General features: G+C 57.4%; 48 protein-coding genes and 3 pseudogenes (2 of these 51 running past the window's edge). 25 read left to right on the top strand and 26 right to left on the bottom strand.

What is annotated here, in order from left to right:
• From V6F91_RS27615 to V6F91_RS24820, 3 genes and pseudogenes are all read right to left on the bottom strand, one after another.
• Window positions 1-738 carry the 5' portion of a methyl-accepting chemotaxis protein gene (locus tag V6F91_RS27615; protein WP_423815360.1) on the bottom strand. 18 nt of this gene lie to the left of the window's left edge, so only the first 738 of its 756 coding nucleotides appear in the window; it begins with the start codon at window positions 736-738; the stop codon falls past the left edge of the window.
• Between the two features lie 102 nt (window positions 739-840).
• Window positions 841-1,665 (bottom strand): annotated as a pseudogene (locus V6F91_RS27610) (cache domain-containing protein); the annotation flags it as partial.
• A 196-nt stretch (window positions 1,666-1,861) separates the two neighbouring features.
• Window positions 1,862-3,178, bottom strand: coding sequence for a Na+/H+ antiporter family protein (locus V6F91_RS24820; RefSeq protein WP_332769135.1), 1,317 nt, complete (start codon window positions 3,176-3,178; stop codon window positions 1,862-1,864).
• A gap of 267 nt (window positions 3,179-3,445) precedes the next feature.
• Here V6F91_RS24820 and V6F91_RS27605 point away from each other — a divergent pair.
• Together V6F91_RS27605 and V6F91_RS27600 are read left to right on the top strand one after the other, a co-directional pair.
• Window positions 3,446-4,744, top strand: a pseudogene (locus tag V6F91_RS27605) (HAMP domain-containing protein); the annotation flags it as partial.
• Window positions 4,745-4,846: 102 nt separating this feature from the next.
• Entirely contained in the window at window positions 4,847-5,602 is a 756-nt protein-coding gene (locus V6F91_RS27600; protein WP_423815359.1) for a methyl-accepting chemotaxis protein, read from the top strand.
• A 227-nt stretch (window positions 5,603-5,829) separates the two neighbouring features.
• Here the strand turns inward: V6F91_RS27600 and V6F91_RS24810 are convergent, their stop codons facing one another.
• The 4 genes from V6F91_RS24810 to V6F91_RS24795 are packed head-to-tail and all read right to left on the bottom strand — an operon-like array spanning window position 5,830 to window position 8,431.
• Window positions 5,830-7,143, bottom strand: a complete 1,314-nt coding sequence (locus V6F91_RS24810) for a sensor histidine kinase (RefSeq protein WP_332769131.1) — start codon at window positions 7,141-7,143, stop codon at window positions 5,830-5,832.
• A complete protein-coding gene (locus V6F91_RS24805; protein ID WP_332769129.1) occupies window positions 7,140-7,808 on the bottom strand; it encodes a response regulator transcription factor in 669 nt (222 codons plus the stop codon). The genes V6F91_RS24810 and V6F91_RS24805 overlap by 4 nt, the downstream gene beginning before the upstream one ends.
• Window positions 7,809-7,811: 3 nt before the next feature.
• Window positions 7,812-8,123 (bottom strand): PepSY domain-containing protein, encoded by a 312-nt coding sequence (locus V6F91_RS24800; protein ID WP_332769127.1) that lies wholly within the window; start codon window positions 8,121-8,123, stop codon window positions 7,812-7,814.
• Window positions 8,123-8,431 (bottom strand): PepSY domain-containing protein, encoded by a 309-nt coding sequence (locus V6F91_RS24795; protein ID WP_332769125.1) that lies wholly within the window; start codon window positions 8,429-8,431, stop codon window positions 8,123-8,125. The genes V6F91_RS24800 and V6F91_RS24795 overlap by 1 nt, the downstream gene beginning before the upstream one ends.
• A 183-nt stretch (window positions 8,432-8,614) precedes the next feature.
• Between V6F91_RS24795 and V6F91_RS24790 the strand changes: the two genes are divergently transcribed.
• The 4 genes from V6F91_RS24790 (at window position 8,615) to codA (ending at window position 13,072) form a co-directional block, all read left to right on the top strand.
• Window positions 8,615-9,694 carry a patatin-like phospholipase family protein gene (locus V6F91_RS24790; RefSeq protein ID WP_332769123.1) on the top strand — a complete coding sequence of 360 codons (1,080 nt, stop codon included), beginning with the start codon at window positions 8,615-8,617 and terminating at the stop codon, window positions 9,692-9,694.
• An 83-nt stretch (window positions 9,695-9,777) separates the two neighbouring features.
• Window positions 9,778-10,134 carry a 6-carboxytetrahydropterin synthase QueD gene (gene queD / locus V6F91_RS24785; protein ID WP_007915588.1) on the top strand — a complete coding sequence of 119 codons (357 nt, stop codon included), beginning with the start codon at window positions 9,778-9,780 and terminating at the stop codon, window positions 10,132-10,134.
• A 402-nt stretch (window positions 10,135-10,536) separates the two neighbouring features.
• On the top strand, window positions 10,537-11,808 hold the full coding sequence (gene codB, locus V6F91_RS24780; protein ID WP_332769118.1) for a cytosine permease: 1,272 nt from the start codon (window positions 10,537-10,539) through the stop codon (window positions 11,806-11,808).
• A gap of 13 nt (window positions 11,809-11,821) precedes the next feature.
• Window positions 11,822-13,072, top strand: a complete 1,251-nt coding sequence (codA, locus tag V6F91_RS24775) for a cytosine deaminase (RefSeq protein ID WP_332769116.1) — start codon at window positions 11,822-11,824, stop codon at window positions 13,070-13,072.
• Window positions 13,073-13,264: 192 nt separating this feature from the next.
• On the opposite strand, the gene V6F91_RS24770 is transcribed toward codA, so the two are convergent.
• The gene (locus tag V6F91_RS24770; RefSeq protein ID WP_332769114.1) at window positions 13,265-14,245 is read right to left on the bottom strand and encodes a diaminopimelate epimerase; all 981 of its coding nucleotides are present in this window, start codon (window positions 14,243-14,245) and stop codon (window positions 13,265-13,267) included.
• A 246-nt stretch (window positions 14,246-14,491) separates the two neighbouring features.
• On the opposite strand from V6F91_RS24770, the gene V6F91_RS24765 reads away from it, so the two are divergent.
• Window positions 14,492-15,643, top strand: a complete 1,152-nt coding sequence (locus tag V6F91_RS24765) for an MFS transporter (RefSeq protein ID WP_090284616.1) — start codon at window positions 14,492-14,494, stop codon at window positions 15,641-15,643.
• Between the two features lie 92 nt (window positions 15,644-15,735).
• Here V6F91_RS24765 and V6F91_RS24760 read toward each other — a convergent pair whose 3' ends face one another.
• From V6F91_RS24760 to V6F91_RS24745, 4 genes are all read right to left on the bottom strand, one after another.
• Entirely contained in the window at window positions 15,736-18,162 is a 2,427-nt protein-coding gene (locus V6F91_RS24760; protein ID WP_332769110.1) for a TonB-dependent siderophore receptor, read from the bottom strand.
• Between the two features lie 98 nt (window positions 18,163-18,260).
• Window positions 18,261-19,244, bottom strand: coding sequence for a FecR family protein (locus V6F91_RS24755; RefSeq protein ID WP_332769108.1), 984 nt, complete (start codon window positions 19,242-19,244; stop codon window positions 18,261-18,263).
• Between the two features lie 38 nt (window positions 19,245-19,282).
• Entirely contained in the window at window positions 19,283-19,774 is a 492-nt protein-coding gene (locus tag V6F91_RS24750) for a sigma-70 family RNA polymerase sigma factor (RefSeq protein WP_332769106.1), read from the bottom strand.
• A gap of 148 nt (window positions 19,775-19,922) precedes the next feature.
• Complete coding sequence (locus tag V6F91_RS24745; RefSeq protein ID WP_090284624.1) at window positions 19,923-20,363, bottom strand: carboxymuconolactone decarboxylase family protein; 441 nt, start codon at window positions 20,361-20,363, stop codon at window positions 19,923-19,925.
• 206 nt (window positions 20,364-20,569) lie between these two features.
• Between V6F91_RS24745 and V6F91_RS24740 the strand changes: the two genes are divergently transcribed.
• From V6F91_RS24740 to V6F91_RS24725, 4 genes are all read left to right on the top strand, one after another.
• Window positions 20,570-21,076 (top strand): sigma-70 family RNA polymerase sigma factor, encoded by a 507-nt coding sequence (locus V6F91_RS24740; RefSeq protein WP_332769103.1) that lies wholly within the window; start codon window positions 20,570-20,572, stop codon window positions 21,074-21,076.
• The gene (locus tag V6F91_RS24735; protein WP_332769101.1) at window positions 21,076-22,035 is read left to right on the top strand and encodes a FecR domain-containing protein; all 960 of its coding nucleotides are present in this window, start codon (window positions 21,076-21,078) and stop codon (window positions 22,033-22,035) included. Before V6F91_RS24740 ends, V6F91_RS24735 begins: the two co-directional genes overlap by 1 nt.
• 100 nt (window positions 22,036-22,135) lie before the next feature.
• Window positions 22,136-24,556 carry a TonB-dependent receptor gene (locus tag V6F91_RS24730; RefSeq protein ID WP_332769099.1) on the top strand — a complete coding sequence of 807 codons (2,421 nt, stop codon included), beginning with the start codon at window positions 22,136-22,138 and terminating at the stop codon, window positions 24,554-24,556.
• A 79-nt stretch (window positions 24,557-24,635) separates the two neighbouring features.
• Window positions 24,636-24,989 carry a hypothetical protein gene (locus V6F91_RS24725; RefSeq protein ID WP_332769097.1) on the top strand — a complete coding sequence of 118 codons (354 nt, stop codon included), beginning with the start codon at window positions 24,636-24,638 and terminating at the stop codon, window positions 24,987-24,989.
• Between the two features lie 146 nt (window positions 24,990-25,135).
• On the opposite strand, the gene V6F91_RS24720 is transcribed toward V6F91_RS24725, so the two are convergent.
• A complete protein-coding gene (locus V6F91_RS24720) occupies window positions 25,136-26,704 on the bottom strand; it encodes a diguanylate cyclase (RefSeq protein ID WP_332769095.1) in 1,569 nt (522 codons plus the stop codon).
• 313 nt (window positions 26,705-27,017) lie between these two features.
• Window positions 27,018-27,683 (bottom strand): ribonuclease T2, encoded by a 666-nt coding sequence (locus V6F91_RS24715; RefSeq protein WP_332769093.1) that lies wholly within the window; start codon window positions 27,681-27,683, stop codon window positions 27,018-27,020.
• A gap of 164 nt (window positions 27,684-27,847) precedes the next feature.
• Here V6F91_RS24715 and V6F91_RS24710 point away from each other — a divergent pair, with 164 nt between their 5' ends.
• From V6F91_RS24710 to V6F91_RS24685, 6 genes are all read left to right on the top strand, one after another.
• On the top strand, window positions 27,848-28,321 hold the full coding sequence (locus tag V6F91_RS24710; RefSeq protein ID WP_332769091.1) for a hypothetical protein: 474 nt from the start codon (window positions 27,848-27,850) through the stop codon (window positions 28,319-28,321).
• 143 nt (window positions 28,322-28,464) lie between these two features.
• The gene (locus V6F91_RS24705) at window positions 28,465-30,171 is read left to right on the top strand and encodes a copper resistance system multicopper oxidase (RefSeq protein ID WP_332769089.1); all 1,707 of its coding nucleotides are present in this window, start codon (window positions 28,465-28,467) and stop codon (window positions 30,169-30,171) included.
• An 11-nt stretch (window positions 30,172-30,182) separates the two neighbouring features.
• Window positions 30,183-31,052: a copper resistance protein B gene (locus tag V6F91_RS24700; RefSeq protein ID WP_332769087.1), complete on the top strand. Its 870-nt coding sequence runs from the start codon at window positions 30,183-30,185 to the stop codon at window positions 31,050-31,052.
• Window positions 31,053-31,084: 32 nt separating this feature from the next.
• Window positions 31,085-31,459 (top strand): copper homeostasis periplasmic binding protein CopC, encoded by a 375-nt coding sequence (copC, locus tag V6F91_RS24695; RefSeq protein WP_332769085.1) that lies wholly within the window; start codon window positions 31,085-31,087, stop codon window positions 31,457-31,459.
• Between the two features lie 3 nt (window positions 31,460-31,462).
• Complete coding sequence (copD, locus tag V6F91_RS24690; protein WP_332769083.1) at window positions 31,463-32,332, top strand: copper homeostasis membrane protein CopD; 870 nt, start codon at window positions 31,463-31,465, stop codon at window positions 32,330-32,332.
• A gap of 58 nt (window positions 32,333-32,390) precedes the next feature.
• Entirely contained in the window at window positions 32,391-33,182 is a 792-nt protein-coding gene (locus V6F91_RS24685; RefSeq protein WP_332769081.1) for a transporter substrate-binding domain-containing protein, read from the top strand.
• A 3-nt stretch (window positions 33,183-33,185) separates the two neighbouring features.
• Here the strand turns inward: V6F91_RS24685 and V6F91_RS24680 are convergent, their stop codons facing one another.
• The 6 genes and pseudogenes from V6F91_RS24680 to V6F91_RS24655 all read right to left on the bottom strand — a co-directional run bounded on the left by V6F91_RS24680 (window position 33,186) and on the right by V6F91_RS24655 (window position 38,252).
• Entirely contained in the window at window positions 33,186-33,398 is a 213-nt protein-coding gene (locus tag V6F91_RS24680; RefSeq protein WP_332769079.1) for a hypothetical protein, read from the bottom strand.
• Window positions 33,399-33,627: 229 nt separating this feature from the next.
• Window positions 33,628-34,425 (bottom strand): signal peptidase I, encoded by a 798-nt coding sequence (lepB, locus tag V6F91_RS24675; protein WP_332769077.1) that lies wholly within the window; start codon window positions 34,423-34,425, stop codon window positions 33,628-33,630.
• A 302-nt stretch (window positions 34,426-34,727) separates the two neighbouring features.
• The gene (locus V6F91_RS24670) at window positions 34,728-35,090 is read right to left on the bottom strand and encodes a DUF6124 family protein (protein WP_332769075.1); all 363 of its coding nucleotides are present in this window, start codon (window positions 35,088-35,090) and stop codon (window positions 34,728-34,730) included.
• A 375-nt stretch (window positions 35,091-35,465) separates the two neighbouring features.
• Window positions 35,466-36,330 (bottom strand): annotated as a pseudogene (locus V6F91_RS24665) (IS5 family transposase).
• Between the two features lie 340 nt (window positions 36,331-36,670).
• On the bottom strand, window positions 36,671-37,423 hold the full coding sequence (locus V6F91_RS24660; protein ID WP_332769073.1) for a PP2C family protein-serine/threonine phosphatase: 753 nt from the start codon (window positions 37,421-37,423) through the stop codon (window positions 36,671-36,673).
• The gene (locus V6F91_RS24655) at window positions 37,416-38,252 is read right to left on the bottom strand and encodes a protein kinase domain-containing protein (RefSeq protein ID WP_332769072.1); all 837 of its coding nucleotides are present in this window, start codon (window positions 38,250-38,252) and stop codon (window positions 37,416-37,418) included. The genes V6F91_RS24660 and V6F91_RS24655 overlap by 8 nt, the downstream gene beginning before the upstream one ends.
• A 1,048-nt stretch (window positions 38,253-39,300) precedes the next feature.
• Between V6F91_RS24655 and V6F91_RS24650 the strand changes: the two genes are divergently transcribed.
• From V6F91_RS24650 to V6F91_RS24635, 4 genes are all read left to right on the top strand, one after another.
• On the top strand, window positions 39,301-39,519 hold the full coding sequence (locus V6F91_RS24650) for a hypothetical protein (protein ID WP_332769070.1): 219 nt from the start codon (window positions 39,301-39,303) through the stop codon (window positions 39,517-39,519).
• A 256-nt stretch (window positions 39,520-39,775) separates the two neighbouring features.
• Entirely contained in the window at window positions 39,776-41,881 is a 2,106-nt protein-coding gene (locus V6F91_RS24645) for an ATP-dependent endonuclease (RefSeq protein WP_332769068.1), read from the top strand.
• Between the two features lie 13 nt (window positions 41,882-41,894).
• On the top strand, window positions 41,895-43,721 hold the full coding sequence (locus V6F91_RS24640; protein WP_332769066.1) for a UvrD-helicase domain-containing protein: 1,827 nt from the start codon (window positions 41,895-41,897) through the stop codon (window positions 43,719-43,721).
• Between the two features lie 591 nt (window positions 43,722-44,312).
• The gene (locus V6F91_RS24635) at window positions 44,313-44,963 is read left to right on the top strand and encodes a hypothetical protein (protein ID WP_332769064.1); all 651 of its coding nucleotides are present in this window, start codon (window positions 44,313-44,315) and stop codon (window positions 44,961-44,963) included.
• A 257-nt stretch (window positions 44,964-45,220) separates the two neighbouring features.
• Here the strand turns inward: V6F91_RS24635 and V6F91_RS24630 are convergent, their stop codons facing one another.
• Window positions 45,221-46,114: a DUF4365 domain-containing protein gene (locus V6F91_RS24630; protein ID WP_258712083.1), complete on the bottom strand. Its 894-nt coding sequence runs from the start codon at window positions 46,112-46,114 to the stop codon at window positions 45,221-45,223.
• Between the two features lie 756 nt (window positions 46,115-46,870).
• Here V6F91_RS24630 and V6F91_RS24625 point away from each other — a divergent pair.
• On the top strand, window positions 46,871-47,182 hold the full coding sequence (locus V6F91_RS24625) for a hypothetical protein (protein ID WP_332769151.1): 312 nt from the start codon (window positions 46,871-46,873) through the stop codon (window positions 47,180-47,182).
• Complete coding sequence (locus V6F91_RS24620; RefSeq protein WP_332769149.1) at window positions 47,131-47,574, top strand: TIGR02391 family protein; 444 nt, start codon at window positions 47,131-47,133, stop codon at window positions 47,572-47,574. The genes V6F91_RS24625 and V6F91_RS24620 overlap by 52 nt, the downstream gene beginning before the upstream one ends.
• Window positions 47,575-48,634: 1,060 nt before the next feature.
• On the opposite strand, the gene V6F91_RS24615 is transcribed toward V6F91_RS24620, so the two are convergent.
• From V6F91_RS24615 to V6F91_RS24595, 5 genes are all read right to left on the bottom strand, one after another.
• Window positions 48,635-50,137, bottom strand: a complete 1,503-nt coding sequence (locus tag V6F91_RS24615) for a hypothetical protein (RefSeq protein ID WP_332769060.1) — start codon at window positions 50,135-50,137, stop codon at window positions 48,635-48,637.
• Window positions 50,134-51,822, bottom strand: a complete 1,689-nt coding sequence (locus V6F91_RS24610) for a hypothetical protein (RefSeq protein WP_332769059.1) — start codon at window positions 51,820-51,822, stop codon at window positions 50,134-50,136. The genes V6F91_RS24615 and V6F91_RS24610 overlap by 4 nt, the downstream gene beginning before the upstream one ends.
• Before the next feature lie 120 nt (window positions 51,823-51,942).
• Window positions 51,943-53,124, bottom strand: a complete 1,182-nt coding sequence (locus V6F91_RS24605; RefSeq protein WP_332769058.1) for a phospholipase D family protein — start codon at window positions 53,122-53,124, stop codon at window positions 51,943-51,945.
• Window positions 53,125-53,864: 740 nt separating this feature from the next.
• On the bottom strand, window positions 53,865-54,698 hold the full coding sequence (locus tag V6F91_RS24600) for a DUF4435 domain-containing protein (protein WP_332769056.1): 834 nt from the start codon (window positions 54,696-54,698) through the stop codon (window positions 53,865-53,867).
• Window positions 54,691-56,091, bottom strand: a complete 1,401-nt coding sequence (locus V6F91_RS24595; RefSeq protein ID WP_332769054.1) for an AAA family ATPase — start codon at window positions 56,089-56,091, stop codon at window positions 54,691-54,693. The genes V6F91_RS24600 and V6F91_RS24595 overlap by 8 nt, the downstream gene beginning before the upstream one ends.
• Window positions 56,092-56,937: 846 nt before the next feature.
• Between V6F91_RS24595 and V6F91_RS24590 the strand changes: the two genes are divergently transcribed.
• Both V6F91_RS24590 and tssI read left to right on the top strand, forming a co-directional pair.
• The gene (locus V6F91_RS24590) at window positions 56,938-57,453 is read left to right on the top strand and encodes an Hcp family type VI secretion system effector (RefSeq protein ID WP_034154636.1); all 516 of its coding nucleotides are present in this window, start codon (window positions 56,938-56,940) and stop codon (window positions 57,451-57,453) included.
• Between the two features lie 135 nt (window positions 57,454-57,588).
• On the top strand, window positions 57,589-57,671 hold the beginning of the coding sequence (gene tssI / locus V6F91_RS24585) for a type VI secretion system tip protein TssI/VgrG (protein ID WP_332769051.1). 1,960 nt of this gene lie beyond the right edge of the window; the window shows 83 of its 2,043 coding nt (coding positions 1-83); it begins with the start codon at window positions 57,589-57,591; the stop codon falls past the right edge of the window.

The following is a 57,671-nucleotide window of genomic DNA, read 5'->3' as shown; positions in this document are numbered from 1 at the left end:
AACCAGCTTGCCCAGCCGCTGCCCCAACTCCGCCAAACTGCGCGACGTCTGCGCGCCCAGTTGCGTTTCATCGGCAACGCTATCCACCGCCACCGCGATCTGGTGCACGCTGCGGTTGATCTCTTCTGCCACCGCTGTCTGCTCTTCAGCGGCGCTGGCGATCTGGGCGTTCATCGAGTTGATTGTCGCGATCAGCTCGGCCATGGCATCCAGCGACGCCCCGGCCTGATTGGCCTGTTGCGAAGTGCCGTCGCCGGCCTCGCTGGAGCGGCGCATGGCTTCCACGGCCTGCTGCGTGCCGGCTTGCAGGCGATCGATCATGCCTTGAATTTCCTGGGTGCTGATCTGCGTGCGGCTGGCCAGCGCGCGGACCTCATCGGCGACCACGGCAAAACCGCGCCCCGCCTCACCCGCCCGCGCCGCTTCGATCGCCGCGTTGAGAGCCAGCAGGTTGGTCTGCTCGGCGATCGAGCGAATCACCCCGAGCACGCCGACAATCGAGGTCACGTCCTGCTGCAGGCTGTCCAGCGATACGCCGCTGTTGCGAATGTCATCGACCAGCGCATGAATCTGTTTGATGCTGCCGGCCACCACGCGTTTGGCGCTTTGGCCTTCTGCGTCGGTCTGCTGCGCGGCGACGGCGGCGTTCTGCGCGCTCTTGGCAACTTCCTGCGCGGCGGCGGACATTTCGTTGATGGCGGTGGCGACCTGATCGGTCTCGTGACGCTGACGCTCCATCGCCTGATCCGAGCGCTGCGCCTGATCCGACACCTGAGTCACCAACCCGGTCAGTTGCGTGGTCATCTCGGTGATCTGCCGCACCAGGCCGTGGATCTTGTCGACGAAGCGGTTGAACGAGCCGGCCAGTTCGCCGAGTTCATCCTGACTGGTGATGTTCAAGCGGCGGGTCAGATCGCCCTCGCCTGCTGCGATGTCATCGAGGTTGGCTTTCATCAGGGTCAGCGGCCGCAGAATGGCATTGGCCAGCAGCATCCCCGCCGCCGCGATCACCAGCAGCACCAGCACCGCCACGCCGACAATGCTCAGCACCACGCCTTGCACGCGTTCCTGGACCTGGGCTTCGACCTGCGCCACTTGCGCTTCGATGCCGTCGAGGTTGACCGAGGTACCGACGGCCATGTCCCACTTGGCCAGGTATTCGGTGTAACCGAGTTTCGGCACCAGCACTTTCGCGTTGCCCGGCAGCGGCGAGCTGTATTGCAGGTAGTGAGTACCGTCCTTCGCCACTTTCACCAGACCAAGGTTGACGTAGACGCCGTTCGGGTCGCGGTTGTCCTTGAAGCTTTTGCCCACGCCGTCAGGGTCGTTGGCCTTGAACAGGCGCACGATCTCCGAGTCGTAGGCGAAGAAGTAGCCGTCCTTGCCGTAGCGGATGCCCGACAGCAGCTTGATCGCCTGTGCGCGGGCCTCGGTGTCGCCGGGTGCGGCAGCGTCGTACAACGGTTTGATCGTGGTCATCGCCACGGCGACATAACTTTGCAGAGTGGCTTTGGCGTCGCCGAGCAGGCGCTCGCGGGTCTGTTCGACTTCCTTGCGCGCCTGTCCCTGAAGGATGAACAGCGTGGTCAGGCTGATGACCAGGGCAAAGAGCAATACCGGAAGAACGGCGAGGGACAGGACTTTAGCCTTGAGGCTCAGACGCATTGTGGGGCTCACTCTTTTGATTTTGTTGGCGTGGTTAAAGGCTTTAACGGCACGCCGGAGCAAAAGTTGAGTCCGGGAAATACCCAGGCCCCTGTGGGAGCGAGCTTGCTCGCGAAGGCGTCGTGTCAGTCGCTGCAACTGCGACTGATCCACCGCTTTCGCGAGCAAGCTCGCTCCCACAGGGTTGGTGGGGCGTTTAGAGAACCATCGCCGCGATCCAGCCGAACGCCAGCAGCGGCAGGTTGTAGTGCAGAAAGGTCGGCACCACGGTGTCCCAGATGTGGTGATGCTGGCCATCGATGTTCAGGCCGGAGGTCGGGCCGAGGGTCGAGTCCGAGGCCGGCGAACCGGCGTCGCCCAGCGCACCGGCAGTGCCGACGATGCATACGATGGCCATCGGGCTGAAGCCCAGTTGCACGCACAGCGGCACGAAAATCGCCGCCAGAATCGGCACGGTGGAAAACGACGAGCCGATGCCCATGGTCACCAGCAAGCCCACCAGCAGCATCAACAGCGCGCCGACGCCTTTGCTGTGATTGATCCATGCCGCCGACGATTCAACCAGGGTCTGCACCTGACCGGTGGCCTTCATCACTTCGGCGAAACCGGAGGCGGCGATCATGATGAAACCGATCATCGCCATCATCTTCATGCCTTCGGTGAACAGGTCATCGGTTTCGCGCCACTTGACGATGCCGGACACCGAAAAGACCAGAAAGCCCACCAGCGCACCGATAATCATCGAATCCAGCAGCAACTGCACGACGAACGCCGAGGCGATGGCCACACCGGCGATCAGCAGGTTCAACGGGTTGTAATGCACTGCGGCCTGCTCGACCTGCTCGATTTTTTCCAGGTCATAGACGCGCTTCCTGCGATAACTGACGAACGCCATCGCCAGACCGAAAACCATGCCCAGCGCCGGAATGCCCATGGCGTGGGTGATGTTGATGCCGCTGATGTCGACGCCGCTGCGCGCAACGTTGGCCAGCAGGATTTCATTGAGGAAGATGTTGCCGAAACCCACCGGCAGGAACATGTACGGGGTGATCAGGCCGAAGGTCATGACGCAGGCGATCAGGCGGCGGTCGAGTTGCAGCTTGGTCAGCACATAAAGCAGTGGCGGCACCAGCAGCGGAATGAATGCGATGTGGATTGGCAGGATGTTCTGCGAAGCAATCGCCACCACCCACAACAGGCCGATCAGCAGCCATTTGACGTTGCCGCCGCCGCTCGAATGTTGCCGGTCGACCATCGCCAGCGCCTTGTCGGCCAGCGCGTGGGCCAGGCCCGACTTGGCAATTGCCACGGCGAAAGCGCCGAGCAACGCGTAGGACAACGCCACGGTCGCACCACCGCCCAGGCCACTGTTGAACGCCTTGAGCGTGGCGTCCATGCCCAGGCCACCGGTCAGGCCGCCGACCAGCGCCCCGACGATCAGCGCGATCACCACATGCACGCGGGACAGGCTGAGAATCAGCATGACGCCGACTGCTGCTATGACTGCATTCATTTCACTACCTCGAAAAACACCGCGGTGGACAACCGACCGCCAGACAGGATGAGTCCGCCAGAACTGCTCGGCGGAGCCAAAAGGGTCTTGTTAAAAGGGCGCGCACTGTGCCCCAAGCAGCCACAAGCTGCAAGTTTCGAGCGGCGAGCGAAAAGCAAAATCCTGGCGCCCGAGCTTCGCTTTTAGCTTGAAGCTTGAAGCTTGCCGCTCAAGAAAGCTGCTGTTCTGCCGTTAGAGTGCAAAGTCTCAGATATTTATCGAATAAGGATGTTTTCCATGTCGCTCAGACACCTTTCCATCCAATGGAAAATCACCCTGCTCGCCGGCCTTTGTCTGGCCGGTATCGTGACCCTGTTGGTCGGGCTTTCGCTGTATCGCATGGAGCACAGTTCAGCGCTGGTCAAGGCGTCGAGCATGGATATGCTCACCGAGTCGGCGCAGGCGCGCATCGAGTCGCAGGGTGAGGTGCAGGCGGCGGGGATTCGTCAGCAATTCATGGATGCCTATCAATATGGCCACGGTTTCTCGCGGCAGGTGCTGTTTCTGCGCGAACAGGCCGAGAAGCGTTTTCTCGATGCCTTCGATCTGCGCGAGGACATGACCCGGCAGGTCAAATCCGCGCTGCAGGCCAACCCGGACCTGCTCGGCCTGTCGCTGGTATTCGAGGCCAATGCGCTGGACGGCAAGGACGAGCTGTTCGCTGGCCAGGATGAACTGGGCAGCAACGACAAGGGCCGTTTTGCCCTGTACTGGTCGCAGCCGACCCCGGGCAAGGTCCATTCGATGGCCCTGCCGGAAAGCGATATGAGCGACACCCGTACCGGCCCCAGCGGTCAGGCGGCCAATGCCTGGTTCACCTGCCCGCGCACTACTCTCACGCCCTGCGTGATCGAACCGTACTTTTACGTAATCGACGGGCAGAAAGTGCTGATGACCAGCATCGTCTTCCCGCTGCTGCTCAACGGCAAGGTCATCGCCTCGCTGTCGGTCGACATCAACCTCAACAGCCTGCAAGCGATCAGCCAGAACGCGAGCAAAAAGCTCTATGACGGCCAGACCGCCGTCAGCATCATCAGCCCTGCCGGCCTGCTCGCCGGCTACAGCGCCGATGCCGGCAAACTCAGCCAGCGTCTGGACGCCGTCGACACCACCAGCGGTGCTGAGCTGCTGCGGCGCCTGGCGGCCAGCACCGGCGTAAGCAGCCTGCACAATGATGGACAATTGAAGGTGCTCTCGCCGTTCCAGCCGATTCCGGGCGGGCCGGCGTGGAGCGTATTGCTCGATGTGCCGGAGAAAGTATTGGTCAGCCGCGCTGAAGCGCTCAAGCAACAGCTGGACGCGAGCAACACCTCGGGCACGCTGATCGAGTTGAGCCTCGGCGGCCTCGCCGCCCTGCTCGGCCTGCTGCTGGTATGGCTGATGGCGCGCAGCGTGACCCGTCCGATCCTCGGCGTCGCGCACATGCTTGAAGACATCGCCAGCGGCGAAGGCGACCTGACCCGTCGCCTGGCCTATGACAAGCAGGACGAACTCGGCCAACTGGCGGGCTGGTTCAACCGCTTTCTCGACAAGCTGCAACCGATCATCGCCGAAGTGAAACGCTCGGTGCAGGACGCGCGCAGCACCGCGGACCAATCCTCGGCCATCGCCACCCAGACCAGCGCCGGCATGGAGCAGCAATACCGTCAGGTCGATCAGGTCGCCACTGCGTCGCACGAAATGAGCGCCACCGCGCAAGATGTCGCCCGTAGTGCCGCCCAGGCGGCCGAAGCCGCCAAGGACGCCGACCGCGCCACCCGCCAGGGCCTGACCGTGATCGACCGCACCACGGCGAGCATCGACACTCTCGCCGCCGACATGAGCGCGGCGATGCTGCAGGTTGAAGGGCTGGCAGCCAACAGCGAAAAAATCGGCGCGGTGCTGGAAACCATTCGCGCGATTGCCGAACAGACCAATCTACTGGCGCTGAATGCCGCGATCGAAGCGGCACGGGCCGGTGAAGCCGGACGCGGTTTTGCCGTGGTCGCCGATGAAGTGCGCAACCTTGCCCGGCGTACCCAGGAATCGGTGGAGGAAACCCGTCAGGTCATCGAGCAATTGCAGAACGGCACGCAGGAGGTGGTCGGTTCGATGGGCAACAGCCATCGCCAGGCCCAGGGCAGTGTCGAGCAAGTCGGCCAGGCAGTGACCGCACTGCGCCAGATCGGCGACGCGGTGACGGTGATCAGCGACATGAACCTGCAGATCGCCAGTGCCGCTGAGGAGCAGAGTGCGGTGGCCGAAGAGATCAACAACAATGTGGCGACGATTCGCGACGTGACGGAATCGCTGTCGGGACAGGCGAATGAATCGGCCCGGGTTAGCCAGTCGCTCAACAGCCTGGCGAATCAGCAGCAGCGGTTGATGGATCAGTTTCGCGTTTGATGTGAGATGGCGGGGTGTCAGCTGGATTCCCCCTCACCCCAGCCCTCTCCCCCAAGGGGGCGAGGGGGAAAGGGAGCCGACCGCATTCAAATTCAAATCCTGCGTTCGACTCGCAATTCAAATCCTGCGTTCGCCTCGACATTTCAGGTCGGCGCAATTCTCAGAAACACCTCGGTCAGTCCCCTCTCCCTCCGGGAGAGGGTTAGGGTGAGAGGCTTTTCGAGGGTTCACCGCTGAGGCAATTCGATCACCACCTTCAACCCGCCCCACTCGCTCTCGCCCAACACCAGCAACCCGCCCCACGTTTCCACGATATCGCGCACGATTCCCAACCCCAGCCCATGGCCGTCGGTCTGTTCATCGAGCCGCGTGCCGCGACTGAACACATCGGCGCGCTGCTGTTCGGGAATGCCCGGACCGTCGTCCTCGACGCTCAGGGCAAAGCCGTCAGTACGCTCGATCACACTCAAGCGCACTTCAGCGTCCGCCCACTTGCAGGCGTTATCGAGCAGGTTGCCCAGCAGTTCGAGCAAATCCTCACGGTCCCACGGCAGTTGCAGCCCCGCTGGGGCGACGTAGCTCAGCGCCAGATGCTCGCCGTGAATCATGTTCAGCGTCGCCAACAGCCCCGGCAGTTCCGCGTCGCAATCGAACAGCGCGCCGGGCAGTGCATCGCCAGACAAGCGTGCACGATTCAACTCGCGATTGAGGCGCTGCTGCACTTGCTCCAGTTGCTCGATGAGGATCTTGCGCAGTTCCGGGTGCGCATCGAGTTTTTCGCTCGACGCCACGCTCAACAACACCGCCAACGGGGTTTTCAAGGCATGGCCGAGGTTGCCCAAGGCGTTGCGCGAGCGCTTGAGGCTGTCTTCGGTGTGGGCGAGCAAATGGTTGATCTGCGCCACTAACGGCTCCAGTTCCACCGGCACCTGATCATCGAGTTGCGAACGCTGGCCCTGCTGCAATTGCGCGATCTGTTCGCGCGCTCGTTCCAGCGGCTTCAAGGCGCGGCGCACGGTCAGGCGCTGCAACAGCAGAATCACCAGCAACGCCGTCAGGCCTGCCGCCAGACCGATCTGGCGCATGCGCTGGAAGCTTTCGCGCACTGGCGTGTAATCCTGCGCGACGCTGATCGAAATCGACTGGCCGAGACGCCGGTAGTCCGAACGCAGTATCAGCAACTGCTGACCGTCCGGGCCCAGTTGCAGATTGCTGTGCAGGCCGGGATGGTCGAGCAGCGGCAGGTCCTGATCCCACAACGAGCGCGAACGCCAGTGGCTGTCGGCAAAGTCGATGCGGAAATAATGCCCGGAAAACGGCCGCTGATAAGCCGGTGACAAATGCCGCTCGTCCAGCTGCAAGCCTTGCGGGCCGCGGACCAGCGCCACCAGCAGGCTCTCGCTGTCGTTGCGCAGACCCGCCTCGAGATAGCGCTGCAAACCTGCTTCGAACAACCACAGACTGGTCTGCGCCAGCACCACGCCAACGATCACCATCACACTGATCAGACCCAGGCTCAAGCGGCGCTGGATCGACCTCACGAGGCTTGCCCGCCGAACAGGTAACCCTGGCCGCGACGGGTTTCGATCACGCTTTTGCCGAGCTTGCGCCGCAGGTGATTGACGTGCACTTCAAGGACATTGGAATCGCGCTCGGTTTCACCGTCGTAGAGGTGTTCGGCGAGGTGGCTCTTGGAGAGGATCTGCTCCGGATGCAGCATGAAATAGCGCAGCAGGCGGAACTCGGCGGCGGTCAGTTGAATATCGGCGCCGTCACGCACCACGCACTGACGCCCCTCGTCCAGGTGCAGGCCAGCGGCCTTCAAGGTCGGTTGATTGGCCTGGCCCTTGGAGCGGCGCAGCAGCGACTGGATGCGCAGTTGCAGCTCTTCGGGGTGGAACGGCTTGGTCAGGTAATCGTCGGCACCGGCCTTCAGGCCCTCGATGCGTTCGGCCCAGGAATCGCGTGCCGTCAAGATCAGCACCGGAATCGCCAGCCCAGCGGCGCGCCACTGCGCCAGCACTTCAAGCCCCGGCACGCCGGGCAGGCCGAGGTCGAGAATGATCAGATCGTAAGGCTCGCTGCTGCCCTGATACACCGCATCGCGACCGTCCGCCAGCCAATCGACCGCGTAACCTTGCCGCTGCAGACTGGCGAGCAACTCGTCGGCCAGCGGTACGTGGTCTTCCACCAAAAGCAAACGCATCGATCAATCTTCCTTGTCTTTGACTAACTCGCCGGTCTCAGCCTTCAAGTGCAGCTCACGCGCCACGCCCTCGACCGTCAGCAACTCGACTTCGTAAATGTAGACGTCGTGTTTTTCTTCCAGCTCGACTTCCAGCAGTTTGGCGCCGGGGTAACGGTCCATGGCCTGATGGAGGACCTGCTCCAGCGGCAAAATCACACCTTTCTCGCGCAGGCTCAGGGCTTCGTCCTGATCGAGGTCGCGGGCCATGGCAGTTGAGCAAAACAACACCAGCACCAGGGCCGTACGGCGAGTGGCGCGAACATTAAGCTTCATTACGTATCCTGATGATCCTTGAGCACTTCGCCATCGACCGCGTTCAATTCCAGATCCCACTTTTTGCCCTGCGGATCGCGCAGTTCGATCTGGTAAATGTACTTGCCATATTTTTCTTCCAGCTCGGTTTCGGTAATTTCTGAGCCCGGGTGTTTGGCCAGTGCGGCGGCGTTGAGCTTCTCGAAGGAGACGATAGTACCAGCGTCGCGCAAACGAAGCGCTTCGTCAGGCCCGAGATCGCGCGCGTATGCGGTGCTGGCGGTGAGGCAAATGAGCGAGGCAGTGGTCAGGGCAGTCAGGGTGTTCACGGGTGTCTCCGAATTCTTATGAGTTGCTTACGGTAGGCACCTTAACGGGAGCAACTTAACTGAAACTGAATGGCCATCATTGTGCCCGCCTCAGACGGTGCAGAACCCTGTGGGCTGCTCGCTCCTACAAGGTTTTCGCCACATGGGGCTATAATTCTTCGCTTGCTAACGATCGAGGCCGGTATGACCGCCATCCACATCAAATTCCCCGCCCTCACCCTCAAGGCCGGCCCGCGGGCCATGGCGCGCATTCGCGCCCAGGGCCTGAACGCTGCCGACGTCGGCACCCTTCCCGGCGCGGCCGGTGGGCCGAAGGCGTTGGGGATTCAGGGGCTGGATCTGGCGCTGTTCGGTGAATGGCTGCCGAGTGCGCCACGCGAACGTTCGCTGATCGGCGCTTCGGTCGGTTCCTGGCGCTTCGCCAGTGCCTGCCTGCCCGACGCCGCCGAAGGCATCCGCCGCCTCGGGCATTTGTACGCCGAGCAGAATTTCAACAAAGGCGTGACCATGGCCGAGATCAGTCAGAGCTCGCAGCGCATGCTCAATGACCTGCTCGACGGCCGCGACGCGAGCATTCTCGACAATGCGCATTACCGCTTGAACATCATGGTGGTGAAAAGCCAGGGGCGTCTGGCCGAGGATCATCGCGGGCGCCTCGGTCTGGCGCTGGGTTCGGTGATCGCCGACAACCTGCGCGGTCGTGCGCGGCTGTCGCGCCACTTCGAGCGGCTGATCATCCACGACCCGCGCCTGGCCCCGCCGCTGCATGCGCTGGACGATTTCCCTTCGCGCTTCGTCGCGCTGAACGCCGGCAACCTGCGCCAGGCCTTGCTGGCATCGGGTTCGATCCCGATGGTCATGGAAGGCGTGCGCGATTTGCCCGGTGCCGGCGCGGGGACGTTTCGCGACGGTGGCCTGCTCGACTATCACCTCGACCTGCCCTACAGCGGCGACGGCATCGTGCTCTATCCGCACTTCACCGACCGGGTGATTCCCGGCTGGTTCGACAAGACCCTGCCGTGGCGCCGCGCCTCGGTGGAGCGTTTGCAGGACGTGCTGTTGCTCGCGCCGTCAAAGGAATATCTGGCCCGCCTGCCCTTCGGTAAGCTGCCCGACCGAAACGACTTCAAACGCTTCATGGGCGATGCGCCGGGCCGACAGAAGTACTGGCACACGGCGATGGACGAAAGCCGCCGCCTCGGTGACGAATTTCTCGAACTGACGGCCAACGGTCGCCTCGCCGAGCACTTGCTGACCCTTTAGTCAGCACAGCCACAGACAAGCTGATAAACTCGCCGCCTGCCCGAATCGCTGCGGCGAACGCCATCTGAACAGAGCCAAATACCGTGGAAATCTTCAAAGAGTTTACCTTCGAATCCGCCCACCGCCTGCCGCACGTCCCGGACGGCCACAAGTGCGGGCGTCTGCACGGTCACTCATTCAAAGTGGCGCTGCACCTGAGCGGCGACCTCGACCCGCACACCGGCTGGATCCGCGATTTCTCCGAGATCAAGGCGATCTTCAAGCCGCTGTACGAGCGTCTGGACCACAACTACCTGAACGACATTCCTGGCCTGGAAAACCCGACCAGCGAAGTGCTCGCCAAATTCATCTGGAATGAAATGAAGCCGCTGCTGCCGGAACTGAGCGCGATCCGCATTCATGAGACGTGCACCAGCGGGTGCATCTATCGCGGCGAGTGATTTCAGGCGATTCGAATACCCCTTGGTGGGAGCGAGCCTGCTCGCGAAAGCGGTGTGCCAGTCACTGTCCATTTCAATGGAAAACCGCATTCGCGAGCAGGCTCGCTCCCACAGGAAAACAGCGTTGATCCAAAAGAACAGCCGTCATGGCTGTTTTTTTATGCCTACGCCGCCCTACTGCAATTCCTCTGACAGCATCAAAATCCCCAAACACTGATCGTTCCCACGCTCTGCGTGGGAACGGTCATGCTCCGTGGCTCCCACATGGCACACGGATGCGTTCAGTTGCACCGTTTTTGCGCCTGTCTGCGCCGTGTCGTCTATACATACCCTGCGCAATCGGTATTTGGCACGACCGCTGCAACCCTCCCGCGTCTTCTCCCTTCCAGCAAGGACTGCCCCATGACGCAGAACGCTCCCGGCAACGATTACCCCCTCAGCGAAGTCCCGATGCATGCGCGCAAAGGCCTGGCCTCGACCGCGATGGTGTTACTGGGCTTCACGTTTTTCACCGCGACCATGTTTGCCGGCGGCAAGCTCGGCGTGGCGTTCAGTTTCAGCGAGATGATCGCGGTGATTGTGGTCGGCAACCTGCTGCTCGGCCTGTACGCCGCAGGCCTGGGCTACATAGCCTTCAAGAGCGGGCTCAATTCGGTGCTGATGGGCCGTTTCTGTTTTGGTGAAGTCGGCAGCAAGCTCAGTGACCTGATCCTCGGTTTCACCCAGATCGGCTGGTACGCCTGGGGCACGGCGACGGCGGCGGTGGTGATCGGCAAGTACTTCAATCTCAATGAAGCCATGGTGCTCGGCCTGATGGTGCTGTTCGGGCTGGGTTTCTGCGCCACGGCGTACATCGGTTATCGCGGGCTGGAAATTCTCTCGTACATCGCGGTGCCGGCGATGCTGTTGCTGTTGATGCTGTCGATGTGGGTGGCGACGGTAAAAGTCGGCGGTTTCGAAGGCTTGCTCAGCGTTGTGCCGACGGGCTCGCTGGACTGGTCCACAGCGATCACACTGGTGTTCGGCACCTTCGTCAGCGGCGCGACGCAAGCGACCAACTGGACGCGTTTCTCGCGCTCGGCACGGGTCGCGGTGCTGGCCAGCCTGATCGGTTTCTTTGTTGGCAACGGCCTGATGGTGCTGATCGGCGCATACGGGGCGATCGTCTATCAGCAACCGGACGTGGTCGAGGTGTTGCTGTTGCAGGGTTTCGCCATGGCCGCGATGGCCATGCTGTTGTTGAACATCTGGAGCACTCAGGACAACACCATCTACAACTTCGCCGTCGCCGGTTGCAACCTGCTGCGCACCGGTCGGCGCAGAACCGTAACCCTGGGCGGCGCGATGATCGGCACAGTGCTCGCCTTGCTGGGCATGTACGACATGCTGGTGCCGTATCTGATTTTGCTCGGCACAGTGATTCCACCGATTGGCGGGGTGATCATGGCGGACTTCTTCTACCGCTGGCGCGGACACTATCCGCGTCTGGCCGACGCGCGGTTGCCAGCGTTCAACTGGCCGGGGCTCGGGGCTTACGGCGTCGGCACCATTGCCGCGTTCAGTTCGCCGTGGGTCGCGCCGCTGGTAGGGATTGCCGCTGCCGCGCTAACGTATGTCATCGTCACCGGTCTGCTCGGCGCCCGTCGCGTCAGCGCACCACTACAAGATCTATAAAAGGATTCGCCTGATGCACATCATCAACGCCCGCCTGCGCAACCAGGAAGGCCTGCACGAATTGCACCTGGAAAACGGTCTGATCCACAGCATCGCCCGGCAGACCGAAGCGCCGACCCTCGGGCCGGACGACCTCGACGCCGGTGGCAATCTGGTGGTGCCGCCCTTCGTCGAGCCGCACATTCACCTCGATGCCACCCTGACCGCCGGCGAGCCGCGCTGGAACATGAGCGGCACGCTGTTCGAAGGCATCGAGTGCTGGGGCGAGCGCAAGGTCACCATCACCGAAGAAGACACCAGGACCCGCGCCAAGAAGACCATTCAGGCGCTCGCCGCCCACGGCATTCAGCACGTACGCACCCACGTTGACGTCACCGACCCGCAACTCACCGCACTCAAGGCCATGCTCGAAGTGCGTGAGGAAAGCCGTCATCTGATCGACCTGCAAATCGTCGCGTTCCCGCAGGAAGGCATCGAGTCGTTCCGCAACGGTCGCGAGCTGATGGAAGAAGCGATCCGCATGGGCGCGGACGTGGTTGGCGGGATTCCGCATTTCGAGTACACCCGTGATCAGGGCGTCAGTTCAGTGAAGTTTCTGATGGACCTGGCCGAGCGCACCGGTTGCCTGGTCGACGTGCATTGCGATGAGACCGACGACCCGCACTCGCGCTTCCTCGAGGTGCTCGCCGAAGAAGCGCGCAGCCGCGACATGGGCGCCCGCGTCACCGCCAGCCACACCACGGCGATGGGCTCTTACGACAACGCCTACTGCGCCAAACTGTTTCGCCTGCTGGGGCATTCCGGGATCAGTTTTGTCTCGTGCCCGACCGAGAGCATTCACTTGCAAGGGCGTTTCGACAACTTCCCGAAACGCCGTGGCGTGACCCGCGTCAACGAACTGCTCGAAGCCGGGATGAACGTGTGTTTCGGTCAGGATTCGATCGTCGACCCGTGGTATCCGCTGGGCAACGGCAACATCCTGCGCGTACTCGAAGCCGGCCTGCACATCTGCCATATGCTCGGCTACCGCAACCTGCAAAGCGCGCTGGATCTGGTCACCGACAACAGCGCCAAAGCCATGCACCTGGGCGATCGTTACGGACTCGAACAGGGGCGCCCGGCGAATCTGCTGATCCTGTCGGCAGACAGCGACTACGAAGTGATTCGCAGCCAGGGCTTGCCGCTGTATTCGATTCGCGATGGCAAGGTGTTGATGAAGCGGCAGATGCCGGTGGTGGAGTTCATTGGCCAGAGTTCATATTGATATTTGATGCGCCGCAAATCGAGTGTGGGAGCGAGCCCGCTCGCGAATGCGGTGGATCAGTTATGAACAGGTGCTTGGGTACGCCGCCTTCGCGAGCAGGCTCGCTCCCACAGGGTTTTGGTTTGAACATGAGTTCGGTGTTCGACACAAACCCTGTGGAGCCTGGCTTGCCAGCGAATGGCGGCTTCGAATTCAGCCCATCAATTGCGCCGTCCCGAACAGTCTGACCCGCACCAAATCTCCGTCTTCAACCTCCAGCAAAACCGGCGCCGTGCCGCCGGGCATTACCACCTGCACTTGCCCCGCCGCGACCCAGCCCACCCGCCACGCCGCCGATGCCACCGCACTGGCGCTGGTGCCGGATGAGGCGGTCGGTCCTTCGCCCCGCTCGAACACCCGGGCGCGGATTTTCTGTGGTGCCTCCAGTGCTGCCCATTGCAGATTGACGCCCGCCGGGCAGGAATCTCCGGCGCCGTTCGGCATGGCATAGGCGATTCGGGTCAAGCCTTCGTTCAACGCAGATTCACTCATTTGCTTATTGCTCGGTAATGCGCCGGGATCGCTGAGCAACGTCACGCAATGCGGATTGCCGATGCGTACGAACTGGCTGTGCGTCCAGGCCGGAGCGAGCTGTGTCAACGGCGCTACGCGGCTGACCGCTCGCCCGTTGAATTGCACCTCTTCGACTTGCTGCGCGCCGACGGCATCCGCGCCGAAACCGGGTTGACCAAGGTCGAGCCAGAAGCCCCGAACAGCATCGACGGTGGCCGGTTTCACCGAGGTTTCCACAGCGTCGCCCTTATCGTGATGCACGCGTAACAGCGCGCCCGTTTGCGGCATCAAGCCTTGCCCTGCAAGTGCCTGGGAGAAGATCGTCAGGCCGTTGCCACTGCGCTCGGCGAGGGTGCCGTCGGTGTTGACGATCAGCACATCGAACGGCGGCGCAGCCTGGAACGGGCCGATCAGCAAGCCGTCACTGCGGTGAGCCTTGCTGTTCGCCGGGCGCTGGCCTGCGGGCCAGTCGCAACAGAGGGCGATCGCCGCCTCGCTCCATGACTGACGCGAGGCGGCGCATTCGGTGGCGCTGGCGGGCAAGGCGATTCCTGCCTCGCGCAAGGCTTCGGGTGAAACCACACCATAGATATTGCCTCGTGCGTCGTAGAACTGCAGCATCACTCGCCTCTGAATTCGCTCTGTCGAAGAAATCACTCTAACGACAAATGCGGTCCCTGTGGGAGCGAGCTTGCTCGCGAAAGCGGCGGGACAGCGGACCTTAATTTATCTGACACACCGCCTTCGCGAGCAAGCTCGCTCCCACAGGGTAGGATGTCGGCTGTTGTATCCCGAGTAGCCTGAGATCGAACCTCAGCACGCCAGGAATGTCACTCGGGATGCAGTTGTTTTTTACCAAGGATCGATATGACCAGCCTCAACCCCCAAGACACCTTCGTCCCCGGCCGCCTGCAACAGATGTCCACGCGCGTGGCTTTTTTCATCGCCGGGCTCGGCATCGCCGCGTGGGCGCCGCTGGTACCTTACGCCAAGGCCCGCGCGGGTCTTGATGAAGGCACGCTGGGCTTGTTGCTGTTGTGCCTGGGCGTTGGCTCGATTCTGGCGATGCCGCTGGCGGGGATTCTGGCGACGCGTTTCGGCTGCCGGCGAGTGGCCACCGGCGGTACGCTGCTGATCTGTGCGGCACTGCCGTTGCTGGCGACCGTGTCGTCGATACCGGCGCTGATCGCCACGCTGTTCATGTTCGGCGCGGGTCTGGGCACGGTGGATTCGACGGTGAACCTGCAAGCAGTGATCGTCGAACGCGCCAGCGGCAAGAACATGATGTCGGGTTTTCATGGCCTGTTCAGCCTCGGCGGGATCGTCGGCGCGGCGGGCGTCAGCGCCCTGCTCGGCCTCGGCCTGTCGCCGCTGGCGGCCATGCTGGTGGTGGTCGCGCTGTTGATCGCGGCGCTGTGCAAATGCGTGCCGCACATGCTGCCCTACGGCAGCGAAAGCTCCGGCCCGGCCTTCGCCATTCCCCATGGCATCGTGCTGTTTATCGGCGGCATGTGCTTCATTGTTTTTCTCACCGAAGGTGCGGCGCTGGACTGGAGCGCGGTGTTCCTCGCACAGGAACGCGGGATCGACACCGCGTACGCCGGATTGGGTTACGCAGCCTTTGCCTTGACCATGACCGCCGGCCGTTTGTTGGGCGATCGCATCGTCCGCCGTTTGGGCGCGACGCGGATCATTCTATTCGGCGGGCTGACGGCAGCGGCTGGTCTGTTTCTGGCAACCTTCGCGCCGAGCTGGCAAGCCGCACTGGTGGGTTATGCGCTGGTCGGTGCCGGCTGCTCGAACATCGTGCCGGTGCTGTACACCGCAGTGGGCAAGCAGACGGTGATGCCGGAAAGCATCGCAGTGCCGGCGATTACCACGCTGGGCTATGCGGGGATTCTCGCCGGGCCGGCGGTGATCGGTTTTGTCGCCCACGCCAGCAGCTTGAGCTTTGCGTTTGGCCTGATGGCGGTGCTGCTGGTCGCGGTGGCGATTGGCGGGAAAGTGCTGAAGGTCTGAAGATCTGAAAAACTTCGCGAGCAGGCTCGCTCCCACAGATCTCAGTGGTCCTGTGGGAGCGAGCCTGCTCGCGAAGAAGCCGACGCGGTCTGTCAGAAACCCACGCTTGCCTGCACAAAGAACGTCCTCGGCGCACCCACATACATCCCCGCATTGTTGTCACTGGAGCGGGTGAAGTATTGCTTGTCGAAAACGTTCTTCACGCCGGCGCCGAGCTTGAGGTTCGACAGCTGCGCGCCAAAGTCATAGCCGCCACGCACGTTCCAGGTGACGTAGCCGGGAATGTTGCCGTACTGGCCGTCCGCCGAGCCTTCGGTGATGTAGTTGCCGTTGAAGCTGCCGTCAGCGTTGACCCCGGTGCCCGGCGAGCGTTGTTGCGATTGGGCGAAGCCGTCGAGGTTCCAGGTCCAGCGATCGACGTCGTAACGCAAACCGACCGTCGCCACCTGACGCGAGTAGAACGGCAGGTCGCGGCCCTTGAAGCCGGGAATCTCGCCCTCGTACACCGCACGGGTGTAAGTCACGCCGGCATTGGCGGTCAGGCCGTCCAGGCGCGGGTCGAGGGCGGCCATGTCGTAATGCACCGAGGCTTCGATGCCCTGGTGCGTGGTCGCGCCGAGGTTGGTCCAGCCGACGTCGTTGCTGATGTATTGCAGCTCGTCGTCGAAGTCGATGTAGAACAGCGTCACCTCACCGCCCCAGACGTCGTCGTTGTAGCGCGTGCCGATCTCGTAGGTCTTGGCTTTTTCCGGATTCAGGCCGCTGGCGGTCTGATCACCCGAGCCGCCCTGGCCGAGCTGAAAGTACTGCAAGGCACCGAACGAGGTTTCGTAGTTGGCGAACAGCTTCCACGCATCGGACAGGTGATACATCACGCTCAGTGCCGGCAGCGGTTCGTTGCTGTCGATGCTGCGGCGTTTTTCCTGCACCGGCCGGTTCGACGTGTCGAGCACCGGGCGGTCGTGCCATTGGGTGCTGATGTGTTCGAAACGGATGCCCGGGGTGATCGTCCAGTTGCCGACGTCGATCTTGTTGTCGACGTAGAACGCATTGGCCTCGGTGCCGCCGGTACGGTCCTGATAAACGTGACCGTCAGAGGTGCGGGTGACCACCGGCTGATTGTTCACCAGCGCCAGACGACTGGCTTCTTCATGCATGCCTTCTTTGAGGTAGCGATAACCGACGCTGACTTCCTGAGTCGTCGGGCCAACATCGAACACATGGGAAACCCGCGGCTCGATGCCGAAGGTGTAATAGGTGCGTGGGTAAGAGCTGAGGGTTTTCTGATCGCGCGCGGCAATCGTGCTGCCACGGTAACTGTCGGAATAGTAGGTCAGCACTTCGGCCTGGGTGCGCTCGTCGATCTGGCGGATCCACTTGAACGACACGTCCTTGCGCCGGCCGCTGAAGCTGTCGTAATCGCGGTCGGACTGGAACGGCTTATCGTCGTATTGCTGCTGGGTCAGGCCACCGGGCATGTCGGCGCTGGCGTCGTAATAATGAAAGTTGAGGCTGAAATCGTCCTGCTCGGTCGGCGCCCAGTGGGTCTTGAGAATCACGTCATCGATGTCGTTGCCGTTGTTGCCCTCGCGGTAGCCGTGGCCGTTGACCCCGGAATACAGCAAGGCCATGCCGATGCCGTTGTCGGCGGTGCCGCCAAGAAACGCCGTGTCGATGTGTTTCCAGCCACCATGCTGCGACGTTTCCAGGGTGGTGCCGATTTCACCGGTGGTTTTCTCCGGGATCGCGCGAGTGACAAAGTTGATCACCCCGCCGACGTTCTGCGGCCCGTAACGCACCGAGCCGGCGCCACGCACCACGTCGATGCTGTCGAGGTTGCCCGAGGAAATCGGTGCCATCGACAGTTGCGGCTGACCGTAGGGCGCAAACGCCGCCGGTACGCCATCGATCAGCACGGTGGAGCGCGGCGACAGGCGCGACGTGAGACCACGCACGCCGACGTTGAGGGAAATATCGCTGCCGCCGGTGCCGTTGGCGTCCTGCACCTGCACGCCCGGTACGCGCTTGAGCACATCACCGACGGTCATTGCGCCCTGCTCGACCATGGCTTCGCGGCGGATCACCGTGCGCGCGCCGGGGTGGTTCTGCACCACGGCGGCATTGGCATCGCCAAGCCAGTCGCCGACCACTTTGATATCGGTCACGCCGAGCTCCAGCGGCCCATTGCTCGCAGCGGAGGTGGTGGCCGGGGACAGCGTCACCGAGCCTTCGTTGATCTGGTAATCCAGACCGCTGCCCTGCAGCAACTGACGTAGCGCCTGCTCCGGAGAGAGATCACCGTCGACCGCTGGCGACTGTTTGCCGGCCACCAGATCCGGGCTGAAAAACACTTGCAGCGAGGTTTGCTGGCCCAGCTCGCTCAGTGCCTGGCCCAGCGCCTGCGCGCGAATATGAATGGCTTCAGCGGCGAACGCCTGCGGCAGAGCAGTGCTGACCGCCAGCGCGAGGGCCAGCGGTAACCAAGGGGATTTTTTGTTATTGGCGATGGTGTTTTTCACGTCGTACAGAGTCCTGTGGATCGCAAGAGTGTGCGGCTGTTAATGCAAACCAGTTGCAGTTGAACAGGAAGACGCTGAACTCGAGAAAAACCTGAATTTTATTTTGCGATTATTTCCTGACGACCATCGGCAAGGCTGCGCACGGCCACCGGAAGAATGCTCGGCAGCGCCTTGAGCAAGGCATCAGTGTTGTCGGCGTTGAACACACTGGTCAGGCGCAGACTGGCCACGGCCGGGTCGGTTACCGTCAACGGTTGCTGCCGATAGCGCGATACTTCGGCCGCGACGTCGCTGAGGCTGGCGTTATTGAACACCAGTTTGCCGTTGCGCCACGCGGTCAGCTGCGCCGGGTTGACTGCGTAGGCTGGCGCGACTTTGCCTTTGGCATCGACATGGGTGCCGAGGCCCGCCGTCAGGCTGATAAATTGGTCGCTCGGCGCATCCCGCCCCTGCACTTTGACCGTGCCCTGCTCCACCGCCACACGGGTTTGCTCAGGGTCGCGGCGCACATCGAAACGCGTGCCGGTCACCGTGACCTTGCCGCTGTCGGTTTGCACCACGAACGGCCGCGATGCATCGTGCTCGACGCTGAACATGGCTTCGCCTTCGCGCAGCTCAATCAAGCGACGATCCTCTTCATAGCGCACCTGCAAGCGGCTGCGGCTGTTCAGGTCGATCAGCGAACCGTCCGGCAAGGCCACGTGTTTGCGCTCGCCCAACGCCGTGGCGAATTCAGCGCTGTAGCCGCCCGGATGATGCAAACCGCTGAACAGACCGAGACCGAGCGCCACCGCGAGCACACTGGCTGCCACGGCATAACGCAACAAGGGCCGGCGTGCGCGACGGCTCGGGGGAGTTTCAGCCAAAGCTTTGAGGCGTGGCGCCGGGAGCAAGTCGGCCGCCGACCACAAACCCTGCAACAACTGAAATTCGTCGCGGTGCTGCGCATGCTCATTTAGCCAGGCGTCGAAGCGCAGCTGCTCCTCGGCACTGACGTCCGGCTCCTGCAACCGCACGAACCAGCGCGCAGCATCATCGCGCACCGCGCTCGGCCCGCACGCGCAATCACGAGTATCCGTCATGGAAGATCCTGTTGGGCTGGAGGAGAAATCGCCACCGCTCATGACTGCAAGCCGTCGAGGCGATCGCGCAGATGCCGCAGGGTGCGGATCATATACTTTTCGACCATGTTCTTGGACAGCCCCAGGCGTTCGGCGATTTCCGCCTGGGTCAGGCCTTCGATCTTCTGCCAGACGAAAATCTTCCGGCAATTGACCGGCAACTCGGTGAGCGCCCGCTCGATGGAATCGGCCAACTGGATCGCATGCATGTAATGCTCCGGGTCGCCGGACGACGACGCACTGTGCTCGATGGCCTGCGATTCAAGGGCGCCACGCCGGTCCTCTCGCCGATAACCGTCAACCGCAATATTGCGCGCGGTCTGATGCAGATACGCGCGCGGCTGCTGCACCGCCGCCGAATCGGCTTCGAGTACGCGCACAAAGGTGTCGTGCGCCAAGTCCTCGGCCTGCGCGCGGTTGCGCAGACGCCGAGTCCAGGTGCCGATCAACTCTTCGTAATGCTCGAAAAAGCCGGGTCTGCGGGGACGCATGAGGTAGGGAAAGGCGCACTGAGGAAAGGGCGTGAATAGTAATGCTTCGTATTAAGGCGAAGCAATGAATTCCTCGAATGGCCGTCTATGCCGTTCGCCCGCTTGCGCTTGCAAGCAGGCGAAGGAAGATAAAGAAGCTGTCAAAAACTCAAGCCTGCGGCATTTTCCGGAATCCCACCGCCAGACGATTCCAGCTGTTGATGGTGCTGATCGCCACGGTCAGGTCGACCATTTCCTTGGGCGTGAACTGCGCGGCGACCACTTCGTAGTCTGCGTCCGGAGCGTGGGTCAGGCTCAGCTGCGTCAGTGACTCGGTCCAGAGCAGCGCGGCGCGTTCGCGGTCGCTAAAGAACGGCGCTTCCCGCCAGGCAGTGACGGCGAACAGCCGACGCGGGGTTTCGCCGCCCTTGATCGCGTCTGCAGTGTGCATGTCGATGCAGAATGCACAGCCATTGATTTGCGAGGCACGCAGTTTGACCAGTTCGATCAGGGTCTTTTCCAGCGGCAGTCTGGATACCGCCGTTTCCAGCGCCATCATCGCTTTCAGGGCATCAGGGGAAGCGGTGTAGAAATCGGTACGAGGTTGCATGGTGACTCCGGGTCGCAAGGGAATGTGTGACCACGTTAGTCCCGGCAGCGGCTTACACAAATAGCCAATATTGGCGAAGATCAGTAGGCCACTGGCGCAGAAAAATGCTGTCGGGCAATTGCCAGCGCTGAAGCGGAGCCACTAGAATGCGATCAATTCTTAATTGCACTCATGCCACGGCTGCCCGAACCGAGTATCTGCACCCCATGTCGTCCATCGACTCGCCCTTGAACCAACAGATTCATAGTCTTTACAGCGAGCATCACGGTTGGTTGCAGGGCTGGCTGCAGCGCAGGCTCGGGGATCGCTGCGATGCGGCCGATCTGGCCCATGACACTTTTTTGCGCCTGCTCGCGCGTCAGGTCGCCAAACCGCTGGGCAGCGAGCCGCGGGCACTGCTGACGCACATCGCCAAGGGTTTGATGATCGATCGCTGGCGACGTCTGGACATCGAACGCGCCTATCTGGACACCATCGCGCAACTGCCACCGGCCGAGGTGCCGTCGCCGGAAACCCGTCTGTTGATTGTCGAGACGCTGTGGCGCATCGAAGCGCTGCTGCGCGAATTGCCGGCGCAAACCCGCGACACGTTCCTGCTGTCGCAGATCGAAGGCCTGACTTACGCGCAGATTGCCACGCGCCTGAACGTGTCGCTGATCACTGTCAAACGCCATATGCGCGCAGCGTTCATTGCCTGCCTGAGTGTGACGTGATGACCTCACAGATGATCAATCCACAGATTCTCGGCGAAGCCGCCGACTGGCTGGTGCAGTTGCATTCAGGCAATGCCACGCCGGCCGATCACCAGGCGATCGCCCAATGGCGCCTGCGCAGCGCCGAGCATGCACAGGCCTGGCAGCGCGCCGAAACGCTGCTTGGGGATCTGCGCAGCGTGCCGGCCAATGTCGCTATCCAGACTCTGAAACGGGCCGCTCGCCACGAAGGCCTCAGCCGTCGACAGACCCTTACCCGCCTCGGCCTGTTGCTGCTCGCCGGCCCGGTAGGCATCGCTTCGCAACACGCACCGTGGCAGCAATGGAGCGCCGACCAGCGCACCGCGGTCGGCGAGCAAAAGAACCTGCAACTGGCCGACGGCACGCAATTGTGGCTGAACACCGACAGCGCCGTGGACATCACTTTCAGTCCGATCGAGCGCCGGGTGATGCTCCTCAACGGCGAACTGTTGATCAACACGGCGGATGATTCGAGCGCCCGCCCGTTTATCGTCGAAACCCCGCAAGGCAGCGCCCTCTCCCTCGGCAGCCGGTTCTGCGTGCGCATCGACGGTTCGCGCAGTCAGGTCTCAGTGCTTGAGGGCCGCGTGCAAATCACCCCACAGTGGCTGCAGCAGAGCAGCACGCTGAAGGCCGGCGAACGCCAGCGTTTCAAGCTCAACGGTTTCGACACGGCCGAAACGTTCGACAGCAACAGCCTGGCCTGGGACAAGGGCATGCTGCTGGCGAACAACCTGCGCCTGGACGATTTGCTCAATGAACTGAGCCGTTATCGGCGCGGTGTGCTGCGCTGCCATCCGGACGTTGCGGCGCTGCGTGTGTCCGGGGCGTTTTCCCTGCGTGACACCGATGCGAGCCTGCGCCTGCTCAGCGACACCCTGCCATTGAAGATCAGCAGCCTGACCCGTTACTGGTTGTCAGTGGAACCACGGGTTTGAATTCGAAGAAAATATCTTTACCTGTGCCTGATACCTTTTTGCGTCTCGTCCGGTGAGTGGAGCAGACTCTTTGATTCCACGCGCCCGACAGGAACGCCGAATGACTGCATTGCCCATGCCCCGCCCCGCCACCTTCCCGCTCAAGGCGTTGAACCTGAGCCTGGCCCTGGCCTTCGCCACCCTGACGCCGATGCTGACGCACGCCGCCGAACCCGTCAGCGCCAGCCACAGCGTCAATATCGGTCCCGGCCTGCTCAGCCATGTGCTGGCGCAGTTCGCCGTCAGTGTCGGCGTACCGCTGTCGTTCGATCCGGCGCAACTGGGTAATCGCCAAAGCCCCGGTCTGCAAGGCGAATACAGCGCACAGGACGGTTTCGCCAGACTGCTTGAGGGCAGCGGTTTCGAGCTGATCGACACCGCTGGCAACGGTTACACGGTAGCGCCGCAAGTGGCGGCTGACGGCGCACTCGAACTCAGCGCCACCAACGTCAGCGCCGTGCGCGACAGCGGCGATACTTATGGCGGTGAGCAAGTCGCGCGTTCCGCACAGGTCGGCATGCTCGGCAATCAGGCGGTTAACGACTTGCCCTTCAGCGTCACCAGCTACACCGCCAAGACCATGGCCGATCAACAGGCGCAAACCGTCGGCGATGTGTTGCTCAATGACGCTTCCGTTCGCCAGTCGTCAGGCTTCGGCAACTTTTCCCAAGTGTTCATGATTCGCGGCTTGCCGCTGCTCTCCGATGACATTTCCTATAACGGCCTCTACGGCATATTGCCCCGGCAGATCATCGCTACCGAAGCGCTGGAACGGGTCGAATTGTTCAAAGGTCCGAACGCCTTCGTCAACGGTGTGACCCCGAGCGGCAGCGGCATCGGCGGCGGGGTCAACCTGCAACCGAAGCGCGCAATGGAGACGCCGACCCGCAGCGTCACTCTCGACTACAGCGATGACGGCCGTGTCGGCGGGCATCTGGATCTGGGTCAGCGCTTCGGCGAAGACAACCGCTTCGGCGCCCGGGTCAACCTGATGCAGCGCGAAGGCGCGACTGCTGTCGATGAAGAAGACCAGCGCTCGTCGCTGTTCAGCCTCGGCCTCGATTATCGCGGTGAGCGTCTGCGCATATCCACGGACCTGGGTTACCAGAAACAGGTGATCAATCAGGGCCGCTCGGTGATCTACGTCGATTCGAGCCTGAAGAAAGCGCCCAAGGTGCCGGACGCCAACGACAGCTACGCGCAGCGCTGGAGCTACTCGCAACTGGAAGACACCTTTGGCATGGCCCGCGCCGAATACGACCTCGACGATAACTGGACGGCTTACGTTTCCGGCGGAGCGAAACACACCCGCGAGAACGGTGTGTACTCGTCGCTGACGGTCACCGACCTCAGCGGCGCTGCGCGTGGCGGCATGCTTTATTCGCCCCACGACGAGGACAACCAGAGTGCCATGGCCGGCCTCAACGGGCGTTTCAGTACCGGGCCCATCAGCCACCAGCTCAACCTCGGCTGGGCCGGAATCTGGGGTGAGCAGCGTTCGGCGTTCGAGACCATCGGCACGGCCAGCCGTTACACCACCAACCTGTACAACGTCACGGACAAGCCACGGCCGGCGGCCACGTCGTTCGCCAGCGACATCAACGATCCGCGCATCGTCGGCAAGAACACGCTGCGCAGCGAAGCGATTTCCGACACCCTCGGTTTCGTTGATGACCGCATCCTGCTGACCCTCGGCGTACGCCGCCAGGAACTCAAGGTCGATGGCTGGAACACCACCACCGGCGCGCGCACTTCCAGTTATGAAGAGTCGATCACCACGCCGGTTTACGGGCTGGTGATCAAGCCGTGGGAGCATGTTTCGTTTTACGCCAACCGCATCGAAGGCCTGGCCAAAGGGCCGACGCCGCCGACCACGGCGATCAACCGCGATGAAACGTTCGCTCCGGTGCGCAGCAAGCAGATCGAGGCCGGCGTGCGCGTGGACATGGGCAGCTACGGCGCCAACCTCGGCGTGTACCGCATCAAGCAACCGTCCAGCTACACCCAGGACGGCATCTTCCGCGTCGATGGCGAGCAGACCAACAAGGGCGTCGAGTTGAATGTGTATGGCGAGCCGCTGGACGGGTTACGCCTGCTCAGCGGCGCGACCGTGATGAAGACCGAACTGCAAGGCAGCAGCAACGGCGTCAACGACGGCAACCGCGCCGTCGGCGTGCCGCGCTTCCAGATCAACCTCGGCGCCGATTGGGATATCCCCGGCCTGGAAGGTGCAGCGGTGAGCGCGCGGATGTTGCGCACCGGCGGGCAATTCCTCAACGCCGCCAACACCCAGAGCATCCCGGCGTGGAACCGTTTCGACCTCGGCACGCGCTACACCTTCAAAATGGATGACCGGCAGATCACCCTGCGCGCCAATCTGGAAAACGTCGCCAACGAGGCCTATTGGGCATCGGCCAATGGCGGTTATCTGACGCAGGGCACACCGCGCACGCTGAAGGTCGCCGCCACTGTCGATTTCTGACCGCTCGTCAGCCAGCGGGCACCCGGGGTTCTGCGCGTCGGACCAATATTAGGTACATGCCCTTTTCAGGAGATGCACCATGATGACGCGCAAACTCACTTCGCTCTTGCTGGCCGGCCTGCTGGCCACGGCATCGGCCGCCAGCTTCGCGGCGAATGACAGCACCGACGCCACCGGTACCAAATCCGGCGGCGCCAGCAGCTCGACCATGCCACCGAATAACACCCCCGGCGCGCCTTCTGGTGGCAGTGGTTCCGGCGGTGGTTCCACTGGCGGTTCGGGGACCAATTCCGGCACCGGTTCCATGGGCACCGGCGTTGGCACGGGCACCGGCACTAACGGTGGCGCCAGCGGCTCGGGTTCCGGCGCGGGCGGTGGCACCGGCTCGGCTGGCGGCGGCTCTGGCGGTGCGGGCGGTGGCTCGGGCAGCTGAACGAACAAGAGCCATCCCAGATAACAGACTCACCGTTGTGGGAGCGAGCCTGCTCGCGAAAGCGGTTTATCAGTCGACATCTGACTCACTGACACTGCGCTTTCGCGAGCAGGCTCGCTCCCACAGGATTTGCCTCAGGTCGACAGTCAGCGATCCGAACGCATCAATTCGGCAAATCCGCTGTCCAGCGACAGCACCGCCGCGCGATTGCGGCCGGCATTTTTTGCCTGATACAACGCCGCGTCCGCACGCTGGATAAAGACTTCCGGGCTGTCATTGCCGCTCGGTATGAACGCATAACAACCCAGACTCACCGTCAGGTACCCGGTCGGCGAGCCGCTGTGAATGATGTGCTTGTCGATCACGCTGCGACGAATCTGCCCGGCGATCGCCAGCGCACCGTTGATATCAGTGTCCGGCAGCAACACGGCAAACTCTTCGCCTCCGTAACGCACGGCCAGATCGGACTTGCGCTGGCAACACGTCCTCACCACCTGGGCAACTTGCGTCAGGCATTGGTCACCAGCGACGTGGCCGTAGGCATCGTTGTAGCGTTTGAAAAAATCGATATCGAGCATGATCAGGCTGACCGGACTGACCTGTCGTGCGCCACGGGCAAACTCGATTTCCAGCGAGCGCTCGAACAGGCGCCGATTGGCCAACCCGGTCAGGCTGTCGTGCGTGGCGATCTGTTCCAGCGCCCGTTGCGCCTTGCGCAGGTTTTTCTCGATGCGTTCGCCATTGCGCACCTGATGAATGAACACCCAGCCAAACAGGCCGACGCCGAGGATCACCAGCGCGACGATCACGCTCGATTGAAATGCACGCTCTGACCAGCCCTTGAGAATCGTGTCGCGCGAGGTCGCCGCCGACACCAGCAGCGGGTACGAGGCCAATTGCCGGTAGCCATAAAGACGCTCGGTGCCATCGACATATGAATTGAGCATCGCCGTTCCGGCCTGGGCATTGGGCAGCAGCGCCTGGAAAATCTGCCCGCGCGCCACCGAAGTGCCGATCAGCGATTCATCGAACGGCCGCCGCGCAAGCAACGTGCCGTCAGTCAGAGCGAGGAACATGATGCCGTTGTCGTCGAGGCTGAAGCTTTTGAAGAACTGATCGAAGTACGACATCTTGATGCCGGCCAGCAACACACCCTCGAAATTGCCGGAAGCGTCATTGATGCGCTTGGAGATCGGGATGATCCATTCGCCATTTTCGCGGCTGCGAATCGCCGGCCCGATGTGCGCCAGCGTCGACGCGTTCTGCTGGTGAAACTTGAAATACTCACGATCGGCAACACCGTTGCCGCGTGGCAGTTCGGCAAACGAGGTGATAACCCATTGCCCGTCGCGATCGAACAGAAAAATGCCGTGCAACTGCGTCAGTTGCTGCGCACGCCGGGCGAAGATTCGCTGCAAACGCGATTTTTGCGCAGCACCGTAACCGTCATCCTCGATCCAGTCGACCAGGCTGGTCATCACCAGGTCTGCGGCCAGAAACGTGTCCTCGGCCTGCTGCGCCATCGCCCGGGTCAAATTGCTCGACGCGGCCTGCGCCGCCGCCAGATCCTGACGCTGCGACTGCTCCAGTTGCAGATACAACAAGCCGGACAGGCACAGGCTTACCGCGACGATAAACAGCACGGCTGCTTTACGTAACGGCAGACGCTTAAGCGCGCCGGGGGCCTGTTGCGGATCGTGAAGGGAGATAGGCAAAAGCAATTCCTGGGCAGATACGACAAGGGCGCCAGCGCAAAACCCTTATATTCTCGGAGCGTAGCCCACCGGGATGTACCCGGCAAACGCAGCGCTCCTGCCCGTTATATCGGCGTGCGCCGAGATTGGATGATCGCGTTTCGTCGATTTATTTTTGCGGCGTGGGCAGGTGGTTTATGCGCTGGATGCTGAGAGGAACTGCGGGGGAGTTCGCCTGGAACTCCCCCGGAAATTCTCGGTCGCTTCAAACCTTCAGGCAAAAAAAACAGGCCCCTTGTCGGGCGCCTGTTCTTCATCGCTGATACTGCTCGGATCACCGCGACGGCGGTACTCGGATATCGCCCGCCCGGCACTGGGTTTTCACGCCTTTGCCGCACGCCGCGAACTGTAGATCCTTGCCCATGCACACGCGCACTTCCGAGAGTTCCGGGCCGCTGCAGATCACTGCGACACCATCGGCCGGAATCCCCGGGTTGGCATTGCGGAACAACTGGGCAATCTCCTGCGCCTCGAAGTAATACGAGGTGCTGAACGGCTGCAGCTCGTCCGGGATTTTCACCGCCGCCACGGCCTTGTCCGCTTCATCCAGATACCCCATCGCGCCGAGGCCGCTGCAGGTGCCGTGCTTGGACCATTCGTGATCGAGCAGTTTTTTCGTTGGAAACAGGGTCAGGCCTTTGCTGGTTTCCGCCGCCGACAACCTCGTCAGCGGTGGGCAGGACTGCGGCCAGCCACCGGCAGCATATTGCGGCCACAGCCCATGCAGCACGAAGCCATAGCCCTTGCCGGAACACTGCACATCATCTTTATGCGTCAGGCAAAACGTCGGCGACCACGACAGCGCCAGCAGGTAGTAGTCGAATACCCCCGCCACCGATTCCGCCTGGGCCTTGCTTGATTGCGATTGGCGCGCCGAACTCAGGCCGATGCTACCGGCCGTCAGCGCAATCACTGCGAAAATTGTAAACAGCTTTTTCATCTACCCACTCCTTGGGACGCCTGCGTCCATGGTTTAGCTCCGGACCCGACCGGGCCAGCGCTGATTTCGCCACGCTTGTGTTGCAAGCGCATGACGCAAGGCAAAGCCTGACGTCTTCGCAGGGTCTAGGATTAACAGGCAGACATCCAACCAAGGGATCCGACATGAGTAAAGCAGACGAACTCGCCGCCAAACTCAAGCACGTCCATGCTGACGACATTACTTGCGCCGAGCTGGAAATCGATTGCTGGCCCGCTCAGGTGTATGACTTGTACCACCGCATCGAAGAATGGTTACAGCCCGTCACCGAGGTCGGACTGAAGATCCGGCGCAATCCTACGCATGTTTGCGAAACTTCACCGGACGGTGAAGCCCATGACTACGCCATCGACCAGCTGATCATCGAAGCCAATCGCCACAGCCTGACCTTCGATCCGATTGCGCGGTTTACCGAGGATTGCTGCGGACGGGTGCAAATCACCCTGCCGGGCAGGGACACGTTTCTGTTGCGCACCGTCGATGAACATCACGAAAGCCATTGGTGGCTGCAGACGGTCGAAACCGGGCACGAACTCGATGCGATTGCCTTGACGGAGAACAATCTGATGCAGGTGGTGCAGGAAGGGTTGGGGCTTTGATCTGCACCTTAGGCCCCGCCGGGCAGCCCTTGGCAATATGGCTTGCGCGGTGAACCTGACAAAACTGTAATCCGCGCCTCAGCCAACTGAAAGCTGGCGTTGGTTAGCCTTCCCGTCATGAGTCAAACGGGGATTCTCAGCGCATGCCTTCCAACACTTCACGCCGCACGTTCGTCAAAGGCCTTGCCGCCGGCAGTCTGCTGAGCGGTCTCGGTCTGTGGCGCACGCCGATCTGGGCGCAGAGCGCTGCCGGGGCGGCCAATGAGCTGAGCGGCAGCGAATTCGAGCTGTTCATCGGCGAAACTGCGGTCAACTTCAACGGCTCCCCACGCACCGCCCTGACGATCAACGGCAGCCTGCCCGGCCCACTGCTGCGCTGGCGCGAAGGCGACACCGTGACGCTGCGGGTGCGCAATCGGCTCAAGCAGATCACGTCGATCCACTGGCACGGCATTCTGTTGCCAGCGAACATGGACGGCGTGCCGGGCCTGAGCTTTCACGGCATCGAACCCGGTGGCGTGTACGTCTATCGGTTCAAGGTTCGCCAACACGGCACCTACTGGTATCACAGCCACTCCGGCTTGCAGGAGCAGGCCGGCGTCTACGGGCCATTGGTGATCGACCCCCGCGAACCCGAGCCGTTCCAGTACGACCGTGACTACGTGGTGATGCTCAGCGACTGGACCGACGAAGACCCGGCCAGCCTGATGCGTACCCTGAAAAAACAGTCCGACTACTACAACTTCCACAAACGCACCGTCGGCGACTTCATCAACGATGTCAGCGAAAAAGGCTGGGACGCCACCCTGGCCGATCGCAAGATGTGGGCGCAAATGAACATGAACCCCACCGACATCGCCGACGTCAGCGGCGCCACCTACACCTTCTTGATGAATGGCCATGCACCGGATTCCAACTGGACCGGCCTGTTTCGCCCCGGCGAAAAGCTCCGTTTGCGCCTGATCAACGGCTCGGCCATGAGCTATTTCGACGTGCGCATTCCCGGCCTGAAAATGACGGTGGTCGCAGCCGACGGCCTGCACGTCAAACCGGTCAGCGTCGATGAACTGCGCATCGCGGTGGCCGAGACTTTCGACGTCATCGTCGAGCCCGATGGCGAGGCCTACACCCTATTCGCCCAGGCCATGGACCGCAGCGGTTACGCCCGCGGCACCCTGGCCACCCGCGCAGGACTGTCAGCCCCGGTGCCGACGCCGGACCCACGACCGTTGGTAACGATGGACGACATGGGCATGGGCGGCATGGATCACGGTTCGATGGACATGAGCGACATGGCCGGCATGGACCACTCCGCCATGGGGCCGATGCAAGCCCATCCCGACAGCGAAAAAAACAATCCGCTGGTGGACATGCAAGCCATGACCACCGCGCCGAAACTCGACGATCCCGGCCTCGGCCTGCGCAACAATGGCCGTCGCGTGCTGACCTACGCCGACCTGCACAGCACCTTCGCGGACCCGGACGGTCGCGACCCCAGCCGCACGATCGAATTGCACCTGACCGGGCACATGGAGAAATTTGCCTGGTCGTTCAACGGCATCAAGTTTTCCGATGCCGAGCCGCTGCGACTGACATACGGCGAGCGCATCCGCCTGGTGCTGGTCAACGACACGATGATGACCCACCCCATCCACTTGCACGGCATGTGGAGCGATCTGGAGGACGAAAACGGCGATTTCCAGGTGCGCAAACACACCATCGACATGCCGCCCGGCACGCGTCGCAGTTATCGCGTGACGGCCGACGCACTTGGCCGTTGGGCCTATCACTGCCATCTCCTCTATCACATGGAAATGGGCATGTTCCGCGAAGTGCGGGTGGAAGAATGAAGGGGCCGCTCATGACTCGATTCACCGCGTTGTGTTTACTGCTGATCGGCAGCCCGGCGATGGCTGCAGGCGACATGCCGGGCATGGATCACAGCCAGATGTCGGACATGGATCACGGCGCGATGCAGAGCATGGACGAGGGCATGATGCAGCCCGCCGCACCCACCGAAAGTCGCACGCCGATCCCGCCACTGACCGATGCCGACCGCGCCGCCGTGTTCAGCAGCGCAGGCGGCCATCAGGTGCATGACAGCGCGATCAACAGTTACTGGCTCGCCGACAAACTCGAGTGGCAGGACGCCGATGACGGCAGCGCCCTGGCCTGGGATCTGTCCGGCTGGGTCGGTGGCGATATCGATCGCCTGTGGTGGCGCTCCGAGGGCGAACGCAGCAACGGCAAGACCGAAGATGCGGAAATCCAGGCGCTGTGGGGCCATGCGATTTCGCCGTGGTGGGAGGTGGTCAGCGGCGTGCGGCAGGATTTCAAACCCGGCGCGCCGCAAACCTGGGCCGCGCTCGGTGTGCAGGGCATGGCGCTGTACAACTTCGAGGTCGAAGCCACGGCGTTTCTTGGCGAGGGCGGCCAGAGCGCGCTGCGCCTGGAAGGCGATTACGACATCCTGCTGAGCAATCGGCTGATCCTGCAGCCCACCGCCGAAATCAACGTCTACGGTAAAAACGATGGGCAACGCGGTATCGGCTCGGGCCTCTCCAACACCGAAGCCGGCCTGCGTTTGCGCTATGAAATCCGCCGCGAATTCGCGCCCTATATCGGCGTGACGTGGAACCGCACCTACGGCAACACCGCCGACTACGCCCGCGCAGAAGACGAGGATCGCAGCGAAGCGCGCCTCGTGCTCGGCGTGCGGATGTGGTTCTGAAAACACCTATAAAAACCATCCGGAGCTCTTGCATGCGCACTTTGACATTCAGCCTTGTATTCGCCAGCGGATTGCTCCTCAGCAGTCTCGCCCAGGCGCACCCGAAACTGCTCTCGTCGACCCCGGCCGAAGGTGCCGAAGGCGGCGCCCCCGGGAAGATCGAATTGCACTTTTCCGAGACCCTGGTCACGCAGTTCTCCGGGGCCAAACTGGTGATGACCGAAATGCCCGGCATGGCCCACCCGCCAATGCCGATGAAGGCCAAAGTCAGCGCCGGCAGCGACCCGAAATCCATGCTGATCACCCCGCTCGCGCCACTGCCCGCCGGTACTTATCAGGTGCAATGGCGGGCGGTGTCTTCCGACACGCACCCGATCACCGGCAACGTCACGTTCAAAGTGAAGTGAGCGATGGCTGAACTGATCAACATCGTCCTGCGGTTTGCGCTGTATGTGGATGTGCTATTGCTGTTCGGGCTGGCGTTGTTCGCGTTGTACAGCGCTGATTCGGCGTTGCGGTTTCGGCCGATGTTGCGGGGAATGGCGCTGATTGCAGCGCTTTTATCGGTGGCAGGATTGCTACTGATGACCAGCACCATGAGCGGCGAAACCGCGATCGCGGCACTGTGGCCACACCTGCAAATGATGTTGCGGGAAACCGACGTCGGGCTGGCCTGGGCAGTTCGAATGATTGCGCTGACGGTGCTGTTGATCAGGCCAGGAGCGTGGCTTGCATCGATTAGCGGCGCCGTGGCCCTCGCCCCCCTGGCCTGGAGCGGGCACGGGGCGATGGACGAGGGAGCGCTGCGGTTCTGGCACTTTTTCAGCGACATCCTCCACCTGCTGGCGGCGGGCGCCTGGCTCGGGGCGATGCTCGCGCTGCTGCTGATGGCACGGGGACGGGTCGATGCGCCGCGCCTTCGCCTGCTGATTGCTGCGGTGAAACGCTTTGAATGGGTGGGCGCTGCGATAGTGCTGACGCTGACGATCACTGGCGTGATGAATTACCTGTTTATCGTCGGCCCGAAGCTGAATGACGTATTGCTCAGCACGTATGGGGTGCTGCTGACGGTCAAGGTTCTGCTGTTTGCAGTGATGTTGCTGCTGGCGGCGCTGAATCGCTTTCATCTCGGGCCCGCGCTGAAGCAAGCATTGCGCGATGCAGACCCCACGCTCGCCGTAAACGCATTACGCCGCAGCGTCATACTGGAATTGGCACTCGCCCTGCTGATCGTGGCACTGGTGGCGTGGCTGGGCACATTGAGTCCGGAAGCGGGATGACACCCGCGAAAGGCTCTCAGTACACTGAGCCACCTCCCCCTGCAAAAGTGCGACTTCAATGACAACACTAAAAAGTACGCTGACCTTCTGCGGCCTGTTGACCCTGACCGCCGCCGCTCACGCCGAGACCGCTGCGACCCACCTCGACAGCATCCAGCAACAAGGCGAACTACGCGTCTGCACCACCGGCGACTACAAGCCCTACACCTTCAAACGCGCCGACGGCGAATTCGAAGGCATCGACATCAGCATGGCCCGCTCACTGGCCGAAAGCCTCGGTGTCAAAGTGCAATGGGTGCAAACCACCTGGAAAACCCTGATGCCCGACATGCAGGCCGGCAAATGCGACATCGGCATGGGCGGTATCTCGGTCACCCTCGAACGGCAGAAAAAAGCCTACTTCAGCAATACCCTCGACACCGACGGCAAAATCCCGCTGGTGCGCTGCAACGACGTCAGCAAATACCAGACCGTCGAGCAGATCAACCAGCCCAACGTGCGCCTGGTCGAACCCGCCGGCGGCACCAACGAAGCCTTCGTCCACGCCTTCCTGCCCAAAGCGCAACTGGCCCTGCACGACAACGTAACGATCTTCCAGCAACTGCTCGACAACAAGGCCGACGTGATGATCACCGACGCCTCCGAAGCGCTGTATCAGCAGAAACTCAAACCAGGACTGTGCGCCGTGAACCCGCATCAGTACATGCAATATGGCGAGAAAGCTTACCTGCTGCCACGCGATGACATCAGCTGGAAGCTGTATGTCGACCAGTGGTTGCACTTGAGTAAAGCCACTGGCAAGTATCAAAAGACCTTGAGTGAGTGGATTGCCGTGCCTGATGCGCAATAAGGCTTAGTCGTCGTGCAGCATGCCGGAACTGTATTGGTTAAGGCTGCTGCCGATGCTGTTGCCGCCGAATTTCAGGGTGTTGGCGTTAGGGCTCTGCGGTGATTGGCAGTCGCTGGAGAAACAACTGGTGGTGGTCAGGCCGCCCGCTCCCGAACAGGCACTCAACATCGATACCGCTGCAGCAATCAACAGCACTTTGAAGACAGTAAGGCGCATGGGACGATTCCTCTCGGGATGAACAGCGACGGTCTTGTCTCAGCATCCTAGGCCTGCGCCGCATACAGCAATATGAAACTTTGCTGATCGACAGCCGCGGTTCAGCATCGCCTGCCCGCTAGTCCTTCCACTGATTGGAATCTTGTCGCAGGCCACCGCTGCGGCAATTGCGCAATCACCGCCTTGAAAGGTCCGTCACCCTGAAAGTGACGGCTTCGGTTATCGGTTATCAGTGAAAGACTGTGCCAATCCTCGATCGATCGGACGAAAACCATATTCCGGTGACCTTACCGGTAATGTCTTCGACTGCGACCTGCCCCATAAAGCGGCTGTCATTACTGCTGTCGCGGTTGTCACCGAGCAGATAAACATGATCTTTCTCGACCACCGTCTGCGGCGTTTGCAGATAACGAGGATCCTTCACGCGCTCTGGCGGCGCGAAGAACAGCCCCATGTTTTCACCGTTGCGAATGACCTTACCGTCAACAATCGCCAAGGTATCGCCACCCACTGCCGCCACGCGCTTGACCGCCTCCGTGCCGTTGTAGCGATAAGTCACAATGTCGCCCACCTGCGGCGCGTCGATGCGCATTTTGGTCACGATGTAGTCACCATTCGAAAGAGTCGGAGCCATCGAGCCAGAGGGGATGAAGTAAGTCTTGAACCCCAGCGTCGGGCCGCGCAATGGCCCCAAAATTACCAGCGTGAGAATCACCAGCGCCACCACGTAAAGCACATGAAAACGGGTGCTGGGGCTGTTCACCGGACGGTCGTTTCTGCGCACGGATATAGCTGCTGCCGTGGCCGAGCCGAGTTTTACCAGGACGATAAAGGTAGCGAAAACATAGAGGCCCACTGGCGTCGCAGGCACACCACAAACACCGAGCAAAATGACACCGAGATAGAGCAAAGCGGCAACACGCAGCGCCCATTTCACCTGACCGGCATAGACCAGACCCCAGCCGGCCACCAGGCACGACATCACGAATGCTTGCAGCGGCAGCTTTGGCTTATCAGGAGCAGACATAAATTCTCTTCACGTAAATAGATGGCAAACAAGCACCCGGGCTATTTAGCCAATAGAGCACTATGGGCAATGGGAATGGAGTTATTGAGCGGAAACATAACCCGTAGAACGCAACTGCAGGCTGTGCTTGTACTAAGCTTGGGCCGATGTAGCTTCTCTGGTGCGGCCATTTCTAAAGGCGCGAAATGCTACTAAATCGCCACCACCCTGTCCATTTACTCGCATTCATGCCGGCTGCTTTGCATAGCGCCAACAGCCCCTTCGTGGCAACGGCTGAGCCGTTCGCCACAAAGGGAGCTGATTTACGCCTTCACCTCAACGTTATCCAACGCCTGATTCACCGCCAACTCCCCCAACATCACCACCTGCGCAATGCCCAGTGCGGTTTTGCGGTGCGAGGGGTCGAGTGCCGCGGCGAAGTTGTTGAGCATTTCCGACGCGCAACTTAGCGTTTCACTGGCATTGGCCAATAGGGATTCCGAGTCGTACTTGGGGTTGGCGAGGTACATGCGCTCGGGCTCGTTGACGCTGGCCATGATGGAGCCGGCGGGAAGGAGGTAGTGATCGAGGGCGCGTTCGGCGGCTTCGTGGAGTTTTTTTGGATTAAGGGAATCGTAGGGGGATGCGGGATCGGTGTCCGGCGGGTTGGGCGTTACTTTGAACATGGATGAAACCTCTAGCGCGATTAGCAAAAGGAGCCATCACCCTCGCTACCAAACGAAGGGTGGCGGCCATACGCGGGTTGGTAGACCGGTCGCACTAGAACCCGGCGCCCACGAATGGGCCCCACGCATGACCACCATGAAATCCGAGTCCCGGGGAAGCGACTGAAATTGGTGATGCGATGCATCTAGACACGAAGCGGGCTACCAAACCCGATCACTGGGTTTCAGTGATGTGGGGACGATAGAACGTGCGGGCTAGAGGCACAAGCCGGGGGATTCTGTCTTAGGTGTAGGGGCTTGTGCAAGGTGTTGTAGGAAAGACCTTTTACCAGCAGACATCATTAAACAAAACTAAAATTAGCAGTTCAGACCTACTTAAAGCTCACAGGCTCTGTACGCAAAGAGATGTCGCAAACACCGCATGGAACAAGCCAGCGAGACCATAGCGGCATAGCTTTTCGAGAGCTTGTCGAAGCGTGTCACGATCCGGCGGTTCTCTTTCAGCCAGCCAAACATGCGCTCGATGATATTGCGCTGTCGGTACTTGGGCCGATCAAACAGTCTTGGTAAGCCAGGCTTGGGTTTGCGCTTCATCGAGCGCAGCGGGATGACGGGTTGCATTCGATATTGGTCGCAGTAGCGGCGTAGCGCTTCGGCGTCGTAGCTCTTGTCGGCAAGCAACCATCTACAGCGCTTACGCGGGCGGCCACGTTGGCTCGATGGAATGCTGACCTCGTTTAACAGGGGGTGGGCGTAGCTGATGTCACTGGCATGACCGCCAGAGAGGAGGAAGCGCAACGGTGTCCCGTTGGCCTCGCAGAGCATGTGGATTTTGGTTGTCAGGCCACCACGACTGCGGCCTAGAGCGTGATCGGCAGGCTCGTCAGGCCCCCTTTTTTCCCGGCGCCAAAGGAGGCTCGCGTTGTGCGTACTGCGGTTGAGTCGATCATCCAGGTTTGCAAATCAATCAAGCCTTGCTCATTCAATCTCAGGTGCAAGCGTTTGAGCATCTGATCGAATGTCCCCTGGTTTCGCCAGCCCCTAAATCGTTGATAGACCGTTGACCACGGGCCGAAGCGTTCCGGCATATCTCGCCACGCAGCACCTGAGCAGAGCACCCAGAGCACGCCATCGAGCATCAGGCGGCCGCTCAGACAGGGCCGCCCCCGGCCATGTATTCGGTGATGAGATCAGCAACCACAGCCCAGGCCTCATCCGAGAGTTTGTAACGCTTTGCCATTACAGGACTCTTTTCCGTAGATAGCTGGAAACTCTACAAAATTTCAGCTTCCGAGGGACGCCGATTGGGTTTCTTGGGATTTCGTACAGACCCTAGTGAACTGCCAAAAAAACCACCAAAATAGCCCAGCTCTTTTCCATTTAAAATTTATTACCGGAACAATTATGCCGCCGAAATTTAACTGCACACAACCTAATAAAAACCCATATAACTTAAGCAATCGACGAAGTATACACGCACGCCCACCTCAAATTACGAGACACAATTACGGCAACACATCCCCCTATTAACAGCTATCTTACTACCGTTAAAAAACCTCCATCCTATGAAAACCAATACATCATACAATTGAAACTTGAAACTTAGCGCACACCAACGAATAGTCGTCAACTGGACCCACTCTATGAATTCTGCGCTGCAGGCTAGAGGCAAAGCGAGACGGCTCACTCAGTGTATGCTGAGAAAATCTCGGGCGAAACTCCCAAACTCGATGCGCACCGTCCGACATCAAATAAACCTCAAAAACTCCACCATCATCTGTAACATCTATGGAAGACATTGAAATCTCTTGAAAGTCTAACGACAGATCTTTAGACAGCGCAGAATAAAGCTTGTTCTCCGCACCAGAATTCCGCAACTCCGCGGGTTTATATACACCCTTATCTATTAATTTCTGGTATTGCGTATGATCCGTGGACATCTGTTTTAAATGTGCACCAACCCTAACATAAACGCGACTATCTCCTATATGCCCTATACGAATAGCACCTTGACTCACATGACAAAAAGTTAATGTAGTAGCCGCTCTCTTGAAAGAAAAATCGGAATCATTGATATGAGCAATATCACTCTTTACCTGATCAAAAATGCTTGATATCAAATTAACATTTTCCCAGTCAGCACCTGCAAAATTTGATAGTGCCTCAATCGCACATTTTGATACCAAACTCGCCCCTGCATAGGCACCTACTCCATCAGCCACAGCGAGTAGATATCCAGCATTTGTTCTTATTGGAGCTAAAATAGCGTCTTCATTTTGGCGCCCAGCGTTACTTGCCAAAGAAAACGTGCTTGAACTCAAAAGATTAATCACGGATCACCCCCTCAACTGTCCTCCTGAAGTCTTCTTGCAATGCTGCTACAGATACATAGCGATCACGAGATGCATTCATCGTACACTTGCTGATCACACTGTCAAACTCATCTTCAGATGTAAGTTTCATGTGCCGCATTAAAGCACCAAGTGAGTAAATATCAGATCTTTCAGTGTAGACTCCTTCGAAAGCCTCTGGCGCCATAAAGTACGGAGTCCCCATACCACCCGCAAAAATTTGAGTGAGTACTTCTGATTCCATTTCTTTATTTAGATTTTTCACCAATCCAAAGTCAGAAACCTTGTAAACCCCTCCCGCGAACCTAAGTACGTTGTCAGGCTTTATGTCACGATGCAGAAAACCTTTATCATGCATATATTTTATGCCATTCAACACCATATTAAAGGCAGAGACTTTACCTTTGAGACTCATACCCCCAGATAAATCCCGAGAAAGATTTGCAGCCGCAAGATCCATAATAAACCAAGGCTGTTCAACCCTGAGATTGCATAAATAAATATTTGCAATATTTGTATGTACACAAGAGGCTTGATAAGCGACCTCCCTCGCAAATCTTCGCCGAAGCCTATCATTAGACTCAGGATCCAAATTTTTCAAAAATTTGATAGCGTAGCTACCACAGTGATGATCAGCGACGTTATAAAGCTCAATATGATGGACCTCTCCAAAAGTACCATGCCCCTCTTCCCTAACCATCTTAAACTTGTAGTTTCCATGAACACCATCCATTACTTCACCTATATAAATGATTGTAAAATTACCTTGAATCATTCGAACCACTAATAAATACCATAAAAAACTACCCACCCCAAAAAACCTTACAAAATATTTAAAAACAAAACGAAATTCAAAAACTTTAATTGATATCAGTTTCAAATTTGCGCAAATTCGAAACTTTCATTTTCTACAAAAACTTTTGCTCGGCTTAAGCAGTTAATACCACTCGACGACTTAACTGCAATTTTCAGGCACGAGCAGGAAGACTCGAGTGGTGTTCAAAACATCAGCTTTGCCGTTCATGCTTCAGCAATCCAAGCGAGCGCGTTCCTTGATACGGATTTTCCGGATCAACTTGTATATACATAACGCTTGGTCCGTTTCGCTGATTTTTAGCTGTGAACACATATTCTCTGCACCTTATACCTATCTGCTTTGCTATGACGCCAGCTGTAGTGGCACATTAGCATATTGCTGTGAACATCACTTTCGCAACGGTAACCGCGGAATTAGATTCAGCCAGCAGCTACGGGGCTAGGTCCGCATGAATGCGTATAAAATTCTTTTCGCCCACAAAAATATGGACCAGACCACGATACTCAGCCGATCAATGTCTGCTTCACCAGCTGCAAGATCATGCAATTACGACGCGTAAGTCTCTGCCCCATCCCATTCCTGATAAACTCCCAAACCTTCGCCCCTCTGATTCAGATTCCCCCAATGCCTCTACAACCCGCCCCACTCTCCCGCCGCTTCTCCGTCGCCCCCATGATGGATCGGACCCATCGTCGATCCCTACCCCATTTAATAAAGGCTAAAAGACCGCTTTAAAAAGCCCTGTACCAGCATTGTACCAGCCAGGCTCCCCTCCTCGAAGACTCCGCGATTCCTTCCCTTCTCTGTAGTAATTTTAAAGCAAGCATTTTCGGCTACGATCTGGGCACTACTGATACTGTCAAAAAAGGGGATAGAAATGCTCGTGCAATGAACACTCTCTTGTCGTCGTTCCGTGAGATCTGATATCGGGCTGTCCCACCATTCTGGTGCGCTAAAGATGTCTGTTGCACATGTGTTTATGCCAATGCAATTCCGCAGCATGTACTAGGCTTTTCAAACCCATCGCTCAAGGACGATTTTCATGTCAGATCACTCAGCCTCCGATATCGCAACGGCAGATGCTTTGACATTGCTCCTACACAACCAACATGCGTTGGCGGCTGCAATAGAGGAGGTCGCCGTGTGGCTTTCGGCTAATGGAGTGCAGGTAGTTGCAGATAACGCTGTGATGGCTATGGAAACCTTAGACACAAACGCAAAAGCGATTACAGATGCAATTATGCGTATACGGCAGTCCTAGGAATGCCTAGCAGGCGGCGGTCGTCCAATTCGACCAAAAGCGGTCAGTCGTGGTCGTCAGCTTTCGGCCAAAAGCAGTCGTTCCAGAGCGACCTCTTTCGCACCGTTTTTACCCTCGTTGAGCTCAGCCAACTGCCGCCCCAAATATCTAAAGCTAAAAAAAATTCAAGCCTTCAACAGATAGGCTAGGATTTCAAACGGAGCGAGGGGTACCAGTTTTCTGCTTGCTCTCTTCATATGTCAGGGAGGAAGATTTTATGAGAGTAAGCGGTGTTGCAATTCGAAATTTCCGTCGACTGGAAAATGTTCAAATTGACATTGAAGAGAGGGAGTCCATTTTTGTTGGCCCCAACAATAGCGGCAAAACTTCTGCCACTGCAGTTTTTCGCTGTTTCCTCGGCGGACGTGATTTCAAAATTCACGACTTCTCGGTCGCCCGAATGGCCGATTTCGACGCATTTGTCAAAACTGGAGATGTGGCGCAGCTCCCCAAAATCAGTCTTGACCTGTGGTTCTCCATCGACCCCGAAAGCATCGCATTCGGTAGAGTGTTCACATTGCTGCCGAAACTTTCGGATTTTACACGAGTAGGAATTCGGCTGTCGTATGAGGTCTCTGAAGCAAAGAAGTTACTCGAGCATTACGACGCTGCCTATCCATTAGAAGAAGATGGAACGCGCTCCAAGGCGTTGTCGCAATATCTGGCGCTCGACGGAAATCTTGGCCGACATTTTGCGGTTTGCTACTCGTCACTCGAAGAGAAAATTCAGGACGAAACGTCGCCTGAGATCTTGACGAGTTACCTTGATCCCGACGAAGGCAAACGACTTCTGAAACATCTCATACGGGTAGAGTTTGTAGACGCGCAGCGCAACATTAACGATGACGACAGTAGCCGCAGTAACAGGCTCTCGTCGGCCTTCGCCGCCTTCTACCGAAAAAATCTAGAGCAGGTGGGCCCTGCGGCCGATGCTCACAGTGTGATCGATGAAAATAACAAGCAGCTAACCGATCACTATGCAAAGCAGTTTGCCCCACTGATCAACCTCATCAAGCACCTTGGCGTACCATCGATTAATGATCGGGAATTGCAGATTGTCTCCTCGCTTAGCCCTGAAAGTGCTCTGCGCGGGAACACAGAGTTGCTTTACATTGACCCCAGCCGTAAGCATGAACTGCCGGAGCTCTATAACGGACTTGGTTTCAAGAACCTAATTTACATGGCTATTCAGGCTCGACATTTCCATTCTCAATGGGTGATGACCACCGAGAACAGGCCTCTATGCCTGATGATCTTTATTGAGGAGCCTGAAGTTCACCTCCACGCACAGGTGCAGCAGACTTTTATCTCCAACATCTGGCAGGTAATCAATCAATCTGCTGAGGCAGCTGGCGAGCCTAATCTTGTGCCGCAACTAGTTGTAACCACACACTCCTCTCATATCATGGAAGCCGTGGATTTCGAGAAAGTTCGCTATTTTCAGCGATGCCATACCGAGGGTGAGACGGTCGCGACGGGGATTCGCAATGCGTCCATGGTTAGAAGCCTTCGGGCCTTCCAGCCAGAGGTGGAGACGATTGATGGTAAATTGGTTTCACCGTCAGAATCGCTGGCCTTCCTCAAACGCTATCTACGCTTAACTCACTGCGACTTATTTTTCGCTGATGCTGCCATCCTTGTGGAAGGTGCCGTTGAAAAATTGCTAATGCCGTCCATGATCGAGCGCGCCGCTGGGCGATTGCGAACTGCATATTTAACAATATTGGAGGTGGGAGGGGCCTATGCTCACCGCTTCGAGGGTCTGCTCAGCTTCCTTCATATCCCCTACCTTGTCATCACTGACCTCGACTCCGTGGCCCCCACCGGCTATCCCAGTGCCTGTCGGGCGGACGTTGAGGGTGCTAGAACCTCCAACGCGTCTCTAAAAAAACTTTGCGGACAGACTACGATCGCCGATCTGATCGCATTGACCTTCGCTGAGAAACAGCACATCGACAAAGATCGTTGCATTGCCTTCCAAACAGATATTTTTGTCGCGGATGGCGCCGCCAACGAAACATTGCGCCCACGAACTTTGGAGGAAGCAATCGTCTATGAGAATTTTGGACTGGTTCGGTCCGGCGCTTTATCCATCGGCATCCCCATCCCCGAGTTTCTCAACGACGCTTACCAGGATGTCTACGACAGAGTTCGGTCGGATAATTTTAAAAAAACTGACTTTGCCATGGACATTTTGGCTTGCACCGAGGAATGGATCGTCCCTGGATATATTGCCGAGGGATTAAGTTGGCTTGAGTCGCGCCTATCGCCCCCGCTAGCCGCGGTGACGGAGATACAAGTCGCTGCCGCGGCGGAGGTATAAAATGGGGGGATGGGTGGAAAGCGAAGCGGATACACTAGTCCGTAAATGCATAGATGGCCGTCGCAGCTTCGCGATGATAGCCGGAGCGGGCGCGGGTAAGACTAGTTCGTTGGGTGATGCTCTTAATCGGGTTCGGGATAATGAAGGACGCTCCCTTAGAAAAAATGGTCAACGCATTGCCTGTATTACCTTTACCAAGCGTGCCGTTGAGGTCATAAAGAAAAGGTTAGGGTTCGACGAGCTATATCTAGTTTCAACTCTTCATGGGTTTCTGTGGGGCCAGATCAGCCGTTTCCATGAAGATATTCGCCAAGCGCTATACGTAAGTCGTATCCCAACTCTTATAGAAAAGGCCATGGCAGATGATAATGGGGGTAACAGCAAAAAGGCATTAAAGGCCCGTGCAAAAATCGATCGACTGACAGAACAGCGCGCCCTTCTCGAATCAGTTAAAAGTTTTGACTATGCCGACACAAGCTTCAGTGATTACGGCAAGGGACAGATCGGACACGACGACGTCATAGAGATTGCAACCTACTTGCTTGCAAATAATAAAACTCTCAGACGGATCATCGGCCTACGCTTCCCATTTATCTTCGTCGATGAAGCGCAAGACACATTTGAAGGCATTGTCTCAGGACTCAATCTCGTGTGTGCGGGCGCTGAACTTCCTGTGGTCGGCTATTTCGGTGACCCCTGGCAGCAGATTTATGACCGGAGCGCCGGCAATTTTGCGCCACCTGCCAATGGTGAGGTCATCAAGAAAGCTGAGAATTTCCGCAGTTCCAAGAGCGTTATCCGTCTTCTAAATGCCTACCGTGGGGATGTTGAGCAGTATGCCGCTGGCGAAAATGCGGCATGTGAAGGTAGCGTCGAATTCTTACTGATCAAAGCAGAAGATCCAACGGAACCGCGCAGGCGTTATTCAGAGGAACAGATTGAGCGGGCGCTGGCACGTATGGATGCTGCAGTCGAAGGCTGGGGCTGGACAGGGCGCGACGATGTCATGAAGCTCTTCCTAGCACGTCAAATGATCGCACGGCGGCTTGGCTTCGCTGACCTCAACCGACTCTTTACAGGCGACTATGCGTCGTCTCGTGCCCAAGATGCCTTTGAGGAAGGTGCGCATTTCCTTCTCAAACCATTTATTTCGACAATTTACCCTCTTATCACTGCTCATAACCAAGGTGACGAACGAGAAATTATCAATCTGCTTCGTCGGGATAGCCCGGCTTTCGCGATCGATGGATTAAACGCGGAAAAATCACTGAAGTTGATGATTGAAACTTCGAAGGCTTTGGTTGGCCAATTGCAGACTCTATGGGGTACCGAAACGATAGGAGCGATCCTTCGTTTTTGTATCGAAAAGCAGATCATCCAGCCTTCCGAAAGGCTAAGCGAGCATCTTGATCGTGCCCCTCGGGTTGAGCCGTTTGATGAGGATATTCACAGTCTAGACAAAGGTGACTGGCTCGCAGACTCTCTATTCAGAATGACGCCTGAGATGGTCGCCCGTTACGCCGATTATCTCAACAACAATACCGCCTATAGTACCCAGCATGGCGTAAAGGGAGAGGAGTATCCAAAGGTGTTGGTCGTCTATGACGATGTCGAGGCCGCATGGAACCAATACAGCTTTAGTAAGACCTTAACGCCGCTTACTGCCGGCGAGCCCTCTGACCGGCAACGCGCCGTAACTCAGAAGCTTGCCTATGTCTCGTTCTCCCGTGCGAAGGAGGATCTGCGTGTCGTACTGTTCACCGCTGACCCGGAAGGAGCACGAGCAGAACTCATAGGAAGCAAGCTATTAGTGCCTGATCAAATCCGAATAGTGGATTAAATGTTGAGCCTGCCTTTTGATTCAGCGAATGGCATTAAGCCTAAGCGGGGGGGAAAGGCACTTATCTACGTATGTTGAGAAAGGCGCTGACACCAAGTCCACTTCGGAAATCAATAAACGGTTTACGCTGTTGACATTGGCACCTCGACTGCCCCTCAAGAGTTGGTTGCTCCCGATCGTCGCTGACATATTGAATATAAGCGGATGAATTTGAACGTCTGCTCTTGGCCGATTTCTGCCTGTCGGGACCGGCTGAAATCGACCCAAGCTGCTGCTGAAGGACGGCAACCACCGGTAAGGAACGGAAATTCACCTATCGGAGCACTAATCGCCACCCGATCATAGACACGCTATCCAAAGATTACGTGGGCTCAGGGAACGCCTTGTCGCCTCTGCTCCATTGCTAGTAGGCTCGTTACAATCGTTTAGCACAATGAGATAAAGAGGTTACGAATGGATGTTGAGGGTTTTGCCACATCTATGGCGCAAACCAATTACGCCATAGATGTTGCTCGCTTATAATTAAGCTCGCCTAACTAGACTGGGTTGCTTTAACCTCATTATCAATACTTAATAAAAAAAAGGCTAGCAATGAAGGAAACTCTTGGCAGACTATATTTGTGGCAAGTAGCCCTTAATAGAATCATTGATCTTCTGGCGCTCAGGCAACGAGTTGGCCGCTTCTGCAACACTGGCAGGCCAATGGAAATCACAGAATTGTATGACAAGGAGCGCAGAAGATTAAAAACTGGCCTTCGACTTGAGGGAGAGGCATTAAATAGCTTTGAAAATAAACATGGCTCTTTATTCCCTGACATCCATGACATTCAGCTAATTGATGAGCTAATAACCGAGGAGATAGTTATTAAGTTTGGCACTATTTTTAATGGTGGTTATGGTAAGCCAGGAATAATTGCTGGGAACAACAAAAGATTTTGGGAGCCGATCATCGATGAAATAGTGTCAGAGGCATTTTCTGGTGACATTAGAGTCAAATTTATTAAATTCATAGAAGATGCCAAAGCGTACCGCGACAAGCATGGCGCTCACTTTGATCAAGAAAGCTTTATCATGACACATGGCAATAAAAAACCTGACGAAGACGGAGTTGTTTATAGCGTAGGCTGGAGTAGTGCCTTATTGACATTCGACTGGAGCTTTGCAAGTGATGCTCTACCTGTTTTTAGCAAGGCCTTAAATTGTCATGTTAAAAAACTACAAAAAGAGGCTGGCATAATATAGGGTATGGCTTCGATGCATAATAATTATCCAGGGCATTCACTCCGCTCGCTTGGATCGTTTATATCTCACCCCACTCAAACACCATACCTCAAGAACAAAGCCATGCCGGATTTTTAAATAGAGCTTCACTTACTATACGACCAGTATGGGTCGTTAGCGGTCGGTTGCGAATAGCTGCTAAATAACCCAAGCTGAGGGTGGCGAGAGGCACGTCTCAGTCAGAAGTATTCCCCTGTTCGGTTTCATACTCCGCTAGGTTAGTCAGGCCAAAACTGGATTTCACGTCCGTTATTGTCAAGTTCGTTTAGCCAAAGCATTGGAGATCTGCTATAGAGTAGCGGAAAGACCTCCACACCTGGTTGTGATGCTATATATTGCCTTATATCTTCCGAAAAGCTTAGAGCGCCTCTCGACTCACTTGAGACGTAGATGTGCAGCTTCGTGGCACCGCACTGCTGTGTGTTGTACTCCTTCCATCGCACAATCTCCTTCAGATCCTCGATTTGCAATTGACCGTATTGATCATGGTGCACATCAATCATCACCATCTCGCCTGAAATCTTAGCAAGAAAGGCATATACGTGGTAATCCCGTGGCAGCTCGAAGATCGTACATATCTCGATCTTCCTTGTGTACTTCTCGTGCAGGAAACCGTACAGAAGCGCCTCGACGATATCACCGTGCTGTGGCCGACCAGCTAGCGATGTCAGCGCATTCTTGCTGTCTGCGCCCAGAACGTGACTGAAAGGAACGATGAGCTTCCATCCCTTCGCCAGAAGCTCCGTATTTGCGGCGCTCACTTCTTGCCAGTAGCACTTACTATCGGCCGGATCGCACAAAATCACCATCACCGGAAGCGAATGCTCGATCCAATACTTTAAGTGCTTCGACTTTCCGCGAAAGACGAAGCCGAATTCAGTTCGCTCTTTCAGGAAACTTGGACCGCATTTGATCTGCGCTGCAATCAACCTACCAGTACCTCTCTTTTCAGGACTGACCAGTTCGATCTGCGCGTCGATGCCTAGGTCTGCTTTCCGTTGATCTCTAAAGATCCATTTGAGGTCATCAGAAATAATTTGGTCGACCATTCGGACCCCCTTGTCGCCCAAGTAGTCATCGTCGCCATATTGGGGAAGGTCTTCTACTTCCATTAAATTTAACACCTTGAGCTAACTGTTATGCCTTTCGACCACTTCCATTGAAGAGTAGCCGAGATGGGGGGTAGTATTTTCCGCCATTTAAGTCTGATTACGTTCCTTGTTAATATGTAACTCCTTCAACAGTTTGGGTGTTCGTTAACAAATGTGGCGTTTTACGGAGTTCCAGAGCACTTTACGGAGCTACGGCCTCTGTGTCTATGGTGTGTTTTAGCCGTACTACATCGTTCGCTAGCGACCGCTATTGGCCGGAAGCGGTCTTTCCTGAACGTTCGCTAACGGCCAGATGGGTACGCTCATCGCCGTCCGTTTCTCGCCGAAGTCGTTCGGTTACGGTTGGAAGCTATTTCCAAAAAGGTGCCGGTCAGTCATAAGATCCGATCATTATACGGTCTTGAAAACCGTCGACTGTAACAGGTCCATGAGTTCGAATCCCATCGCCTCCGCCATCTTAAGTACGACAAAGCCCTGATTATTCAGGGCTTTGTCGTTTCTGGCATTCAGGAAATTGGCTCCTCTCTCTATGGATCGTTTCCGCATCTTTTCGGTCATTTCCGCAACCCTCCTCCCGACATTGCTTGTTCGACCTCGACACGCAGGGAGATGTGGCTGTCTTCAACAGGCAGCTTTCGGCCAAAAACCGTCCTTCCTGGTTGCCCGGTTTACGGGAGCGGGGGCACGGTGATTTCCACTCCGGAACGACATCGACTATAGACTGTGGTCATTGTGAACAGTTTGGAGTGTGTTTTTATGTCGCTCCTCAAGGAAATCTACCCAACGGCCACGCAACTATGCGACGTTCCTTTGCTGGATTTGAGCCAATCTGTTCTTCAGGTCCTCGGGAGCAAATTACAGCGCCCGCAAGACGCCGAGTGCACCCAAAACTTCCTATCCGGCGTGCGAGATGACTACGATCAGAACGAACTCGCAGCGCTGGAATGTTCGGAAGCTTGGTGCTGGCTTATTGCATCGGCTTCATTTGTCATCATCCTAGTCATGACGCCCAATGGATGCCCCTTACAAGACAGGGGCGAAAGCACTGTGCGCAAGGCGTATCGCTGAAGTCGTGGATAGCAGATCGTCAACTCCAAGAGGACATGCTTCACGTGTCACTACGGTCCACCGCACTCAGTCTCTTCAGACAAGAATTGTTCGATACGGCCGTCTTTGAGGCGTTCAAAGTGCTCGAAGTATTAATCCGCCAAGCAGCAGGCCTCGGAGATGAATCCCTTGGCACCAAGCTCACCGCGCGGGCCTTTGACCCCAAAGGCGGGCCACTGACGGACAAGATGGCTGAAGCCGGCGAAAGGCAGGCGTTGATGAACCTAATGTCTGCCGCAATCGGAAGCGACAAGAACCCCCAAAGCCATCGTCATGTAGGACTTGAGGCGCGGGAGATGATCATCATGGCGTCCCGCTTACTCGGCATCGTCGACAACCGTCGCCCTACATAATGGTGTCGCCCCCCTCCCCGCTGGCGGTTGTGGCGTAGCCTTTAGCTACTGACTGCCTTTGGCTGACTTTAGCCTTGCATGACGGCAAGTTAGACTGCACTTCATTTTCCACCCTTTTTCCCAAATAGGGGCAGTAGGGAGTCCCAAAGCACACCCTCGATAAGCTCGATATCCTCGTCGATTGAGTCTTTGAACTCGTAGTACTCGACCAGAAATTCCGCACCGAGTGGGGCCGCCCAAGCAGACAAATAGAGCCCCCACGTAGTCGTGCCCGTACCTGTTCCTAGGTGACTTCGGAATCTGTTGTACATATTCTTCGAGGTTCCAACATAAATTGACCTCGAACTCGGATGTGCAGAGTTGTCACGACTCATGTTCCGCGACTTGGTCGAGCGAGCGCGCCTAAAAGCACTCCTTGCTCTTGTAATGAGCTGAGAATTCTTCCCTTCGAAGATAACTTGATAGAGATAGTGCGTCACTGTTGTCTCTACTGGGAACCGAGTATGAAGGCAATTTAATGCGGCCGTACTGGAAAGATCTGTCGACGTGAACCTGATGTACCTCGGTCCGGCCTGCGGGGCCGCAAGCACATTGGCAGCGCGCTTAACTCGTGTTTTAAAAATATGTTCCAGACTCACAAAAATCTCCTTGAGATGCCTAACGCCTTAGTTAACCGGTATTACGTGCGCGTTGAACGACCAGTTAGGCTAGTGCTAAGACTGGATGTGGCCAATGGGTGCCAATCACAAAGGACTGCAATTGACCGATGCTGTGTAAAAACGTTTTTGATCGGTACGGCTGACGGAGTCACTCGGATAATCGCGTTCCTACGCAAATTTGAGGTCTGCTGAGCAGCCGATTTTGTCAGTAGATTTCGCGTAGGAATGCATGCATCAACACCAGCAGTGTGTTTTCACACAGCCTGGACGCAAAACGGACACTTCTTATAGTGCCCGACTGGCGTGAGCTCAGCTGGCTAACACCACGCCTATCTATTCAAGGTAGGCGGCTTCTGCATTGAGGTTGGAAATTCGCCCAACCAGCTCTCACGTATACCCGCTCACGCGGTAAGCAAACGCGCGTACTCCGCCTCCAGATAAGCATCCACAACATCCACATCCAAAGCGCCTGCCGCATAGCACGCCTTGAGATCCTTGATCGCCAGTGTGCCCAGACGGACCCAGGCGATCAGATTACCGCGGGCCATGAAGGCAACGATATTGCCCCCCGAACGCAAGGCGGCGTCGGTCCCGTCGACCAGGCACAAGGTACCGTGACCAACCACCAACATCCTGCGCAGCTCGGGATTGCCCGGTGTTGGAAGGCAATCGCGCCATTGCCGCTGGTGATAGAAGCGCTGCTTGATCACCCACATGGTGCGGGTAAGCAGTTCGGTGATCAGCACCGGGATCGCCATGGCAAGGCCGTGACGCATGTCGTAACCCGCCTCGAACACTTTCACGGCCAGGGTCGCAAAGGTCTGCTTGTGCTGTCCGAACGAACCGACGTTGATGAACTGCAACAGCGAATAAAACGGAATCGGGATACCCGAGCCCCGCCCAGCATCCACTTTGCCGCGACCGCCGGAAGAACCCGCCATATCGGAAAACAGGTGCCCCAGCCAATTCATGAACCCGGCGAACACCTTGGCCACCAGGTTGCCGCCGCTCAATTCGAAGGTCTTGGTGTTGACGCTGATCAGCTTGCCCTTGTCGACAAAGTGTGCGGTGTTGCTGAACTGATCTAGGATGGAGAAGAACAGCCCCAGTAGGTCGGGCGAGTGGCCCAGGCTTTTCACATGGTGGTTCTTCATCGACATGTTCTGCACCGCACCGCCAGTGGCGTGGCTGGTGGCATGGTCGTAGTTGATCTTGAACTTTTCCTCGAGAAAGCCGATGGCGCTGGCAATCTTGTTGGAGCCCTCCCTCCCGCCTTTCCAGCCGTTCAGCCTGGCGAAACCCTTGACCATATCGTCCGTCTGCTCGTCCGCCCACTTGCCCAGCGCGCCCGTGCCCGGAACGCCGACGAAGAACACATCGACCAGCCCGCCGATCAGCCCGCAGGTGCCGGCGATCATGTAGTCGTACTGGTCGCACGCCGCCGCCTTGAGGGTGAAGTCGGCTTGGATGCGTTTTTCCAGGGCGATGCGCTGGCTGTCGGTCATCAGGCCGCAGAACGGGTCTTCAGCACGCTCCAGGCCCTGACGGGCGGCGTAACTGTCGAGTTGCGCCAGGCAATCGGACCAGTCCTCGTCGATCTCGACGATATCGAGCAGTTTGAGGGGCTGCAGGGTTGTCTGGTAGTCCGTGGGTACCGCCAGCACCTCGCGCTCGAAGAGCACCCGCTCGTGCTCTTCAACGACGAACACCACATCCTGCGCATCGACAACACTTTGCGCCTGGGCCAGGAGACTGTCGAGCAGCTCATCGTTGCTGCGCTGGTCTTGGCCCATGCTGTCGAGGACACCCAGCATTCGGTCCAGGTGCGCATTGGTCTGGTCGAGTTGATGCTGCTGGATCAGCAGCGCTTGCGCCTGATCGTGCAGATGGCTTTTCTGCGTCACGAGAACAGGCTGCTCAGTTTTTCCCGGGCCTTGCCGGCCACCTCGCTGGCCGAGCCCAGCAGCACATCACCGACATTGAAGTAACCGATGACTTCGAAGGCCCGGACCAGATTTTCCAACTGCTTGCTGTCGCGATCGCGCTTGATGCACAGCTTTACTTCGCTCACCTCCTCTTCGGCGTCCGCGCTAGACACCACCACCGAGCGCTCTTCATAGAAGTCCAGAATCCAGTCGTACAGCTCAGTCTTGGTCGGTTCGCGGGTCAGCGTGCGCAGCTTGCCTTCATCTAGGAACTGAGCGCAGCGCAGTTTGGTGGCGCTGGCTTGGGCCGAGCTGGTTTTTTCCGTTAGCACCTGGCCGGCGCTGGTCATCCGCGTCATCAATCCCATCAGCCGCTTGATCTTGACGTCCTGGGCGCCTTGGGCCTGGATGGCTTCGTTGAGTTTTTCGGTAATGAAGTTGATGTCATTCATCACCAGGGAAATGGTCAGTTGCGTCTGCTTGATCACTTCATTGAGCATCAGCTCGCGACGCTTGGAGCGGCTCAGCTCATCCGCCCCGGTCAGCTTGCGCACACCGGCATAGGTGCCCACACCGATCAATACGGCCACACCAATGCCGGTCATCATACCCGACATACCCAGCAAGCCGCCCATGCCCAGGCTCGCCAGACCAGAAGTCAGGCCCGCCGCGGACATGCCCACCACCGAGCCCGACAAATACACCGCCGCCAGCGGCGTCCCCACCGCCGCGGCCTTGGCGGAAAGCAGCTTGAGGGCGGAGACGATCTGGTCATCGGTCAGATCGTCGCGGAGCATGTCGTAATCGTTCTTGATGGCCATGACCGCCAGCTCGATTTCCTCGTCGCTGACCTGCAACAGTTCGCGGTTGTTCTGCAGGAAGGCGAACCGGGCAATATCGCGACCACCGGTGCTGTAGTAAAGGTTGATCAGATCCTTGACCAGCGACACGTGCAGCGCCTTGATCTGCCCCACCGGGCTGTTGCTGTGGATGCGCTCGAGCAGGGTCGCCAGGGAAATATGCGCGCTGCTGGAGGTCATATAGGCACGCAGGATAAAACGGGCGCTCGGACTCAGATCCAGGCGCGTCATCAACTGGAGGACTTCGGCGAACTCCTTGTCATCAATGACCTGGTCATTGGCGTAGGCCGAATTGATGACTGCCTGGACATAGGCCACCTTCAGCGGCTCGCCCAGTTCATCGATGGAGACCAACTGGCGTTCTTCCTTGAACTCGCTGAAATCCTGCACACAGGTCTGCAGCGTCTCCGCCAGCTTGCGGTAGTTGCAGCTCGACAGACCGGTGATGGTCAGGTCGGCGCCCTCCTTGCGGCTGATAAGCAATGACACTTCCACCTTGTCACCCTTGCTGCCGCTGACCGTCTCGACATACTCCACCGAGGAAATGCCCACGAAGGGCACGCTGACCGGATCGGTAAAGCTCCCGCTGCGATAGATCAGTTGCTCGCCGGTAAACAGGATTCCGTCCTTGCCGCTGCCGAGCAGGGTGTTGTCGAACAGCGCCACGACCGTGGACGGACTGCCGGTAAAGGCGAAGGCCTGTACCGCATTATTGAGTTTCTTTTCATCGATCCGCGGGGCGACGGAGATATTGCTGGAGATACTGCCGAGGTTTTCCCGCAGATAGACGTTGACGTTGGTCATGACACATCCTTGCGAACGAAGCGAAATGGCTTTTTGATATCAGATAAATCTATCAAATACTCCTGCACTGGCCTAACTGTTTTTACGCGGTGCCTACGTCCTTCGTAGCATATCGAAGGCCTAAGCCCTGCTTCGCCACATCTCGTGCCAGATCACCGAATCCCGCACCCCCAAGTTCTCCACCGGATAGCCGCCCTTAGTGTTCCGCGCATTGGACAGCGCGGCCCTGAGCAGATAGGCCGCTTCCAGGTATTTGTAGCCGGCACTGGCGCCGTGCGGACTCTTGCATCCGGTCGCACGCAGCCAGGCCGACACGGGCTCATTGTCGAGGTGATAGGCGTCCGGGAAAAACTGGCACAGCATCTCGGTGAACACGGACTTTCGCGTCGACACTTTCAAGGTAGTCAAACGATCGATTTCCGTCATTACCACCTCATCTCGGTCCTGCGCATCGGCCTCTATGACCCGAATGAGCGATCTGGACAGCTCACGGAAATCACTGTTCTTGCCCTGACGCTCCCAGCCATTCGCCTGGAAACGGCTGCCGTCGCCGAAATCCCATAGCCTGCGCAGTTCGTAATAGAAGGCCTCGTTCCTTTCGTCAGGCCATTGCCGAGCTCGCGACGCGGTCTTGAAGTGCGTCTGCAGTTCCTTCTTGTTCTGCTCGAAGACAAGCATCTGGGACCTGCGAAAGTCCAGCCAGGACCCCTGCAAGGAAATCGCGTTTCTGGGGGGTAAACGCAGATTGAACACTCTGTTTGGTGCCTGCTGCGATCGCTTGTTGGACGTACCCGGCTTTCTCCTCTGAACCGCCTCCCGATAGCCATCCAGCCAGCTCTGGTTGAGAATCACACAGGATTTCCTGATTTCAAGGATCCACGCCCTGGCTGACGCGAAGGTATCGCCGGATAGTTTCGAATAGCCGTTGACTTCATGGTTGGTAGCAAAGGCGGCTTTCGAGAGATTCGAAGAGCCAACCAGCGCATGAAAGCTGCCATCAGGCTCGCGCCAGAACATCGCCTTGGGATGGAAGCCGTCGAACAATTCCGCCACCAGGAACTGCGCCCGGCGCGCTTTCGGCAGCCAGTTGATGACCTTCTCGCAGGCCACTTTTCGGGTAATGCCGAAGTCCTTTCCAACGATGAACGCGAAGGACTTGCACTGCCTGCCGAGCTTGACGCTGGTATCCCATTCAGTGAGGTAGGCACTGAGGATATAGAGCTCTTCGGAGGACTGGAGAGCCCTATGATAGAGCGCTTGAAGGTTGGAACCACTGCTGTGGGGTACTAGAAGAAGATCCATCTCGTCGCGCTTTCCTTCGTCGGTATGGGAGTCACAGGCGCGGGAGCATAAGTCGGTACGGAAAGGGCCGGCAAGGTCTAGTTTATGTCGGAGACCTGATGTGTTTAAGATCGCGTTCTTTAATCTGTTCTCCCTCCCTTGATTGAGGGCTATCGGGCTTCGGGTTGTCTCTACGTTACGTCCATTTCTCACCGTTTGTTGATATTCATGAACGTCCGCTTCTGGAGCGGTTACACATCAACGATTGCACAGTCGTCCTATGCACTGAGAACTCTGCCCAATACGTTGTCTATAGATACTCGTTTCGTTAGTGAGCAGAGCGCGCAAGTGACGATGTAAATTATGGAGATGGCCCGGCTACCACGCGAGCTAGCCCCTCTAACAAATTATCAAGCTCTGCCGGAGGTCCCTTCTGGCCGAATGCGGACGTTCAGGAGCGACAGCTATCGGCCGAAAGCGGACGTTTACTGCAATATTGTAGTCAAAAACTAAGCAGATACTAACAGCGCAAGAATATATAAATGGTTGCCTTTGGCCGTAAGCTCGGGATCCTGACCATCCACTTACGGCCAAAAGCAGAAGTGCCTAAACGGCTGATTCCAGCCATTAGCTACCTTTCTTGAGCCATCCTACAGTAAGGATAAAAAAACCTAACAGCTCGCACCTATTGAACGGTAAATTCCGCTAGTGTTTTCATTGATGTCTGTCAGCTAGGCATACCCATTCACGAGGGGAGTGGACTATGCCGCAGAATCATCTTTGGCCAAATGCCAGGCAGTAATCGAGCGATGCAGCTTCGTCTCACGAAACTCCACCTCTTCGATCCCAGATCTCAATACGCTTTCTACTCTGTCGGAGTCGACTTTACCACCCCTACCAATTTCGCAAACAAGTCCGCCGGTTAGAATGTTAATCGCATCATGCCCCCGCACGTAGCTCCAAGGCTCGACTTCTGGTAAGTCTCTAATCTTAGTAGTCAAATCTTCGATAGATGTACATACACCTTTTTCAACTGCGGAAAGCATCACGCTCTCAAAGTCGTAGACCCATATGTCTTTTTTCATGAAGGCTTGTGGTCTAAACTTTTTAAGTGAAACACCATTATTTAAGTCATTGACAGCACGAATCTTACCGAACTGCATTGCGATATCGCGCACATACTGAAGCACAGAACAACCATGGCGCGCTTCAAAAACCCTGACTTTGTTTGTGTCAGCAAACTCAGCCAGAACTTTAACGTAAGCACTTGACCTTAACAGTAGTCCTTCTAAGTCTCTTGGGTCTGTAGAGATAATATTTTCTGGCATCGAATCATTGACTAAAAGCCAATCGATATCCGCATCTACAATACCTAACATTCGCTCTGAAACTGGATTGGCAGTAAGTGCTTGGATTGACCCTATAACGTTTCGCTTGCCCCCGCTTACTATTAATTCGACTCCCGGTCTCTTTCTCGCTTCGAAAAAACGTATATCGCTCGGCCCTTCGACTAGCCAATAGAAACCTTTCGAACTGGCTTCCATCATGATAATTTCAGAAACTATAACTCCTACATTCTTATCCCAGTCACTCATCATCCAACTCCGCATCTAAGGCAGACATGAGATCGTGGCGACCACCAACAATGAATGGAGAATGTGTAGCGACCACTGCGCTAAACCCTACCTCTTTGGCCACAGAGATCAACTCTGGCAAGAAAGCTTTCTGCCAGCTCACGTGCAGAGACAGTTCAGGCTCGTCGATAAGTACGAGTGTTCCTGCTGACACTTTAAAAAGTAACTCATACATCAACACCAACTCATGCTGCTCTCCGGAAGACAAGGATTCCAAAGGTAGTTCATCACCAGAGTCGAGCTTCACGTACAAGCCTCTAGCCTTGCTTAATAGTACTCGTTTGTTTCTGAACTTCTTCTCCATACTTCCTAGAAGGAGCTGCACTCGCGCAAGCAAACTATCAAACACTTTTAACTTCAGCTGACTATCCCTTACAAACAAACTCATTATCTCAAGTTTGCTAGAATCAACTGAGTCCAGACTTTTTATGTCAAAAGGCTGAACAGAGTCTGCTTCCAACAAGCCGATTGCTCGTAAATCTTTAAGCTTTGTCACGGTTTCGCCAAATTTATCTTTCAACTCTTCAATATTCATTGAGGGTTGCGATTCTGATATAAATCTGTGTGGGAACGACTGATCCAGCTTCTGAGCATTAGCACCGTAACTTTTCAGCGCTGAGTTGATATGAACAACTAAATCCCTTGCGCACTCTTGGACGGTGGGCGTCATCCTACTAACTTTTGCGCCTATGACTCCGATAGCAATATTGGGATTAGGCTCAGTGGTTGAACGGTACAATCTGTTGGTTTCTACAAAATGCACTGGAAATGCGTTTAAGACATCCTTCACCGACTTAGAACCGGATCTTTTTTTATTTTTTCCGCCTCCTAGTAAAAAGACTCCATCTTCGGTGATTACATGATCTTCAGACTCCTCAGATACGCTACCTCCTTCTTGAAAGTTTTTTTGTTCTATGTAGCTTCTGTAAGTCTCTATCGCTGTGGAGGCAGTTGCGGAAGAGACTGTCCCGTAGAGTCTCGCTAAATCTAACCTTTTTTGCGCAGCGGTGTTGAACGTGTGGCGTGCTACAGGCTTCTCATTGGAAAAGATGATAACTTCAAGCTTTCCGGAGTACATTGCTTCCTTTCCGCCACCTCCTGAAGAGCCTTGCCTTAATTGAATTGCTAATATTCGCAACGCATTGCTCAGCGTTATGTTCACTTTATCGAATGGAATTTTAACTAGCTCATCAAAATTTGATGAGAATATATAGCTTATGCATTTTAAAACCGCGGTCTTGCCAACGCCGTTTGGCCCATGCAGTATTGATATCCCTTCAGGATGATCAAAATTCACTTGATGATTGTACAAGCCATATAAATTTTCAATAAAAAAACTCGTAATCCTAGTCACCGCTGCGCTCCATTATGAAAATTTTAAAGTAGCTATTTTGTGTGTGTTGTAGGCGTTATCTAAGCTCGAAATATAGACTCACGAATTCCTAAAATTTTGAGCATGCTTCCCTTCGCATTGTTATAGCTTATTGTCGCTTTCAGTAAAAGCTGATTGACATTTTTCGTCACCAGATGAAGAGAAAAATTATCCTTCTGACGGCATATGCCGGTTAATGTGCTCAGGGAGAACAGCGTGGCCAGAAGCAAGTCGTTCCCCTTTCTCAGAGCTTCGGTGGAACTATAGGGAGTACGATCGGAAATGTGGAAGCAGGAAAAATCTATGAAGCCGCGTTCAAGTGCAGCCTCGATAAACCAGGAGTTTCTCTCATCCCCGCCTGGCCCTAAACGGAATGCATCCTTCGCTCTACGCGTATTTAAATGCACGGGAAGGAAATCAGCTTAGGTATTTACGCATGTCAGAACGGCTGTTTTTGGCCGAAAGCAGCCAGCCCCCATCACATTATTCAGGAAGGTAGAACGAAGTACTCGCCAGGCATGGCCTAACGCCATACTGCGCAAGAAGTTGCGCACTTGTTCTGTAAAAATGCTCACCGATTCCGCTAGAGGCCATGTATTTCAAGGCCTCCAGCCAAGTGCGCAAGAAGTTGCGCAGCACTGCGCAACTTCTTGCGCACTTCCAGCCACTTCGCTGTTCAAAAAATGCTCAAACCCTCGAGCCAGAGCGGTCAAGTCCCCGGCTCCCGGGGATGTGCCAAAAGCTGGCACGCTCCTTGATAACTCTCAGCCACCCACCGGGCGATTTCGCCTCCGGGCACCCTCAATTTATCCGCAAGGAGAGCACCCCATGGCAACACCAGCGTACATGTCGGTTACCGGCGAAAAACAAGGCCTGATCACTGCCGGCGCTTTCACCGCCGACTCCGTTGGCAACACCTACCAGGAAGGCCACGAAGACCAGGTCATGGTTCAGGCTTTCAGCCACGACGTGATCATCCCGCGTGACCCGCAATCCGGTCAGCCAACCGGTCAGCGCGTTCACAAGCCAGTTGTGATCACCAAGGTCTACGACAAGGCTTCGCCACTGCTGCAAGCAGCACTGACTTCCGGCGAGCGCATGAGCGAAATCGTTATCCAGTGGTACCGCACTTCGGCTCAAGGCACCCAAGAGCACTACTACACCACCAAACTGGAAGACGCGATCATCGTCGCCATCAACAACAAAATGCACAACTGCCAGGATCCAGGCAACGCGCACTTCACCCACCTGGAAGAAGTGCAGTTCACCTACCGCAAAATCACCTGGACCCACGAAGTATCCGGTACTTCGGGTTCCGATGACTGGCGTGCTCCAGTCGTTTAATTACGGCTGACCGTTACACGCATCGGCCAGCTCTGCTGGTCGATGTTGTTTACGCCCCTCCAGAATTTCGCGTACGTTGAGCCGCTTTTTTTGCGGTCGTCGACGAGCGCCGCTGTACAGCACGAGGAACAAGGGATGTTCGCGCCGGCCAATGAAACCCACTTTGCCCTGACCATCGAAGGGCTTTCCGCCGACTTTCAGGTGTTTACCCTCACCGG

It is taken from the genome of Pseudomonas koreensis (assembly GCF_036668835.1).
Classification (GTDB): Bacteria; Pseudomonadota; Gammaproteobacteria; order Pseudomonadales; family Pseudomonadaceae; genus Aquipseudomonas; species Aquipseudomonas koreensis_I.
Note: the sequence above shows the minus strand (reverse complement) of the source record. Positions and strands in the feature narration are given on the sequence as shown.

Bases quoted from the DNA above. Each gene is read 5' to 3' on its own strand.
- V6F91_RS24820 (WP_332769135.1), bottom strand. From the start codon at position 3,178: ATGAATGCAGTCATAGCAGCAGTCGGCGTCATGCTGATTCTCAGCCTG.
- V6F91_RS27600 (WP_423815359.1), top strand. From the start codon at position 4,847: ATGGAGCAGCAATACCGTCAGGTCGATCAGGTCGCCACTGCGTCGCAC.
- V6F91_RS24805 (WP_332769129.1), bottom strand. From the start codon at position 7,808: ATGCGTTTGCTTTTGGTGGAAGACCACGTACCGCTGGCCGACGAGTTG.
- V6F91_RS24800 (WP_332769127.1), bottom strand. From the start codon at position 8,123: ATGAAGCTTAATGTTCGCGCCACTCGCCGTACGGCCCTGGTGCTGGTG.
- V6F91_RS24790 (WP_332769123.1), top strand. From the start codon at position 8,615: ATGACCGCCATCCACATCAAATTCCCCGCCCTCACCCTCAAGGCCGGC.
- codB (WP_332769118.1), top strand. From the start codon at position 10,537: ATGACGCAGAACGCTCCCGGCAACGATTACCCCCTCAGCGAAGTCCCG.
- codA (WP_332769116.1), top strand. From the start codon at position 11,822: ATGCACATCATCAACGCCCGCCTGCGCAACCAGGAAGGCCTGCACGAA.
- V6F91_RS24770 (WP_332769114.1), bottom strand. From the start codon at position 14,245: ATGCTGCAGTTCTACGACGCACGAGGCAATATCTATGGTGTGGTTTCA.
- V6F91_RS24765 (WP_090284616.1), top strand. From the start codon at position 14,492: ATGACCAGCCTCAACCCCCAAGACACCTTCGTCCCCGGCCGCCTGCAA.
- V6F91_RS24755 (WP_332769108.1), bottom strand. From the start codon at position 19,244: ATGACGGATACTCGTGATTGCGCGTGCGGGCCGAGCGCGGTGCGCGAT.
- V6F91_RS24750 (WP_332769106.1), bottom strand. From the start codon at position 19,774: ATGCGTCCCCGCAGACCCGGCTTTTTCGAGCATTACGAAGAGTTGATC.
- V6F91_RS24745 (WP_090284624.1), bottom strand. From the start codon at position 20,363: ATGCAACCTCGTACCGATTTCTACACCGCTTCCCCTGATGCCCTGAAA.
- V6F91_RS24740 (WP_332769103.1), top strand. From the start codon at position 20,570: ATGTCGTCCATCGACTCGCCCTTGAACCAACAGATTCATAGTCTTTAC.
- V6F91_RS24735 (WP_332769101.1), top strand. From the start codon at position 21,076: ATGACCTCACAGATGATCAATCCACAGATTCTCGGCGAAGCCGCCGAC.
- V6F91_RS24730 (WP_332769099.1), top strand. From the start codon at position 22,136: ATGACTGCATTGCCCATGCCCCGCCCCGCCACCTTCCCGCTCAAGGCG.
- V6F91_RS24725 (WP_332769097.1), top strand. From the start codon at position 24,636: ATGATGACGCGCAAACTCACTTCGCTCTTGCTGGCCGGCCTGCTGGCC.
- V6F91_RS24715 (WP_332769093.1), bottom strand. From the start codon at position 27,683: ATGAAAAAGCTGTTTACAATTTTCGCAGTGATTGCGCTGACGGCCGGT.
- V6F91_RS24710 (WP_332769091.1), top strand. From the start codon at position 27,848: ATGAGTAAAGCAGACGAACTCGCCGCCAAACTCAAGCACGTCCATGCT.
- V6F91_RS24705 (WP_332769089.1), top strand. From the start codon at position 28,465: ATGCCTTCCAACACTTCACGCCGCACGTTCGTCAAAGGCCTTGCCGCC.
- V6F91_RS24700 (WP_332769087.1), top strand. From the start codon at position 30,183: ATGACTCGATTCACCGCGTTGTGTTTACTGCTGATCGGCAGCCCGGCG.
- copC (WP_332769085.1), top strand. From the start codon at position 31,085: ATGCGCACTTTGACATTCAGCCTTGTATTCGCCAGCGGATTGCTCCTC.
- copD (WP_332769083.1), top strand. From the start codon at position 31,463: ATGGCTGAACTGATCAACATCGTCCTGCGGTTTGCGCTGTATGTGGAT.
- V6F91_RS24685 (WP_332769081.1), top strand. From the start codon at position 32,391: ATGACAACACTAAAAAGTACGCTGACCTTCTGCGGCCTGTTGACCCTG.
- V6F91_RS24680 (WP_332769079.1), bottom strand. From the start codon at position 33,398: ATGCGCCTTACTGTCTTCAAAGTGCTGTTGATTGCTGCAGCGGTATCG.
- lepB (WP_332769077.1), bottom strand. From the start codon at position 34,425: ATGTCTGCTCCTGATAAGCCAAAGCTGCCGCTGCAAGCATTCGTGATG.
- V6F91_RS24670 (WP_332769075.1), bottom strand. From the start codon at position 35,090: ATGTTCAAAGTAACGCCCAACCCGCCGGACACCGATCCCGCATCCCCC.
- V6F91_RS24650 (WP_332769070.1), top strand. From the start codon at position 39,301: ATGTCAGATCACTCAGCCTCCGATATCGCAACGGCAGATGCTTTGACA.
- V6F91_RS24645 (WP_332769068.1), top strand. From the start codon at position 39,776: ATGAGAGTAAGCGGTGTTGCAATTCGAAATTTCCGTCGACTGGAAAAT.
- V6F91_RS24635 (WP_332769064.1), top strand. From the start codon at position 44,313: ATGAAGGAAACTCTTGGCAGACTATATTTGTGGCAAGTAGCCCTTAAT.
- V6F91_RS24630 (WP_258712083.1), bottom strand. From the start codon at position 46,114: ATGGAAGTAGAAGACCTTCCCCAATATGGCGACGATGACTACTTGGGC.
- V6F91_RS24625 (WP_332769151.1), top strand. From the start codon at position 46,871: ATGTCGCTCCTCAAGGAAATCTACCCAACGGCCACGCAACTATGCGAC.
- V6F91_RS24620 (WP_332769149.1), top strand. From the start codon at position 47,131: ATGCCCCTTACAAGACAGGGGCGAAAGCACTGTGCGCAAGGCGTATCG.
- V6F91_RS24610 (WP_332769059.1), bottom strand. From the start codon at position 51,822: ATGACCAACGTCAACGTCTATCTGCGGGAAAACCTCGGCAGTATCTCC.
- V6F91_RS24605 (WP_332769058.1), bottom strand. From the start codon at position 53,124: ATGGATCTTCTTCTAGTACCCCACAGCAGTGGTTCCAACCTTCAAGCG.
- V6F91_RS24600 (WP_332769056.1), bottom strand. From the start codon at position 54,698: ATGAGTGACTGGGATAAGAATGTAGGAGTTATAGTTTCTGAAATTATC.
- V6F91_RS24590 (WP_034154636.1), top strand. From the start codon at position 56,938: ATGGCAACACCAGCGTACATGTCGGTTACCGGCGAAAAACAAGGCCTG.